Annotated in this window: 50 protein-coding genes and 1 pseudogene (1 of these 51 cut by a window edge); 23 read left to right on the forward strand and 28 right to left on the reverse strand. The window is 68.8% G+C overall.

All coding sequences use genetic code 11. The features are described from left to right. The first annotated feature begins 169 nt into the window (after positions 1-169). From ACZ7DY_RS22995 to ACZ7DY_RS23005, 3 genes are all read left to right on the forward strand, one after another. Positions 170-1,291, forward strand: a complete 1,122-nt coding sequence (locus ACZ7DY_RS22995; protein WP_471137954.1) for a LacI family DNA-binding transcriptional regulator — start codon at positions 170-172, stop codon at positions 1,289-1,291. Positions 1,292-1,518: 227 nt separating this feature from the next. After that, on the forward strand, positions 1,519-2,589 hold the full coding sequence (locus ACZ7DY_RS23000) for a metallophosphoesterase (RefSeq protein WP_471138693.1): 1,071 nt from the start codon (positions 1,519-1,521) through the stop codon (positions 2,587-2,589). A gap of 180 nt (positions 2,590-2,769) precedes the next feature. After that, positions 2,770-3,663, forward strand: a complete 894-nt coding sequence (locus ACZ7DY_RS23005; protein ID WP_471137955.1) for a hypothetical protein — start codon at positions 2,770-2,772, stop codon at positions 3,661-3,663. Here the strand turns inward: ACZ7DY_RS23005 and ACZ7DY_RS23010 are convergent, their stop codons facing one another. From ACZ7DY_RS23010 to thiC, 4 genes are all read right to left on the reverse strand, one after another. Then, entirely contained in the window at positions 3,664-4,629 is a 966-nt protein-coding gene (locus ACZ7DY_RS23010) for a hypothetical protein (RefSeq protein WP_471137957.1), read from the reverse strand. Between the two features lie 77 nt (positions 4,630-4,706). Next, the gene (locus ACZ7DY_RS23015; protein WP_471137959.1) at positions 4,707-5,426 is read right to left on the reverse strand and encodes a hypothetical protein; all 720 of its coding nucleotides are present in this window, start codon (positions 5,424-5,426) and stop codon (positions 4,707-4,709) included. A gap of 165 nt (positions 5,427-5,591) precedes the next feature. Beyond that, positions 5,592-6,572, reverse strand: coding sequence for a hypothetical protein (locus tag ACZ7DY_RS23020; protein WP_471137960.1), 981 nt, complete (start codon positions 6,570-6,572; stop codon positions 5,592-5,594). Positions 6,573-6,864: 292 nt separating this feature from the next. Further along, a complete protein-coding gene (gene thiC / locus ACZ7DY_RS23025; RefSeq protein ID WP_471137962.1) occupies positions 6,865-8,676 on the reverse strand; it encodes a phosphomethylpyrimidine synthase ThiC in 1,812 nt (603 codons plus the stop codon). A gap of 220 nt (positions 8,677-8,896) precedes the next feature. Between thiC and ACZ7DY_RS23030 the strand changes: the two genes are divergently transcribed. Beyond that, entirely contained in the window at positions 8,897-10,435 is a 1,539-nt protein-coding gene (locus tag ACZ7DY_RS23030; protein ID WP_471137964.1) for a YibE/F family protein, read from the forward strand. A gap of 78 nt (positions 10,436-10,513) precedes the next feature. Here the strand turns inward: ACZ7DY_RS23030 and ACZ7DY_RS23035 are convergent, their stop codons facing one another. The 4 genes from ACZ7DY_RS23035 to ACZ7DY_RS23050 all read right to left on the reverse strand — a co-directional run bounded on the left by ACZ7DY_RS23035 (position 10,514) and on the right by ACZ7DY_RS23050 (position 12,895). After that, on the reverse strand, positions 10,514-10,951 hold the full coding sequence (locus ACZ7DY_RS23035; protein WP_471137965.1) for an SsgA family sporulation/cell division regulator: 438 nt from the start codon (positions 10,949-10,951) through the stop codon (positions 10,514-10,516). Between the two features lie 101 nt (positions 10,952-11,052). Beyond that, complete coding sequence (locus ACZ7DY_RS23040) at positions 11,053-11,778, reverse strand: IclR family transcriptional regulator (protein ID WP_471138694.1); 726 nt, start codon at positions 11,776-11,778, stop codon at positions 11,053-11,055. A gap of 310 nt (positions 11,779-12,088) precedes the next feature. After that, complete coding sequence (locus tag ACZ7DY_RS23045; protein WP_471137967.1) at positions 12,089-12,310, reverse strand: DUF5326 family protein; 222 nt, start codon at positions 12,308-12,310, stop codon at positions 12,089-12,091. 267 nt (positions 12,311-12,577) lie between these two features. Further along, positions 12,578-12,895, reverse strand: coding sequence for a cupin domain-containing protein (locus ACZ7DY_RS23050; RefSeq protein WP_471137969.1), 318 nt, complete (start codon positions 12,893-12,895; stop codon positions 12,578-12,580). Between the two features lie 157 nt (positions 12,896-13,052). Here ACZ7DY_RS23050 and ACZ7DY_RS23055 point away from each other — a divergent pair, with 157 nt between their 5' ends. The 4 genes from ACZ7DY_RS23055 (at position 13,053) to ACZ7DY_RS23070 (ending at position 16,481) form a co-directional block, all read left to right on the forward strand. Further along, the gene (locus tag ACZ7DY_RS23055) at positions 13,053-13,430 is read left to right on the forward strand and encodes a phage holin family protein (RefSeq protein ID WP_471137970.1); all 378 of its coding nucleotides are present in this window, start codon (positions 13,053-13,055) and stop codon (positions 13,428-13,430) included. 135 nt (positions 13,431-13,565) lie between these two features. After that, positions 13,566-14,807: a cystathionine gamma-lyase gene (locus ACZ7DY_RS23060; protein ID WP_471137972.1), complete on the forward strand. Its 1,242-nt coding sequence runs from the start codon at positions 13,566-13,568 to the stop codon at positions 14,805-14,807. A gap of 192 nt (positions 14,808-14,999) precedes the next feature. After that, the gene (locus ACZ7DY_RS23065) at positions 15,000-15,914 is read left to right on the forward strand and encodes a LysR family transcriptional regulator (RefSeq protein WP_471137973.1); all 915 of its coding nucleotides are present in this window, start codon (positions 15,000-15,002) and stop codon (positions 15,912-15,914) included. A gap of 84 nt (positions 15,915-15,998) precedes the next feature. Beyond that, complete coding sequence (locus ACZ7DY_RS23070; protein WP_471137974.1) at positions 15,999-16,481, forward strand: NUDIX domain-containing protein; 483 nt, start codon at positions 15,999-16,001, stop codon at positions 16,479-16,481. Here ACZ7DY_RS23070 and ACZ7DY_RS23075 read toward each other — a convergent pair. Together ACZ7DY_RS23075 and ACZ7DY_RS23080 are read right to left on the reverse strand one after the other, a co-directional pair. After that, entirely contained in the window at positions 16,478-17,971 is a 1,494-nt protein-coding gene (locus tag ACZ7DY_RS23075) for a globin domain-containing protein (protein ID WP_471137976.1), read from the reverse strand. The genes ACZ7DY_RS23070 and ACZ7DY_RS23075 overlap by 4 nt on opposite strands. Before the next feature lie 389 nt (positions 17,972-18,360). Further along, entirely contained in the window at positions 18,361-18,993 is a 633-nt protein-coding gene (locus tag ACZ7DY_RS23080; RefSeq protein WP_471137978.1) for an HAD family hydrolase, read from the reverse strand. Between the two features lie 76 nt (positions 18,994-19,069). Here ACZ7DY_RS23080 and ACZ7DY_RS23085 point away from each other — a divergent pair, with 76 nt between their 5' ends. Continuing rightward, on the forward strand, positions 19,070-19,606 hold the full coding sequence (locus ACZ7DY_RS23085) for a DUF2269 domain-containing protein (RefSeq protein WP_471137979.1): 537 nt from the start codon (positions 19,070-19,072) through the stop codon (positions 19,604-19,606). A gap of 5 nt (positions 19,607-19,611) precedes the next feature. Further along, complete coding sequence (locus tag ACZ7DY_RS23090) at positions 19,612-20,481, forward strand: GNAT family N-acetyltransferase (protein WP_471137981.1); 870 nt, start codon at positions 19,612-19,614, stop codon at positions 20,479-20,481. Positions 20,482-20,533: 52 nt separating this feature from the next. On the opposite strand, the gene ACZ7DY_RS23095 is transcribed toward ACZ7DY_RS23090, so the two are convergent. Next, positions 20,534-20,962, reverse strand: coding sequence for a GlcG/HbpS family heme-binding protein (locus ACZ7DY_RS23095; RefSeq protein ID WP_471137982.1), 429 nt, complete (start codon positions 20,960-20,962; stop codon positions 20,534-20,536). 70 nt (positions 20,963-21,032) lie between these two features. Next, positions 21,033-22,253: an MFS transporter gene (locus tag ACZ7DY_RS23100; protein ID WP_471137983.1), complete on the reverse strand. Its 1,221-nt coding sequence runs from the start codon at positions 22,251-22,253 to the stop codon at positions 21,033-21,035. 140 nt (positions 22,254-22,393) lie between these two features. Between ACZ7DY_RS23100 and ACZ7DY_RS23105 the strand changes: the two genes are divergently transcribed. Together ACZ7DY_RS23105 and ACZ7DY_RS23110 are read left to right on the forward strand one after the other, a co-directional pair. After that, a complete protein-coding gene (locus tag ACZ7DY_RS23105; RefSeq protein WP_471137985.1) occupies positions 22,394-22,852 on the forward strand; it encodes a MarR family winged helix-turn-helix transcriptional regulator in 459 nt (152 codons plus the stop codon). Between the two features lie 103 nt (positions 22,853-22,955). Continuing rightward, on the forward strand, positions 22,956-23,408 hold the full coding sequence (locus tag ACZ7DY_RS23110; protein WP_471137986.1) for a GNAT family N-acetyltransferase: 453 nt from the start codon (positions 22,956-22,958) through the stop codon (positions 23,406-23,408). A 48-nt stretch (positions 23,409-23,456) separates the two neighbouring features. On the opposite strand, the gene ACZ7DY_RS23115 is transcribed toward ACZ7DY_RS23110, so the two are convergent. Continuing rightward, the gene (locus tag ACZ7DY_RS23115; RefSeq protein ID WP_471137987.1) at positions 23,457-24,842 is read right to left on the reverse strand and encodes a serine hydrolase domain-containing protein; all 1,386 of its coding nucleotides are present in this window, start codon (positions 24,840-24,842) and stop codon (positions 23,457-23,459) included. A 260-nt stretch (positions 24,843-25,102) separates the two neighbouring features. On the opposite strand from ACZ7DY_RS23115, the gene ACZ7DY_RS23120 reads away from it, so the two are divergent. Then, complete coding sequence (locus tag ACZ7DY_RS23120; protein WP_471137989.1) at positions 25,103-25,948, forward strand: class I SAM-dependent methyltransferase; 846 nt, start codon at positions 25,103-25,105, stop codon at positions 25,946-25,948. A gap of 136 nt (positions 25,949-26,084) precedes the next feature. Here the strand turns inward: ACZ7DY_RS23120 and ACZ7DY_RS23125 are convergent. The 8 genes and pseudogenes from ACZ7DY_RS23125 to dnaB all read right to left on the reverse strand — a co-directional run. Further along, a pseudogene (locus ACZ7DY_RS23125) lies at positions 26,085-26,198 on the reverse strand (phosphotransferase); the annotation flags it as partial. 19 nt (positions 26,199-26,217) lie between these two features. After that, a complete protein-coding gene (locus tag ACZ7DY_RS23130; protein WP_471137991.1) occupies positions 26,218-27,120 on the reverse strand; it encodes a DUF3626 domain-containing protein in 903 nt (300 codons plus the stop codon). Between the two features lie 110 nt (positions 27,121-27,230). Then, positions 27,231-27,533 (reverse strand): hypothetical protein, encoded by a 303-nt coding sequence (locus ACZ7DY_RS23135; protein WP_471138695.1) that lies wholly within the window; start codon positions 27,531-27,533, stop codon positions 27,231-27,233. Between the two features lie 8 nt (positions 27,534-27,541). After that, positions 27,542-30,247 carry a TniQ family protein gene (locus ACZ7DY_RS23140; protein WP_471137992.1) on the reverse strand — a complete coding sequence of 902 codons (2,706 nt, stop codon included), beginning with the start codon at positions 30,245-30,247 and terminating at the stop codon, positions 27,542-27,544. Next, positions 30,244-31,368, reverse strand: coding sequence for an AAA family ATPase (locus ACZ7DY_RS23145; RefSeq protein WP_471137994.1), 1,125 nt, complete (start codon positions 31,366-31,368; stop codon positions 30,244-30,246). Before ACZ7DY_RS23145 ends, ACZ7DY_RS23140 begins: the two co-directional genes overlap by 4 nt. Next, positions 31,365-33,497: a helix-turn-helix domain-containing protein gene (locus tag ACZ7DY_RS23150; protein WP_471137996.1), complete on the reverse strand. Its 2,133-nt coding sequence runs from the start codon at positions 33,495-33,497 to the stop codon at positions 31,365-31,367. The genes ACZ7DY_RS23145 and ACZ7DY_RS23150 overlap by 4 nt, the downstream gene beginning before the upstream one ends. After that, positions 33,494-33,928: a TnsA-like heteromeric transposase endonuclease subunit gene (locus ACZ7DY_RS23155; protein WP_471137998.1), complete on the reverse strand. Its 435-nt coding sequence runs from the start codon at positions 33,926-33,928 to the stop codon at positions 33,494-33,496. Before ACZ7DY_RS23155 ends, ACZ7DY_RS23150 begins: the two co-directional genes overlap by 4 nt. A 484-nt stretch (positions 33,929-34,412) precedes the next feature. Beyond that, a complete protein-coding gene (gene dnaB / locus ACZ7DY_RS23160) occupies positions 34,413-35,888 on the reverse strand; it encodes a replicative DNA helicase (RefSeq protein ID WP_471137999.1) in 1,476 nt (491 codons plus the stop codon). Between the two features lie 460 nt (positions 35,889-36,348). Here dnaB and ACZ7DY_RS23165 point away from each other — a divergent pair, with 460 nt between their 5' ends. Next, positions 36,349-37,686 carry an MATE family efflux transporter gene (locus ACZ7DY_RS23165; RefSeq protein ID WP_471138000.1) on the forward strand — a complete coding sequence of 446 codons (1,338 nt, stop codon included), beginning with the start codon at positions 36,349-36,351 and terminating at the stop codon, positions 37,684-37,686. A 129-nt stretch (positions 37,687-37,815) separates the two neighbouring features. On the opposite strand, the gene rplI is transcribed toward ACZ7DY_RS23165, so the two are convergent. The 4 genes from rplI to rpsF form a co-directional block, all read right to left on the reverse strand. Beyond that, entirely contained in the window at positions 37,816-38,262 is a 447-nt protein-coding gene (gene rplI / locus ACZ7DY_RS23170) for a 50S ribosomal protein L9 (protein ID WP_150185080.1), read from the reverse strand. Between the two features lie 18 nt (positions 38,263-38,280). After that, positions 38,281-38,517 carry a 30S ribosomal protein S18 gene (rpsR, locus tag ACZ7DY_RS23175; protein WP_003949403.1) on the reverse strand — a complete coding sequence of 79 codons (237 nt, stop codon included), beginning with the start codon at positions 38,515-38,517 and terminating at the stop codon, positions 38,281-38,283. Positions 38,518-38,589: 72 nt separating this feature from the next. Continuing rightward, positions 38,590-39,186 (reverse strand): single-stranded DNA-binding protein, encoded by a 597-nt coding sequence (locus ACZ7DY_RS23180; RefSeq protein ID WP_471138001.1) that lies wholly within the window; start codon positions 39,184-39,186, stop codon positions 38,590-38,592. 78 nt (positions 39,187-39,264) lie between these two features. Beyond that, entirely contained in the window at positions 39,265-39,555 is a 291-nt protein-coding gene (gene rpsF / locus ACZ7DY_RS23185) for a 30S ribosomal protein S6 (RefSeq protein ID WP_016644628.1), read from the reverse strand. A 267-nt stretch (positions 39,556-39,822) separates the two neighbouring features. Between rpsF and ACZ7DY_RS23190 the strand changes: the two genes are divergently transcribed. The 3 genes from ACZ7DY_RS23190 (at position 39,823) to ACZ7DY_RS23200 (ending at position 42,504) form a co-directional block, all read left to right on the forward strand. Further along, a complete protein-coding gene (locus ACZ7DY_RS23190) occupies positions 39,823-40,137 on the forward strand; it encodes a hypothetical protein (RefSeq protein ID WP_471138003.1) in 315 nt (104 codons plus the stop codon). 147 nt (positions 40,138-40,284) lie between these two features. Continuing rightward, on the forward strand, positions 40,285-41,406 hold the full coding sequence (locus ACZ7DY_RS23195; RefSeq protein ID WP_471138005.1) for a lipid II:glycine glycyltransferase FemX: 1,122 nt from the start codon (positions 40,285-40,287) through the stop codon (positions 41,404-41,406). 66 nt (positions 41,407-41,472) lie between these two features. Beyond that, on the forward strand, positions 41,473-42,504 hold the full coding sequence (locus tag ACZ7DY_RS23200) for an alanine racemase (RefSeq protein ID WP_471138006.1): 1,032 nt from the start codon (positions 41,473-41,475) through the stop codon (positions 42,502-42,504). A gap of 82 nt (positions 42,505-42,586) precedes the next feature. On the opposite strand, the gene ACZ7DY_RS23205 is transcribed toward ACZ7DY_RS23200, so the two are convergent. Together ACZ7DY_RS23205 and ACZ7DY_RS23210 are read right to left on the reverse strand one after the other, a co-directional pair. Beyond that, a complete protein-coding gene (locus tag ACZ7DY_RS23205) occupies positions 42,587-44,152 on the reverse strand; it encodes a glycosyltransferase family 87 protein (protein WP_471138008.1) in 1,566 nt (521 codons plus the stop codon). Between the two features lie 131 nt (positions 44,153-44,283). Further along, complete coding sequence (locus ACZ7DY_RS23210; RefSeq protein WP_471138010.1) at positions 44,284-47,034, reverse strand: transglycosylase domain-containing protein; 2,751 nt, start codon at positions 47,032-47,034, stop codon at positions 44,284-44,286. A gap of 373 nt (positions 47,035-47,407) precedes the next feature. Between ACZ7DY_RS23210 and ACZ7DY_RS23215 the strand changes: the two genes are divergently transcribed. From ACZ7DY_RS23215 to ACZ7DY_RS23230, 4 genes are all read left to right on the forward strand, one after another. After that, positions 47,408-48,094 carry a PadR family transcriptional regulator gene (locus tag ACZ7DY_RS23215; RefSeq protein ID WP_471138012.1) on the forward strand — a complete coding sequence of 229 codons (687 nt, stop codon included), beginning with the start codon at positions 47,408-47,410 and terminating at the stop codon, positions 48,092-48,094. Positions 48,095-48,153: 59 nt separating this feature from the next. Further along, entirely contained in the window at positions 48,154-49,236 is a 1,083-nt protein-coding gene (locus ACZ7DY_RS23220) for an inositol-3-phosphate synthase (protein ID WP_471138014.1), read from the forward strand. 96 nt (positions 49,237-49,332) lie between these two features. Beyond that, positions 49,333-50,589: an MFS transporter gene (locus ACZ7DY_RS23225; RefSeq protein WP_471138015.1), complete on the forward strand. Its 1,257-nt coding sequence runs from the start codon at positions 49,333-49,335 to the stop codon at positions 50,587-50,589. Between the two features lie 252 nt (positions 50,590-50,841). Beyond that, complete coding sequence (locus ACZ7DY_RS23230) at positions 50,842-51,228, forward strand: LppU/SCO3897 family protein (protein WP_471138017.1); 387 nt, start codon at positions 50,842-50,844, stop codon at positions 51,226-51,228. A gap of 134 nt (positions 51,229-51,362) precedes the next feature. Here ACZ7DY_RS23230 and ACZ7DY_RS23235 read toward each other — a convergent pair whose 3' ends face one another. Further along, positions 51,363-52,829, reverse strand: a complete 1,467-nt coding sequence (locus tag ACZ7DY_RS23235) for a CCA tRNA nucleotidyltransferase (RefSeq protein ID WP_471138019.1) — start codon at positions 52,827-52,829, stop codon at positions 51,363-51,365. 193 nt (positions 52,830-53,022) lie between these two features. On the opposite strand from ACZ7DY_RS23235, the gene ACZ7DY_RS23240 reads away from it, so the two are divergent. Together ACZ7DY_RS23240 and murJ are read left to right on the forward strand one after the other, a co-directional pair. Further along, positions 53,023-55,404, forward strand: a complete 2,382-nt coding sequence (locus ACZ7DY_RS23240) for a DUF6049 family protein (RefSeq protein WP_471138021.1) — start codon at positions 53,023-53,025, stop codon at positions 55,402-55,404. 46 nt (positions 55,405-55,450) lie between these two features. Then, positions 55,451-57,028: the 5' portion of a murein biosynthesis integral membrane protein MurJ gene (gene murJ, locus ACZ7DY_RS23245; RefSeq protein WP_471138022.1), read on the forward strand. Its footprint extends 885 nt past the window's final position; the window shows 1,578 of its 2,463 coding nt (coding positions 1-1,578); the start codon lies at positions 55,451-55,453; the stop codon falls past the right edge of the window.

Raw genomic sequence — 57,028 nt, forward strand, 5'->3', positions numbered from 1 at the left:
CCATTTGGCAGGCCCATGCGAGACGATCAGGGGCAGCTGCCCGTCGAGCCGACCAACTGCCTTCTGTTCCAAGGTCATTGACCCCGCAGGGCCTTGCAGAAACGTGCCTGTCAACGAGTGAATATGCGCCCCTGCTACCCACCGCCATGAGCCCTACTATCGGCTCGCCATGACAGCAGCAGGGAAGCACCAGGTGAGCCGAGCGGAGACCGCCCGCCGGGGCAACCGGCAGAGTCGAGCGGGCATCAGAGACGTCGCCGCCGCCGCCGGTGTCTCCATCACGACTGTCTCCGACGCCCTCAACGGCAAGGGTCGGCTGCCCGACGCCACCCGACGCCACGTCCGCGAGGTCGCAGAACGGCTGGGCTACCGCCCGTCCGCGGCGGCCCGCACCCTCCGTACCGGCAAGTCCGGCCTCATCGGCCTGACCGTGACGACGTACGGGGATGAACCTTTCACCTTCACCGAGTTCGCCTACTTCGCCGAGATGGCCAGAGCCGCCACCTCGGCCGCCCTCGCCAGGGGGTACGCCCTGGTGATCCTCCCCGCCACCTCGCGCCGCAGCCCGGTGGACGTGTGGTCGAACGTCGCGCTCGACGGCACCGTCGTCGTCGACCCCTCCGACCACGACCCGGTCGTCAGCGAGCTGGTCCGGCAGGGCCTGCCGGTGGTCTCCGACGGCCGCCCGGCGGGTTCGCTCCCGGTCACCGCCTGGGTCGACAACGACCACGAGGCCGCGGTCCTGGAGATCCTCGACCACCTCGCCGCCGCCGGCGCCCGCCGGATCGGCCTCCTCACCGGCACCACCACGGACACGTACACCCACCTCTCCACCACCGCCTACCTGCGCTGGTGCGAACGCGTCGGGCAGGATCCGGTCTACGAGTCCTACCCCGCCCACGACCCGTGCGCGGGCGCCGTCGCCGCCGACCGGCTGCTCGCCAGACCCGACCGACCCGACGCCGTCTACGGCCTCTTCGACCCCAACGGCACCGACCTGCTCGCCGCCGCCCGGCGGTACGGGCTGCGCGTCCCCGACGACCTGCTGCTCGTCTGCTGCAGCGAGTCCACGGTGTACGCCACGACGGAACCGCCCATCACCACCCTCTCCCTCAAGCCCCGGCGCATCGGCACGGCCGTCGTACAGCTCCTCATCGACGCCATCGAGGGCCTCGATTCGGGGACCCCCGTCGAGCAGGTGATACCGACCGAACTGATCGTGCGCACCTCGTCCGAGCGACGGCCGCCGCGCACGACGGTCAGCCCGCCCCGCTCGCCCGGCCACGGCTGACCGCTCCCGCCCGCACACCCGAGACCGGGCAGAGGCCGGTTTCCTTCCCGCCACCAACGGGGAAACCTCTGCCCAATTCGGGAGAAATCCACGGTGAACCCGGGTCCGGCACCGATTCACCACCCCTGGTGCACCACACAGCGGGAGCCGCATTCCTATGATGGGCGGACGACACCGCGGGCCGCTGCGACCAGGCAGTCCGATCTCGGTGCAGATGCGGCGCAATGGTGGTGGAGGGGTCGATGACTCAGGGGGCCGGTCAGGGACCCGATGTGCGGACGGCGACGCTGCGCGACTTCCGCGTACCTGCGTACGTTCATGAGACCACCGGTCCCGCCCCGGTGAGCCCCCCGGCGCCCGGCGAGCTGCCGGACGAGGGGTACACGCCCACCCAGCGCGACCTGCCGGTCATCAACCGGGGCGACACCGTCCAGGTGCAGGTCATGCCGGAGCCCCCGCAGCCGCGGGCGGGCGACGAGCACGGTCCGCTGTTCGTCGTCGGCGACGTGCACGGCTATCTGGAGGAGCTTCTCGCGGCCCTCCGGGAGCAGGGTCTCATCGACGCCGAGGGCAACTGGGCCGCGGGCAACGCGCGCCTGTGGTTCCTCGGCGACTTCACCGACCGCGGGCCCGACGGCATCGGCGTCATCGACCTCGTGATGCGGCTCTCCGCCGAGGCCGCGGCCGCCGGCGGCTACTGCAAGGCGCTCATGGGCAACCACGAGCTGCTCCTGCTCGGCGCCAAACGCTTCGGCGACACCCCCGTCAACTCCGGCGCGGGCACCGCCACCTTCCAGGCCGCCTGGCTGCTCAACGGCGGGCAGAAGACCGACATGGAGCGCCTGGAGGACCACCACCTCCAGTGGATGGCCCGCCTCGACGCGATGGAGGAGGCCGACGGCCACCTGCTCGTGCACTCCGACACGACCGCCTATCTGGATTACGGCGACTCGATCGAGGCGGTGAACGACACCATCCGGGAGACCCTCACGCGCAACGACGCGGACGAGTGCTGGGACCTCTTCCGCAAGTTCACCAAGCGCTTCGCCTTCCGCGACGAGTCGGGCCCCTCGGCCGCCCGCGAACTCCTCGATGTCTACGGCGGCACCCGCATCGTCCACGGTCACAGCCCCATCCCCTACCTCCTGGGCGACGTCGGCTCCGAGGACGAGTCGGACGGCGGCGGCCCCGTCATCGAGGGTCCGCACGTCTACGCCGACGGTCTGGCCATCGCCATGGACGGCGGAGTGACCATGGCCGGAAAGCTGCTGGTCCGCCAACTACCCTTGGCTGACTGAGCGTTCTCCGGGAAGACGCCCCTCTACACGATCACCCTGGCCAGAGGGGCAATTTCCGGAAACCCCCTGTCACCGCACGCCGTCACGGCTCTACCATCGGCGTATCCGTAGCAGGCTCCCCTCCGTTTCTGCCCAACGGCTCGCAGTCATGCGAGCTTCAGCCCTACGGAGCATCGGGGGATGCACATGAACAGCGCTCCACACCTGCTCAATGAGGACCGCCCCGAGTTTGAGCGGATCCTCGACGAGGCGCTGCGCACGGCACCAGAACGTCCCGAACTCGCCGCAGTGGGCCGGCGGCTCAACACCGAACAACTGCGCACCATGGCCCTGAACGCGACAGCACTGATCACGGCCGCGGCCGCGGCCGAGTACGCGCACTACGTGAAGGTTCGCGAGGAGTTGCGCGAACCTCGACCGACGTCCACATCGATCCGCGAAGGGAACGGACAGAGCGCCGCGGAGTCGGGCTCCGGCGGCATCGGCCTCGCCACCACGATGGGCGAGGTGACGGAACCAGCGGCAGCGGGTGCCGGGGCGATCGCCGTCGTCGCGGTCCTCGTACCCGTCCTCGCCGGGGCGGCCGCCGCGATCTTCCTGCTGGTCGGTTACATCCTGAAGATGCTCACCCCCGAGCCTGCCTTCGCGGACACCCTGCTCACCGCCGGGTGGTTGTTCGGCGCGCTCACCGCGGGCGGCATCCTGGTCGCCGCGGTCGGCCTGCTCCTGACCGCTCTGCGCAACGGCTCCACCTCGCTCCAGGCAGGACTCCACGGCGAGCTGCACGAGGAGGTGTCTCGCGCCAGGGAGGACTGGGGGCGGGCGCTCCTCGAGCGGGGCGTCGTGCCGTTCCTGCGGGAGGCCCTGACGGACCCGGGCGGCGCCCCCGCCGCCCGCACGCCGTCGTCGAGTGCCGGGGAATCCGGCGCGAACGGCCGCATGCCCCAACTCGGCTACCACCGGCCCGGGTTCAGCAGCCCGGACGGCGGCCCGGCGGCGGGCCCGCGACCGAGCTATTCGAGCCCTGACTTCTCCAGCCCGGACTTCGGCGGACCCGAGCACAAGCCGGAGTAGTCAGCACGTCCCCGAGGCGCCGCTGCCGGCGAGCGGCGGCGCGAACTCGATCCGCACGGACGACGACCGGGGTATGAGCACGGCCACGCCGTCGGCCCGGGACCACCGCTCGGGCACGAGGACGTACTGCCCCCCGGACTGCAGCATGAGCTTGAGCCCGTCGTAGCGGAAGCGGTAGGCGGCCTTGCGGTCCCGGCAGCGGGTCTCGCGCACCCCCGGCGCGGTGAGGCTGAGACTGTCCGCGCTGTAGACGATCGCGTACGGGTAGGTGGGCAGCCCCGCGACGAACTCGCGGGCGCGGGTCTCACCGACGGCGGCCGCGTAATCGTTGGCCGCCCAGAACAGGCCGAGCCCCACCAGCACGAGGACGACACCCCACTCGGCGAGGGCGGACGCGGCGGGGCGGGGTGGGGGTGGGGTCGGGGCCGGGTTGGCAGCCGGGGTGGTGGGGGGTTCGTCGGTGTCGTCCGCGTCATTGGTCCCGCCCGCGTCATCGGCGTCGGTGGTGTCGTCCGGCGGGCGGTCGGGGAGCGTACGCCAGAGGTGGAGCGTGTACGCGAGGAGCAGTACGCCGAACGACAGGCTCAGCGGCGCCGCCACGAGGAGGTCGCGGAGGAACGTCGGGGCGAGCACGGACCAGAAGCCGCCGAGCGTGAGCAGCGCGCCGACACCCGCCATGACGGGCAGCGCACGCCGCAGCAGGCGCACTCCGGTGCCGGCGGTGAGGCGCCTGCGGAGCAGGTCATGGCCCCAGAAGGCGAGCAGCGCGGCGCCCGCCGTGACGGTGAGGGGCACGTAGAGCGCGTCCAGGCTGCGCATCAGGTAGTCGGTCGTGCCGAAGCCGAGGACGGTGGAGTTCACCCCGAAGTAGTCGAAGAACCAGTACGCGTGGTGCCAGCCGAAGTAGTAGAGCAACGCGGTGATCAGGCTGGTCGGGGCGATGATCGTGCCAACGATCGTCCACAACTGCTGGATGCCGAGCGGGGATTCGGGAGATGCGGGAGATGCGGGAGATGCGCTGGATTCGGGGGGTTCCTGTGCGGTCATGGAGTACGGGAGGTCCAGGTGACGGGGTCGGCTGCTCCGGGTGAGCCGGCCAGAGGTGAGGCCTCGGGCGGCGAACCCTCCGGCGGCGATCCTTCGGGCGGCGTCCCCTCGGGGGGCGAGCCTCCGCCGGGCGTCCCGCCCACGCAGGGTCCGAGCCCGACGACCGTCAGGACGCTGCCGCGGTCCACCGGTGTGCCCGCGCCCGGCGAGATCTTCACGAAGCCGCACTCGTCGACGTTGGCGGTCTCGTCCGCGGGAAGCGTGGTGCTGTACAGCCGTTCGAGCTGGAGGCAGACCGTGCCGTCCTTGCAGGCGGTGCGGACATCGCCCTGGATCAGGTCCCAGGTCTGCTTGCCGAAGGCGGTGACGGCGTCGAAGGGCCGTCCTTTGTAGTTGATGGGCGGGATGTTCAGGGGCGCGGTCGGCACCTTGCCGCCGCCGGTACCGCCGTTGCCGCTGCTTCCACCGGCGTCGCCGGTACCGCCGGTGTCGTCCCCCGAGCCGCCGCCCGCGATCGAACCGCCCTCGGTCGACCCGTCCGCGGTCGATCCCCCCGTGGTCGAGCCGCCGTCGACGACCCCGCCCCCGGAAGCGGCAACGCCGCCTCCGGACGAACTCGCCCCACCGCTCCCGTCGTCATCACCGTCGCCCCCACAGGCGGCGAGAGAGGGCAGGCAGAGGAGCCCCAGAAGCAGAAGAACGACGGCCCGGGACACCCGAGCCCGTAACCACACCCGAGCCCGTGACCACGCCCGAGTCGATGGCCGCGGCGAAGCCCGCAGCAAGGTCCGCAGCAATGTCGCCATACCGCACCACCACCTATGGCACCCGTGCCTGAACTGTGTGGTCTCAGGAGAATGGCACCCGACGCACACGCCCGTCTACATGCGCCGGAGAACCTGCGCCTCGGCCCGCTCGACCGTCGTACGGCTGTAGACGTGCACCAGCGCGAGGTGGAAGAGCGCCGGGGCGAGAGGAGCCCAGCGGTGGATCCGATCGGCACGCAACATGTACTTGACCACTGTCGCCGGGCGGAAGGGGACGCAGTCGATGGTCTGATGTTCCCATCGGTCCGCGACTCCCCTGCTCATACGCGCCTGAAGCCCTTCGTGGGTCAAGTCCTTCAGCCTGGCGTAGAAATGGGCGCTCCAGTGCCGCCGGTCGATGTCCAGCACGAAGGCGAGCAGTTCGAGGGAGTACTCGTGCGGCTCGACGGCGAGTTCCTCCCGCATGCCGCGCCGTGCGACGGCGTGCAGCTCGGGGGCGCTCCGGCCGGACGAGTCGATGTGCCGTGACATGCCTTCGTTCACGGAGGAGTTCCAGACGCCCGGCGCCATCCGGACCCGCTCACTGCGCTGGCTCACGATCAGCATGTCGTCGGAGGTCACCACCGCGACGTTGGTGGCGAAACTGCACTGCAGGAAGGCGGGTGCCAGCAGTGGCCGGTCCGGGTCCAGAAAACGGGACCGAGGCGTCGTCCCGTCGGAGAGACGGCGGTCGAGCTGCTGGGCCGCGAGGAAGGTGTAGTAGTCGGTGGGGCGCAACCGCAGATGCACTTCGGGCTGTTCGTCGAGCGCGGTACGGGAGACGTCGAACGCGTCGACCGCGTAGCGAGGACCGTTCCACAACGGAGTCCGACCCTCCGCACGCAGACGCGCACTCTCGGACTCGATCTCGACCCGCCAGCCGCCCATCTCCGGCGGCAGCTCGATCTCCTCGTCGAGGACGTGGACGTAGATGGCATCGGCAGGTATGGCCGACTCACCGTCCCCCTCCACGATCAGGGCGGAGGTGTGGAGAGGGCCCAGCGAGAACGTGCGCCACGCGGGGCCGGACTCCTCCCGCTGCCGCAGACCGCGCACCGCTCTCGTGGAGCGGGCCCGGAGCCCCTACCAGGCGTTCTGTAACGGCTGTTGGAACAGCACGGCGAACAGCATCCCCAGCACCGCGCCGACGACCCCGTTGGCCACATCGATCCCGCCCATGTCAGGCAGAGTAGGGACGCCGGCCGCCCTGCGCGCGATCTTGGCTGTTCCGTTACGGCGGTACGGGGTGGGGTGGGGTGGGGTGGGGTGGGCCTGGACGCCCGCCCGTAGGGCCCCGAGCGCGGTGGCCGGGGCCTTACGGGGCGGGGCGGGGCAGTCCGTACGCGGGTCAGTCGGCCAGAGGCAGGTAGACCCGGTTGCCGCTCGCCGCGAACTCCTTCGACTTCTGGAGCATCCCCTCGGCGACCTCCTCGGCCGACGCCCCCGCGGCCGCCGTGCCGCCGAACTGCTCCGTGATGCTGTGGCTGATCTTCATCGAGCAGAACTTCGGCCCGCACATCGAGCAGAAGTGCGCCGTCTTCGCCGGCTCGGCCGGCAGCGTCTCGTCGTGGAACTCCCGTGCCGTGACCGGGTCGAGGGCCAGATTGAACTGGTCCTCCCAGCGGAATTCGAACCGCGCGTCCGAGAGCGCGTCGTCCCAGTCCTGCGCGCCCGGGTGCCCCTTGGCGAGGTCCGCCGCGTGCGCCGCGATCTTGTACGTGATGACGCCGGTCTTCACGTCGTCGCGGTTGGGCAGGCCCAGGTGCTCCTTGGGCGTGACGTAACAGAGCATCGCCGTGCCCCACCAGCCGATCATCGCGGCGCCGATGCCGGAGGTGATGTGGTCGTAGGCGGGCGCGATGTCCGTGGTCAGCGGACCGAGCGTGTAGAACGGCGCCTCCTCGCAGATCTCCTGCTGAAGGTCGATGTTCTCCTTGATCTTGTGCATCGGGACGTGCCCGGGGCCCTCGATCATCGTCTGTACGTTGTGACGCTTGGCGATCGTGTTGAGTTCCCCGAGCGTACGGAGCTCGGCGAACTGCGCCTCGTCGTTGGCGTCCGCGATCGAACCGGGCCGCAGGCCGTCGCCGAGCGAGTACGTCACGTCGTACGCCGCGAGGATCTCGCAGAGCTCCTCGAAGTGCTCGTAGAGGAAGCTCTCCTTGTGGTGCGCGAGGCACCAGGCCGCCATGATCGAGCCGCCGCGCGAGACGATGCCGGTCTTGCGGTTGGCGGTCAGCGGGACGTACGGAAGGCGCACGCCCGCGTGCACCGTCATGTAGTCCACGCCCTGCTCGGCCTGCTCGATGACCGTGTCCTTGTAGATCTCCCAGGTCAGCTCCTCGGCCCTGCCGTCGACCTTCTCCAAGGCCTGGTAGAGCGGGACGGTGCCGATCGGCACGGGGGAGTTGCGCAGCACCCACTCGCGGGTGGTGTGGATGTTGCGGCCGGTGGACAGGTCCATGACCGTATCGGCGCCCCACTTGGTCGCCCAGGTCATCTTGTCCACCTCCTCCTCGATGGAGGAGGTCACCGCGGAGTTGCCGATGTTGGCGTTCACCTTCACCAGGAACTTCTTGCCGATGATCATCGGCTCGATCTCCGGGTGGTTCACGTTGGCGGGGATCACCGCGCGGCCCGCGGCGACCTCCTCCCGGACGATCTCGGGGTCCATGTTCTCGCGGATCCCGATGAACTCCATCTCGGGCGTGATCTCACCGCGTCGCGCGTACGCGAGCTGCGTCACCGCCTGGCCCTGGCGGCCGCGGCGCGGCTGACGGGGACGGCCGGGGAAGACCGCGTCGAGGTTCTTCAGCCCGCCGCGCGGCGAGGTGTGCTTGATGCCGTCGTCCTCGGGACGGGGCGGGCGGCCGACGTACTCCTCGGTGTCACCGCGGGCGATGATCCAGTTCTCGCGCAGCGGCGGCAGACCGCGGCGGACGTCGGTGTCGGCCGACGGGTCGGTGTACGGGCCCGAAGTGTCGTACAGGGTGACGGACTTGCCGTTGGTGAGGTGCACCTGGCGGACCGGCACCCGCAGGTCGGGGCGCGAACCCTCGACATACGCCTTGTGCCAGCCGATGGACTTCCCGGCCTCGTCAGTCGCGACGGTGCTCTCGTCGCTCCTGGAGGCAGGCGTGCGTGCGTCCGATGTGGTCATGAGACCTACTCCCTACGCCGGCATTACCCGGTAACAGGTTCGGCGGTCGACGCAGCGGATTCCGTACGGCTCGTACACGATCGTCGTGCCCGTCGTACGGAGGTCAGCGCCCTCTCAGCCCGGTGCTCCGAGCTCCCGCGATTGCAAAGGTGGCTCCACGCTAGCGTCATGTCGGGCGCGCTGAACAGAGGGCCCCCTCCGTTCTTGCGATGATCGGGCAGTGACCACCACAGAGCCGCCGCCCCCGCCGCCCTCTCGCCCCCCGTCCGGCCCACCCGGCCCGACCCCGCCCTCCCAGGGCAACGGCCGAGGTGAGACGCGCGACGGCGAGTACGGGGGACACGGAGGCCACCGCTCCGGGCATGGGGGCCACGGGGGGCATGGCGGCCACTCCGGGCACGGAGGCCACGGCGGGCATGGGCACTCGCACAGTCACGGGCCCGCCGCTCCCGTCTCCCAACACCTGCGCAAGGTCATCGCAGCCGTACTGATCCCCTTCGCCGCCGCGGTCGTCGTGGGCCTCGCCGTGCTGTGGCCGGGCGGCACACCGGGCCACGAACGCACCGGAGTCGGCTTCGACCGCCAGACGCAGGCAGCGAAGGTCACGAAGGTGCGGGAGCTGCCCTGCAAGGAGCTGAGCCCCTCACAGCCCACGCCCAACGGCGACACCTCCACGGCCGAGGGCCGGTCCGCCCAGTCCCGGGCCGCGGGCACCTGCAAGAAGGCCACGGTCGAGGTCACCAGCGGCAAGGACAAGGGCCGCACCTTCATCGAGATCATCCAGCCGGACTCGCCCCGGCAACTGAAGCAGGGCCAGCAGGTGGTGGTCGCCTACGAGCCCAAGGCCCCCGAAGGACTCCAGTACTCCGTCACCGACGTGAACCGCAAGCTCCCGATGGCCCTGCTCGCCGGCATCTTCGCGCTCGCCGTCGTCGTGGTGGGACGGCTGCGCGGTGTGATGGCCCTGGTCGCACTCGCCATCAGCTTCCTGGTGCTGACGTTCTTCATCCTGCCGGCGATCCTCCAGGGGTCGAACCCGCTGGTCGTGGCGGTGATCGGGGCGAGCGCCATCATGCTGATCGCGCTCTATCTCTGCCACGGCCTCACGGCCCGTACGTCGGTCGCGGTACTCGGCACGCTCATCTCCCTCCTCCTGATCGGCCTGCTCGGCTCCCTCTTCATCGGCTGGGCCTCCCTGACCGGCAACACGGACGACAACACCGGCCTCATCCACGGCCTGTACCCGTCCATCGACATGAGCGGCCTGCTGCTCGCGGGCGTCATCATCGGCTCGCTCGGCGTCCTCGACGACGTGACCGTCACCCAGACCTCCGCGGTCTGGGAACTGCACCAGGCCAACCCGACGATGGGCTGGCGCGGCCTGTACCGCGCGGGCATCCGCATCGGCCGCGACCACATCGCCTCGGTCGTCAACACCCTCGTCCTCGCCTACGCCGGTGCCGCGCTGCCTCTCCTGCTGCTCTTCTCGATCGCGCAGTCCAGCGTGGGCACGGTCGCCAACAGCGAGTTGGTCGCCGAGGAGATCGTGCGCACCCTGATCGGCTCGATCGGCCTGGTCGCCTCGGTTCCGGTGACGACCGCACTGGCGGCCCTGGTCGTCTCGGCCGACCGCACGTCCGGGGTGGGTGTGGGTGTGGGTATGGGGTCAGGGGCCGGCGTGAGCACCGGGGCGGAGGTGGCCAATGTCGGGGCCACCCGGTCGTCCCGCGGCGGGAAGGGGCGACGCCGCAAGCGCTGACCGGACCCGGTACCGCCCTCCCTCTGCCGTGAAATGCACCAAAATGCCATCCACGACCATCAGTTGACGGCAGCGGGGTCAGCCCGCGTTCTGCTCCTCCGCGAGGATCCGGTCGAGCGCCTCGTCGAGATGGGCGTCGAAGTCGGCGAGCGCCCGCTCCTGCCCGAGCGGCACCAACTTGTCCGTACGGTCGAGGAAGGCGAGCAGCGGCGGAATACCCACCCGGAACAGCGCCTGGTCACCGCCGACCTGAAGCCTGATCAGCGCTTCGTCGAGCAGTGCGGCACCGGCAGGCTCGACCCGCACGTCACCGTCCCCGCAGGGCCTGCCCACCCCGTCGATCAGCAACTCCCGGCCGAAGGCCCAGGTCACCGGCTCGTCCCCCGGCAGGTGGAACGTCAGCCGCACGGCATAGGGATCGTCGAGCTCGTAGCGGAGCTCCACCGGGATACGGAATGACAGCTCCTCGGAAACGAGGAAGCTCATCATGACCTCAGCCTGCACCGTCTCACCCATCGCGCCCTACCCCGTCACTCGGCCTCAAGGAGCCAGGAACCAACTCCCTGACACCCTGGCATCTTGCTCAACGTACTCACCGGATCACAAGGAGTGAGTTTTCAGATGCTGATAGAGAAGGAGAGTGTCCCTAGTAGCTTTCCGATCTCCCGTTGCAATCGCTGGGCCGCGGGCAGCAACCGGTCCGCTTGATAGGCCGGGACCGAGATGGCCACGGTCGCCGCGGTGTCACCCGCTGTGACCGGGATGGCCGCGCAGACCGTCCCGAGTGCGTACTCCTGACGCTCCACCACGGGCCGCATCCGCTCCCTCGTGCCGAGCCGGCGCAGGAACGCCCGTTCGTCCCGGACCGAATACCGCGTGATCGACTGCACCGGATAGCGGTCGAGGTGATCCAGCTGCGCCGCGCCGTCGAGCTGACCCAGCAGACACTGGCCGATCGCGTGGGCGTGCCCGGTCTCCCGGAAGTCCGCCCACTCCTCGACGGCCGGATTGCCCGGGGTGTCGGCGACGGCCACGAGCTCGATCTCGCCCTCGCGGTACACGGCGAAGTACACGGGCACGCCGATCGTGTCGCGCCAGTGCGCCAGGCACTCCTCGATCGCTCTGCGCCGGTTCTGCCGCGCCCCGCTGCTGCCCAGCCGCTCGGCCGCCTCGCCGAGCATGAACACACCCTTGTCCCGGTGCAGATAGCCCTCGTGGGTCAGGGTGCGCAGCAGGTGGTACGCCGTGGGGAGCGCGATCCCCGCCTCGCGGGCCAACTGCTTTGCCGGGGCCCCGCCCTGGTGGGTGGCGGCGGCTTCCAGCAGCCGCATCGCCCGCTGCACGGAGCCGATGAGGGTCGGTTGGGCGGTGGGGACAGTGGTGCTTTCGACCGCGGCCAAGGTTCACTCCCGAAACACGTGGGGGGACAGCCTCTGCCCGAAGTGACGTGGGGGGGGACAGTGCGCGTACACCCGTCCGCGGGGGTCGACCCCGCGTCGGTTTTCGGACTCTAATCCTTGGCCTCGGTTCTACGGCGCCCGCAGGGAAAACTTCCCCCGGGCGAGGGAACCGTTGCGGAAACTCACCGAGCGGTGTCAGCGGTCAATCGGTCGCCCGTCGTCATTGCCGGTCGTCATCGCCCATCGTCGACCGTCACCAATCGGTGCGTGACGAGGACGAGCCGGATATGAACTTGCGTACGACATAAATGAGTCCACCGACCAAGGCCACGAATATCAGCGCCTTGAACAGGAGGGCGACCACGAATCCGACAACAGCCGCTATCACGCTGCCGAACACGACGAGTGCGATGACCGGCACAGCCACCCACTTCACCCACCACGGCATTCCCGCAAAGATCTCCTTCGCTGCCATCGTCCTTACCTCTCTCTTCTCTGTCCGCACTTCTGCGCTCCTCGCAGCCGCGCGGCTTCCCGGATCTCCGCAGGTACCTTGCTTCTCACATTCGATGCTAGGGCGCCGAAGGGCTCCGCGGGGGCCTCGGAGCCCTTGTCCTCCCCTGATCCGACCCTGAGGGAACCCCGAGGCCGCAGCCCTGACGAGGTCACTCCCCGGAAGGAGAGAAGGACGCGGAGAACGACACGGAGAAAGAAGTGGGGAGAGAGAAGCGGGGAAGAAAGATCAGGACTCGGGCGGCGAGAAGACGACGAGTACCCGCAGGTCCTCGCTGATGTGGTGGAACTTGTGGGCCACACCGGCCGGCACATAGATGACGCTGCCCCGCGCGACCTGCGTGGTCTCCATGCCGACCGTGATCGAGGCCCGGCCGCTGACGACCATGTACACCTCGTCCTGCCCGTGCGGCTGCTGCGGGTCGGACTCCCCGGCGTCGAGCGCGTACAGCCCGACCGACATGTTCCGCTCCCGCAGGAATTGCAGGTACGCGCCGTCGTTCGCGGCGCGCTCCGCCTCCAGCTCGTCCAGTCGGAATGCCTTCATCGTCCTCGTACACCCCTCGTTGACGCCCGTGCTGATGCCGGGGCTGCCGACAGCGCTCTGCCGAGCCCCGCGCCACCGCTCGGACTGCCGTTGCCCACGGTCGTCGTGGTCCTCGTGGGCCGACCGTTGTCGACCCCTGTCTGCCACGATCAGACACATGAAGAATTTCCTAGTCAAGACGATCGCCAACGCCGCGGCCCTGGCCGTCGCCGTGTGGCTGCTCGACAAGATCACGCTGACCGGTGACAGCACGGGCAAGAAGGTGGGCACGCTCATCGTCGTCGCCCTGCTCTTCGGCCTGGTGAACTTCCTGGTCAAGCCGGTGGTGAAGGTCCTCACCTTCCCGCTGTTCATCCTGACGCTCGGCCTGATCACGCTGGTGGTCAACGCCCTGATGCTGCTGCTCACCTCGTGGCTGGCCGACAAGCTCGACGTCAGCTTCCATGTCGATGGCTTCTGGACCGCCGTACTGGGCGGCCTGATCATCTCGATCGTCTCCTGGGCCATGAACGTCGTCCTCCCCGACGACGACTGAGCCCCCAGTGCGCCTCGGCCGCGCCGACAGCATGTGGACGGTCGAGGGGTTCGTCGGACGAGTATTTGAGAATGGCGGAGCGTCGAGCGACAGCCCGCTCGGCGCTGTACGTGAAGCAGTGGAGAGGCGGCCGGCATGACGGAATCGGGAACCACGGGCGACGCCGGGGCGCGCAACGGCCAAGCAGGTAACGACAAAGCGGGCAACAGCGGGGCCACGGCGGGCCTCCACGACGGTACGGCGCGCATCGGCGACGGTACGCGCGCCGTGCGGGCCGGGCTGCCGGAGCCGGTGAAGCACGAGCCGACGCTGCCCGGTCCCGTCTTCGCCGCCCACTTCCACCTGCCGGGCGACCCCACTGGCGGTTACGCCTACGGTCGCGACGACAACCCCACCTGGACCCACCTGGAGCGCGCCATCGGCGAGCTCGAAGCACCCGGTTCCGGTACGGACGTCGAGACGCTGGTCTTCGGCTCCGGCATGGCCGCGATCTCCGCGGTGCTCTTCTCCCAGCTGCGCGCCGGCGACACGGTGGTCCTGCCGGACGACGGCTATCAGGTCCTGCCGCTGGTCCGTGAGCAGCTCACGGCGTACGGGATCGAGGTGCGCACCGCGCCGACCGGCGGGGACGCCCAGCTCGACGTCCTGGACGGCGCCAAGCTGCTCTGGATCGAGACGCCGTCCAACCCCGGCCTCGACGTGTGCGACGTCCGGCGGCTCGCCGACGCGGCACGCGCGCGTGGCGCCCTGGTCGCCGTCGACAACACCCTGGCGACCCCGCTCGGCCAGCGACCCCTCGAACTCGGCGCCGACTTCGCGGTCGCCAGCGGCACCAAGATGCTCACCGGCCACGGCGACATCCTCCTCGGCTACGTCGCCTGCCGGGACGCGGCGCTGATGGATTCCGTACGGCGTTGGCGCAAGATCGTCGGGGCGATCCCGGGGCCGATGGAGGCCTGGCTCGCGCACCGCTCGCTCGCCACGCTCCAGTTGCGCACGGACCGGCAGAACGCGAACGCCCTGGCACTCGCCGAGGCGCTGCGCGACCGTCCCGAGGTTTCGGGTCTGCGCTATCCCGGACTGCCCGACGACCCCTCCCACGAGGTCGCCGCACGGCAGATGCGGCGCTTCGGGTGCGTGGTCTCCTTCACGCTGCCCACGCGCACGCGTGCCGAGCGTTTCCTCGAAGCACTGCACCTGGTCGAGGACGCCACCAGCTTCGGCGGCGTGCGGTCCACGGCCGAGCGCCGCCGACGTTGGGGCGGAGACGCCGTTTCGGAGGGCTTCATCCGCTTCTCCGCGGGTGCCGAGGACCCGGCCGACCTGGTGGCGGATGTGCTGCGCGCGCTGGATGAGTCGGCTGGGACGGCGGGCTGACCGCACGGCTACGTACAACGAACGGTCCGAGCCTCCCCCCTCTTGGCTCGGACCGTTCCGGTTCTGCGCGCGGAGAACCGCGCCAACAAGGCTAGTTGACTCTGCGTCAGTGTCCAATCACTGTAGCGACAGAGACCTATCGACATATTTATAGTGGTGCGTCCTGAAGGCGCGGATGGGAGGGACGTCGGCATGGATCTGGCCCTGCTGCACACCTTCGTGACGGTGCATCGGGCCGGTTCCTTCACCCGTGCGGCCGCGCTGCTCGGGCTCTCCCAACCCACCGTCACCTTTCAGATCCGCACTCTGGAGCAGCAGGTGGGACGGCCGCTGTTCCTGCGCCGGGCCCGCGGCGTGACGCCCACGACCATCGGCGACGAACTCGCCCACAAGGCCGCACCCCATCTGGACGCCCTGGTGGAGATCGCCGAGACCGGGCTGGAGGAGGACTCGTCGGTCCGCACGCTCCACCTCGCGGGACCTCCGGAGTTCACCGCGGAGCGCGCACTGCCCGCCCTCACCGCACTGGCTGGCCAGGACGGCCAGGACGGCCACCGCTACGCCCTGCGCGCCTCGTTCGGCACCGCGGAAGGGGTCCTGGAGGGCCTTGCCGCCGGGCATCACGACCTGGCCATCACCACGGCCCGCCCTCGCGGCCCCCTGCTCACCGCGACACCGCTCTGCGACGAGGAGCACGTCCTGATCGCGAGCGGGCACTGGGCCGCCCGCATCGGTGCGGGCACGCTGCGCCGTGGTGTGGCGCCGCAGCTGGAGAAGCTCCCCTTGGTCGAGGTGCACGAGTCGTTGCCGTTCGTCTCCCGCTACTGGGCCGCCGTCTTCGACGCCCGTCCCGCCGCGGCGGGTGCCGTCATCGTCCCCGACCTGCGCGCCGTCCTCGCCTGTGTGGTCTCCGGCGCGGGCCTCGCCGTGCTGCCCCGCTATCTGTGCGCCGACGCCCTGGAGCGTGGCGATGTGGTGGCGCTCCTGGACCCCGCGGTGCCTCCGCTGCGCACCTACTTCTTGGCCGTGCGCACCGGGACTCTCGCGATGCCGCACATCGCGCGGGCGCACGAGTGGCTGCTGCGGGCCGCCGCCGACTGGGCTTGATGGCGGCGCGTCCGACTGGGCTTGATGGGGGGCGCGGTCGGTGCGCGATGTTTCACGTGGAACAGTCCGGGCCACATTTCCCCCATGACCGTCCGACCCGTGGTCAAGCGCACCGCACGTGCCGTCCTGCTGGACGGAGACGACCTGATCCTGATCAAGCGCACCAAGCCGGGTGTCGACCCGTACTGGGTCACCCCGGGCGGCGGCGTGGAGACGGAGGACGCGTCCGTCGTCGACGCGCTCCACCGCGAGGTCCACGAGGAACTCGGCGCCAAGATCACCGATGTCGTCCCGTGTTTCGTCGACACGGTGGAGCACATCGGCGAGGACGGCGGCGCGACCGGGGTGAAGGTGCAGCACTTCTTCGTCTGCCGCTTGGAGTCCATGGACCTCGGTCAGCGCCATGGCCCCGAGGTCGAGGAGCCGTGCGGCGAGTACGAGATCGTGCACGTGCCCTTCACCCGGGTCGGCATCGCCTCGGTCCATCTCGTACCGCTGTCGCTGCGGCACTACCTGGACGGCAACATCGAGGGCGTGCGGGCGATGCACGCCCCCGACCTGGGTTAGTCGGCCGCCGCCATCAGTTCCTCGACGGCGTCGTGGCGGATCCTGCCGTCCGGGATGCCGATGTCCCGCAGGGCGTCCACGCCGTTGCGGATCATGCCGGGCGGTCCCGAGAGGTAGGCGTCGTACTCGTTCCACGGCCCGTACTCGCGCACGGCGTCCGGCAGTTGTGCGCGCTGGTCCACCACCGGGCGCACGGCCAGCCACGGGTGGGACTGCTGGAGCCGCAGCATGGTGTCGATGTCGTACAGGTCGTGGTCGGTGCGGGCTCCGTAGAACACCTCCATCGGGCGCCGCCTGCCATGTTCGGCGACATCCTCGACCAGTGCCTTGATGGGGGCGATGCCGGTGCCGCCGCCCAGGCAGAGCAGTCCGCTGTCGGTGGTGTGGTCGACGGTCATCGATCCCGCGGGCGGGCCGAGCCGCAGGATGTCTCCGGGGCGGGCGTGGTGCACCAGGGCGTTGGAGACCCAGCCGGCCGGGACGGCCTTGACGTGGAAGGACAGCAGCCCGTCGGGGCGGGGCGCCGAGGCGAAGGAGTAGTGCCGCCAGATCCGCGGCCACCAGGGTGTCTCCAGGCTGGTGTACTGCCCGGCGAGGAAGGGGTATGGCTGGTCGGGGCGGACCGTGACGACAGCGATGTCAGGGGTTCTGAGGTCGTGTGAGACGACCTCTGCGAACCACCAGGCGGGGGCGCGCAGCTCGTCCTCGGCCGCCGCGTCGATCATGATCTGGGAGATCGTCGTGTACGTCCGGACCCAGGCGGCCTCGGTCTCCTCGTCCCACACCGCGCTCGCGTACCGGCTCAGCGAGCCGATCAGACACTCGCCCACGGCCGGGTAGTGCTCGGGCTGCGTGCCGTACTTACGGTGTCCGCGCCCGAGGTTCTTCAGGTACGAGACGAGCACGTCGGTGTGGTCGATGTGCTCGGCGGCGGTCAGCAGCGCCTTGAGGATCCGGTCCCGCTGGGTGTCCATCGCTGCGGGGAACAGCGCCCGCAGATCGGGGTGGCGCGTGAAGAGCAGCGCGTAGAAGTACGAGGTGACCTTGTCGGCGACGGGGGCTATTTCGGCCATCGTGCGCTGCACCAGGACCGCGTCGGGGGACGCCTTCCGGGAAGGGTCCGCCGTCGGAGCGGGGGCGAGCGGCGAGGTCGCCTGGGACTGAGGGGCGGGCGGCTGAGTCCGGGACGCCGGAGCCGACGCGGCCGGGGTCTGTGACACCTGGGCCGGGGCAGCCGCGGGCTGAGATGCCTGGGCCGAAGCAGTCGCGGGCCGGGGTGTCGCGGCGGCGGCTATTCGCTCGTCCGCGGGGTCCTCAGAGGCAGCGGACGCCGACGGCTCGGCGGGACCCGGCTGCCGCCGCTCACCGCCTTCGGAGCCCTCGGGACCCTCACGGCCCTCGTGCTGCTTCGGGGTACTGCGCGGGGTGAACCAGCCGCCTCCGTCGCCGGAAGTACCGTCATCCGCCGACGTGGTGGTCGGAGCGTCCATTGCTGTGCCTCGCCTCGAACATCTCTCGGTCGGTCTGCGCACTTCCTGCCGGAAGCTGCCTTCTTTCCCCGCTCTGCATCGACGGCCGTCACGGCCACACTGCCCGGCTTCCCGAGCCCTACGGACAAGTAGGCGGAGAATGTGACATTGGCCGCAGTCACCTCACCCGCAGCATCCCATTCCCCGTTGCCGCGCCGGCCGCATAACAGGAAGTACGGGCTCTCGATCTCTTCGTCCCGTTAGGCTCCATGGGCCTGCGCGCGTGCTCCTCAGCGCGCGAAGAGGCGCGCCCGGCACGAACAGTGGTCGACCATACCGGCAGCCGCCGCACGCACAAGCCCCCTCTTCCCTCCCCGGAATTCAGCGGTGCTGCCTGCCAATTGCCTGGATTACCTGCCCTGTCCGACCAATTCGTATGCCTCGCGCAGATCCCGGCCGACATATGAGTGGGTGGCCAGCCTCGCCAGCCGTTGATCCGCGTTGACCGCCACGGAAACGGGCACCACCCTGAACAGGTCCAGATCGGAAAGCGAGTCGCCGTACGCGACGCAGTCGCTCCGGCCCACCCGGAACTCTTCACAGAGCCGGTCCGCGATCTTCACCTTCGCCGCCGCGTCGAGAATGCCCGTGGGATCAACCGGCTCGGTGAACGGCACGGCGGGGAAACGCGAACCGTGGGCGGCGTGCGCGCCCCACCCGATGAGCCGCTCCACGAAGAACGACGGAGAGAGGGAGACCACCGCGCAGTACTCCCCGCGCTCCCGGATCTCGGCCCAGGTCTCCTGGATGCCAGAGAGCCAGGGGGCTCCGTCGAAGGCCGCCGTCACCTGGGCGTCCGTGAGCTCCGCCCACAGGGCGTGCACCCGTACCGCATACTCCGGCGACCCGATGTGTCCCGCCACGAAGTCCCGCTCCAGCTCGGCGATCTCCGCGTCCAGGCCGAGTTGGCGCGAGATCTCCACGGGTGCCGCCGTGCCGTGCAGCAGCGTCCCATCCAGATCGAAGAGGTGTAGGCGTGCCATGTACGCCGAGGCTAGTACCCGCGGTTACTCCCGCTGTCAGACGCCCCCGCACCCGCTGTTCGGCATCGTGTTTCACGTGAAACTTAGCCGTCCCGCTCGTCGGGTCTCCCTGGTCTTGCATGTGGTCGGGTCAGCAGGTTGGCTCGGTCTCACCCTCGGGCTGCTCGCTCTCGCCCTCACCGCCGTCACGACGGAATCCCCCGCCCTCATCGAGGCCACCGTCCGCTCGATGAAGGTGTTCACGGACTGGCTCGTGCTTCCCCTCGCGCTCCTCACGCTGCTGAGCGGCCTGCTGCTCTCCCTGGGCACCCGGTGGGGCCTGGCGAGGTACCGCTGGGTCTACGCGAAGTTCTGGCTGACTCTGATCACCACGGGCCTGTCGGCGTTCTCGCTCCGCCCCGGGGTCAGCGACCGGGCCGCGGAGGTCGCTGCGGGTGTCCCGCCGGCCGACCCCAGCGGCCTCATCGCCGGCCCCGTCGTCTCGCTCGGCGCCTACCTCTTCATGACGGTCATATCGGTGCTGAAGCCCTGGGGGCTCACCCGCCGTGGCCAGAAGGAACGTGCTTCCGCCCACAAACGGGTGGACGCCGAGGAGGTCGGTCAGACAGCCTGACCCGCGTGTCGACACCTTCCCTCTCCGCACTGCCCATCCGCCCGCTGACGCTCCGTGATCTGGCGTCCTGCGCCGACCTGTCCGAGGACCGGGGCTGGCCGCGCGAAGAACACAAGTGGGGTCTGCTGCTCTCGGCCGGTACGGGCTACGGCATCGACGACCCCGACGGAAACGGCCTGATCGGCGCCTACGTAGTGACCCGGTACGGCTCCCAGGAGCGTCCCGGTCTCGCCGCGATCGGCATGGTTCTCGTCGCCGAGCGGTACGCGCGGCGGGGGATCGGCCGTCGGCTGATGCGGTACGCCGTCGAGGAGGCGGGCACCACCCCTCTGACCCTCCATGCGACACCCTTCGGCCGGCCGCTCTACGAACAGCTCGGCTTCAAGGCGATCGGCCGGGCCGAGATGGTCGTGGGACGCTTCGCCCCCGCGGGACCGCTCCCCGACATCCTGACGCGCCCCGCCACCGCGGAGGACCTGGCGGCGATCCTCCGGCTCGACACCGAGGTCTTCGGTCACGACCGGATGCATGTGATCACCCGGCTGCCCGCCTTCACCGACCAGTTCCGGGTCGCGGAGTCCGACGGTGAGATCGTCGGCTACGTGGGCGCTTGGCCCAACATGGAGACGCATGTGGTGGGCCCGCTCATCGCCCGCGACACCGAGACGGCCAAGGCGCTCATCGCCGCGGTGGGTGCGCACACCGACCGCCCATTGCGCACCGACATCGACGTACGGCACGAAGAGCTGCTGGCGTGGGTCAAGGAGAGCGGCCTCGAACCGGTCGCCGAGAACGCCGTGATGGCATACGGGACCCCCGACCTCCCCGGCGACTGGTCCCGCCGCTTCGCGCCGCTGACGGTCGCCGCGGGCTGAGCCGGCCCGCCGGGGGGCCGGCTCAGGTCGCGCGGACGGGCGCGGGCAGGCGCTATACGAGAGCCTCCACGGCCGCCGTCGCGAAGCCGTGATCCTGCTCGGGCGCGCCACCGCCAACACCGATAGCACCGATCAGGCGGCCGTCGCGGTGGACCGGCACCCCGCCCGCGATGAAGAGCAGGGGGCGGTCGAGCGCGGTCGGCAGGGTGTGGAAGAGACCGCCGGGCTGGACCGCGTCGACGAGGTCGGCGGTCGGGGTGTTCAGCTGCAGGGCGGTGTACGCCTTGCGGGTGCTGGTCTCCCCGGAGATCAGCACGGCCCGGTCGTCGCGCCGGAAGGCGAGGAGGTGGCCGCCGGCGTCGAGGACGGTGACGCTGACCGTCACACCGGATTCCTCGGCCGCGCGGCGGGCGGCGGTGACGAGAAGCTCGGCGTCCTCGATGGTCAGCGGGGCGACGGCGGTGGGGGTGGTGGTGCTCATGAGGGGTTTCTCCTTGCGGGTGTTGCCGGTGATACGGGGGAGGGGGCGGGGACGAGGCGTGTGGAGGCGGTCAGTGGTGGGCCGCCACCGGCGCCGGGTGCTCCGCGGCCGTCGGTGCCGCGCCCGTCACGACGGTGCTGTGGCCTCCGGAGCGGCGCTCCAGAGCGGCGGAGACGACGGCCAGGACCAGGGCGGAGGCGGCGAGCACCGCACCGACCCAGTTGGGGGCGGTGTAGCCGAGGCCGGCGGAAATGACGAGCCCGCCGAGCCAGGCGGAGAGCGCGTTGCCCAGGTTGAAGGCGCCGATGTTGACCGCGGAGGCGAGCGTCGGGGCGCCCGCGGCGTGGTCGAGGACCCGCTTCTGCAGCGGCGGCACGGTGGCGAAGCCCAGCGCTCCGATCAGCAGGACGGTCACGGCGGCCGCGACCTTGTTGTGCGCGGTGAGCGTGAACAGGCCGAGCACCAAGGCGAGAGAGCCCAGCGTGACGTACAGCATCGGCATCAGCACGCGGTCCGCGAGCCGTCCGGCGACGAGGTTGCCGCCGACCATGCCGAGCCCGAAGAGGACGAGCAGCCAGGTGACGGAGGAGTCCGCGTAACCGGCGACGTCCGTCATCATCGGCGTGATGTAGGTGATGGCCGCGAAGACGCCGCCGAAGCCGAGGACCGTCATCGCCATGGCGAGCAGCACCTGGACGTTGCGGAAGGCGCCGATCTCGTCGCGCAGCCGTACGCCTTCGGGCTTGGGCAGGTCGGGCACGAGCTTGGCGACGCCGAGGAGGCCGAGGACGCCCAACGCGGCGACGATCACGAAGGTGGTCCTCCAGCCGATGGCCTGGCCGACGAGGGTGCCGAGCGGCACGCCCACCACGTTGGCCACCGTGAGCCCCGAGAACATCGTGGCGATGGCGCCCGCCTTCTTCTCCGGGGCGACCAGTTCGGCCGCGACGACCGAGCCGATGCCGAAGAAGGCGCCGTGGGCGAGCGAGGCGACGACGCGGCCCGCCAGCATCACGCCGAAGACCGGAGCGACGGCGGAGAGCAGATTGCCGACGATGAAGAGGCCCATCAGGAGCATCAGCATCCGCTTGCGCGGGATCCGGGTGCCGAGGGCGGTCATCAGGGGGGCGCCGAGCACGACGCCTAGGGCATAGCCGGTCACGAGGAAGCCGGCCGTCGGGATGGAGACGCCGAAGTCACCCGCGACCTCGGGAAGCAGCCCCATGATCACGAACTCGGTGGTCCCGATCCCGAAGGCCCCGATCGCGAGGGCCAGAAGCGCGAGAGGCATGGATCTACCTTCCAAACGATTGCAGATGCGCTTAACGTTCAACCACAATAATTGCAGACGCGGGATACTTGCAACCGCCGGATATTGCATCGGTGGATTACTCTGGGTGCAGCCACTCCGGGACGGAGGAAGAGAGAGCCATGACAGCGACAGATCCCGCACTCACCGCACTCGCTCAGGGCTGGTGCGCCCTCTCCTTGCTCCACGGGAAGATCGAGGCCCGTATCGAGCGGGCCCTGCAGAGCAACCACGGCCTGAGCGTGCGGGAGTACGCCCTCCTGGACGTCCTCAACCGCCAGCACGACGGAGAGGGCGGCCACCTGCAGATGAAGCAGGTCGCCGACGCCGTGGTGCTGAGCCAGAGCGCGACCACCCGCCTGGTCACCCGGCTCGAGGAGCGGGGCCTCCTCTCCCGCTACCTGTGCCCCACCGATCGCCGCGGCATCTACACGGACGTCAGCGAGGCAGGTGCCGCGCTGCTCGCCGAAGCGCGGCCCACCAATGACGCCGCCCTGCGCGAGGCGCTCGACGAGGCCGCGCAGAACCCGGAGCTGGCTCCGCTGGTCAAGGCCGTCGAAACGCTGCGCGTACCCGCGTAGGAGAGACCCGGCCCGACCACAGCCGAGGCGGGCCGCGGCCGGGTAGGCACAGTCCACGGCCCATGAGGCACGGGTGTGGCGGGGGGAGGCATAGGCTGCGGCCATGGGAGACCTTGAAATACGCCCCGCCACGGTTGCGGATCTGCCCGCCATCGTGGGCATGCTCGCCGATGACCCCTTGGGCGCCGCACGTGAGTCGCCGGATGACCTCACTCCGTACGTCACTGCGTTGGAGCGACTGGCCCGCGACCCGAACCAGCATCTGGTCGTCGCCGAGCGCGAGGGACGCGTCGTCGGCACGCTCCAGCTCACGATCGTCCCGGGGCTCTCACGGAAGGGCGCCACTCGGTCGATCATCGAGAGCGTACGGGTCCATGCCGACGAGCGCGGGAGCGGCCTCGGCACACGGTTCATCGAATGGGCCATCGAGGAATCCCGGCGCCAGGGCTGCCAGTTGGTGCAACTGACCTCCGACGCCTCTCGCACCGACGCCCACCGCTTCTACGAGCGGCTCGGTTTCGCGGCGTCGCACGTGGGCTTCAAGCTTCCGCTCTGATCGACGCTGAGGCGGCATGTTTCACGTGAAACATGCCGCCTCACCACGTCACGCCTGCGGGAAGCCCCGCCACCCCTGCGGGTCCACCCCGCCAGGAACCGGAGCCCCCTCGTCGTACGGCTCACGGGTGAAGACGAATGAGCCCAGGTCGAGATGGCTCACCGAACCGTCCCCCCGCCGTACGCCCCGCAGCAGCTCCCCCGCGTAATAGCCGTTGAGGCCCGTCCAAGTGCCGTCCCCATTGGGTCGGAACCGGGCCTGCCGCCCCGCGCCGGAGAGCGGGCCCAGCTCGACCCCACCGTCGGGCGTCAACCGCAGCGCGAGCACCTGCGTCCCCCAGTACCAGGGACCCGCCAACTCCAGTGCTTTCTCGTCGACTTCACCGAGAGGCCGCCACGGCTCCGGGATGCGGGGCTCGGCGTCAGCCACGATCTTCAACAGGTCCACTGCCAGCGCCCCCACCTGCGGCCCCGACGTGCAGTTGGCGAGCGCGACCGTGACAAGCCCGTCCGCCTCACTCACCCACAGAGCGGCCAGGAAGCCCGGCAGGGAACCACCGTGCCCCGCCAGACTGCCCCTCTCCCACCGCAGCAGGTCCATTCCCAGGCCATACGCCCTGTCCCATTCCCCCGCCTGCTGCGGCGCCGCCGGTATCCGCATCTCCCGCACCGACTCGGCACCGAGCACCCGGTCGTCCCCCTTCACCAGGAAGGACCCGAACCGCGCCAGATCCGCCGCCGTCGACCACAGCTGGCCGGCCGGAGCCATCAGGCCCAGGTCCTCGACGGGTTCAGGCATCATCACGTCGGCCCAGGGGTGTACGGCGAAGCCGCCGGCGTGCGGAGCCTGCGGCTGCGCACTCGTACGGTCCAGCCCCAGCGGTTCGAGGACCTCGCGGCGCAGCACGTCCTCCCACGGGGCTCCGCGCAACGCCTCCACCAGCGAACCCAGCAACGTATAGCCGGGGTTGGAGTAGTGGAAACGACGTCCCACCGGGTGCTTGAAGGGGTCCTGTCCCAGCACGTCGGCGAGTTCCGGACGGGTCGAACCGGGCGTGCGCTCCCACCACGCTCCCGGCGTCTCGGCCGCCAAGCCACCTGTGTGGGAAAGGAGTTCGGCGATCGTGACCTCGCCGACGCTGGTCCCCGGCAGGTGCTTCTCCAGCGGGTCACTCAGGTCCAGGACACCCTCGTCCCGCAGCCGCATGACCAGCACGGCGGTAAACGTCTTGGTGATCGAACCGATGCGGTACTGGACGTGCTCGTCCGGCGCGTGACCGTCCACCATGCTGCGGCCGCCGCTCCACACCAACTCACCGTCCCTGGCCACCGCCCCGACCAGCGACGGCGTCCGGCCCTCGGCCTGGGCGGTGGCGATGCGGTGCAGCAGGGCGCGGCGAGTGGCGGGAAGGAGATCTTCATGGGGTGTCGTCATGGCACCAGTTCACCCGGGCGACGCCCCTGAGTCGAGCGAATTCGCCCCGCCGCCCCAAGACAGACCAGGTCAGGATGCCCAGGACAGCGAGACCGCGCCGCCTCCGCTTGGTGACGTTCAACCCGAGTCCACCCCTCCAGGGAACCGAAGCCCCCTCGTCGTACGGCTCACGCAGGCCTGTCGCTGTCAGGGCGCTTCAGGCGCATCCTGTGAAGTGCGCGGAGTGGGCGCGCATAGGTTCTGGCCGGCGGGAGGAATGCATGGAGAGCGCGCCGAGCAGAACGGCGATGTTCGCGGCCGTGTCGCGTGGATTGTTTCGCCTGGAGACAGCGTCGCCGTGGGTCCTGGATGACGCGCTGGCCCTGGTGCTTGTCGGCCCGGTATGGCGGGAGCTGCGAGACCGGTTCGATCCGCTGTTCCCCGGCCCGGTCTGTCGCGAGTCCCGCGCGGCTGTCTGCACCCGCAGCCGGTACGCCGAGGACCGACTGGCTGCCGGCGCCTTCACGCAGTACGTGATTCTTGGCGCGGGGCTTGACTCGTTCGCGTGGCGGCGGCCGGATCTGCTCGGCTCGCTGACGGTATTCGAGGTTGATCATCCCGCTTCCCAGGCCTGGAAACTCGATCGGGTCACGGTGCTCGGCCTGCCGCTCAGCGACTCGCAGGTCTTCGTGCCGATTGATTTCGAGGCCGAACCGCTTCAGGACGTTCTGGGCGCGGCCGGGTTCGACTGGGCGCAGCCGGCGATGTTCTGCTGGACGGGTGTCGCTCCCTATCTGACGGCGCAGGCGATCGAGTCGACGTTGCGCACGATCGCGGCGGCCGCTCCCGGGTCTGAGGTGGTGTTCTCCTACCGGGCCGAGGACTGTGTGCTGGACGACGCGGGAACGGAATTCGCCCGGATCTACACACCGATCGCGGCTGCGACCGGCGAGCCTCTTCAGCCCGGCTGGCCGGTGATCGAGATCGATAGGCTGATCAGCCGGTGCGGGCTCAAGGTCGTGGACCATCCCACACGTGCAGACCTCCAGCAGCGGTACTTCCCCGGCCGTACCGACGGGCTGCGGCCCTACACCTTCGAGACCCTGGTGACCGCGCGGGTCACCTGAGCGAACGCAGCTCCGTGTAGGATCTCGCGGCTCGTGTCATGGCGCGGGTGCAGTGACCTGCGTCTTATCCGGTTGTCTCGCAGCTTGGCCAGCCGACTTTGTCTCAGCGCCGTGTCATTTCCTCGGCTGGCAAACGTCAGTGCACGCGTTGTGTGGCCAGGTCCAGCCAGTGCTCCGCATCGGTCGGTGTGAAGTGCCTGATGGCCCAGTCGACCATGCGAAGGCTCATGTGGGCCCATGCAGGCCGCAGGGTGCCAATGAACGGTGGGTCACCGGCTCGCCGGCTCCAGGAGACAGCAGGCCGGAACTGAGTCCCGCGCTTCAGCGTTCGTGCGAAGTGGCGAGCCGAAGCGCGCCAGGCAGTGCCAGACCTTCTTGAGCGCCTGTGGCTCGTAGCGGTCTGTGTGGGCAGCATCTCCAATGATCCGGGGATCAAGCCAGCCGTCGACCGCGATCTCGGCGCCTAGATCGACGTACTCCTGTCCGCGGTAGTCCGGATGGCGTCGCAAGTGATCCACGGCGAGTCGGAAGCCGGGATGCCACTCAATGGCGCATGGGAGTCGGCGGGCCATGTCTTCCACGGCCGTGCCGCGATAGCTGGGATCTAGGACCAGGGCTTCGACGTCGCAGTCGAACCTGACCGGCCCATGAATCTGCGCTTCGATGTGGCCGTCCAAGGCATCGAGGCCGTCGGCCTCGGCCAGCTCAAGGAGCGAGAAGCGGTTTGCAACTCCGAACGCCGAGGGGTCGGTGGAGCTGTCTGGGTAGCAGAACGTGGCTCGCGCGAGAGTCTTGATTATGAGCCTGAAGTGCGAGGAGCCGAATCGAGGTGCCCCGCCGACAGCATCTCGCCGGTAGTTCAGCGCTCCGTAAACGGGGCGTTCGCCAGCGGCGGCGTGGTCGTAGGCACCTCCGAAGATACGGTTTTCCCAGCGCCACCTGTCCCCGCCTGGGTGGGCGGTCAGACCGCCATTGCTGGTGCCGGTCACGAACTGCGACCGGTAAATTCCGTCCTCCGCCATCTTGAGCAGGATCGGGCGGTCGCCCGCCATGCGGTCGGGGTGGAAGTTCATCGTCAGCCGCAGTCCGCGGTTGAGCGGCCCTCCCGAGGACAGGGCCGCGACGTGACGCAGAGCCCTCTCCTGCGGGGACCAACCAACATCAGTACCCATCCGCGCAGTGTGCCCGAACATCATCTGTGACCACACCGGGTTTGAATTGGCCAGAGAGTTCGCACTGCTGTATCGGGACATAGCCAAGAACCCGCCCGCAGACAGAGAGGTCAGCGGAGCCGAGCTGCGATCTGCCGACGGGCAGGACCCCAGACTTTCTGGAACTCCGCGGAGGTAAGTTGCTCAGGGTCGTGGCCTTCCCATTCCGAGACGGGCAGCTCGGCGGTAATGCCGAATCTGCTGTCGTACTCGTCGAGGCGGCCTGCGTCGTAGGCTCGCTGCCACTCGGCGAGAGAGGCAGCTGCGATTGGGGTCAGCTCGGGGCCTTCGAGTTCGACCTGCCGAATCACCCAGCCTTCGGCGTCGACCTCGAAGTAGAACCAGGTGTCTTCCTCGTCCCAGTAGCAGCGCATCCAAGTGGTCACCGGTCAATGATGACGGTGTGGGCGCCATGACTGTCTTGGGCAGTGAGCGCGCGGTGGACTCTTTCCTCGGAAGGGATCTTGGTGATCGCGGTGACCACGCGTTTGCCAAAGCTGGTCAGCTTCATGGCTCTGCCGCGCGTGGCCCGCTCCAGCAGGAGCTGTCCGAGGTCTCCCTCAAGCTGGTTGATCTGGTTCACCAGCGTTGGCCGATTGATGCTGAGGGCTCGCGCTGCCTCATGGATCGAAGGGAAGGACGATGCGGCCGCGAAGTGTCGCATTCTCTGCCATGCGAAGGGACTGGTGAGGCCGTTTCGCAGGGTAGCGGGGAGTTGGACGGCCAGTTCGGTTGTTCGGAGGGCTGCATGGTGACTTCCTCCTCCGCTGCGACGGAGGGGGATGTTATGGACGCGGGCCCAGCGGGCCATGTTCGAGCGGCTCATGCCTTGCTCGCGGGCCAGGTCGGGCAGGGGCCGTCGGCGGACGACGTACTGCTCGAAGAGCCAGGCCCGTTCGATGGTCACGCGGGGCTGACGGCCTTGGAAGCCAGCGATCGGGATGTCGTATTCGCGGGCAAGATCCGTCAGCAATCCGCGGGAGAAGCCGGTCATATCGGCGATCGCCTGGAGTGAATGGCGTTCGTCGAGATAGAGGCGTGCCAGGACGTCCTTCGGGACTTCGCGGCGAGCTCGCTGACGGATCTGGACGGTGGATCGCGCTGAGCGCTCGGTCACCTCGGCTGCGGGGGCAGGGTGTTCGTCCAGGACATAGCGGATGGCAGCGATGCTGGTGTCGAGCACGCGGGCCGCATGTTGGACGGGGCGCTTGTGCTGGCGGACGAGCTGGTGGAGGCGGGGGATGTCGACGTGATCCGGGTCGGATCCGGGCAGGTCGAGACCGCTCAGCAGCGTGGCGGGCGGCTGCCATGTGATCGGCTCGTTGTGGATGTGGTTCTCGGCAAGGAAGTGTCTTGCTTCTCCAGCCAGTGCATCGGCGAGTTCGGGGGTTTGTAGGGCCGCGAAGTAGGCGGTCTGTTGCCTGAACTCTGCTTCGGTGAGCCCCTGGTAGCGGGGGAAGGCTTCGGCGGGGAGGCCGCTGATGCGTTGGAAGAGCAGGCTTCGGACGATCTGCTCGCGGGGCCCTCTGCCGACTGGAGTGCCGGTGTTACGACAGATCAGTGACCAGCGGCTGCGGGGAAGCAGACGGGTGTAGTCCAGGCGGCGTCGCCGCTGATAGTCGATAGGCACCTCGGTGGCATCGAGATGATCAGCGAGCCGGACCAGGGCAACAGCCGTGTCGGTCCACTGCGGCAGATCCTGAAGCCACTGCAGAATGCGGGAGATGTTGATCCCGGTGGTGGCCGAGCCGAGACGTCCGGCAACGTCCTCGAGTCGCGCTTTGCTACCGACGATCAGCAGGGAAGCGGCCAGGACCGGGGCGATAGCGCGGGGATAGACCCCTTCTGGTGGAGTGAGCCGGGCCATCCAGACAGGCCAGAACATGCTGGGGATCTTCCTGGCCCTTCGGTCGATATCCAGGCTGGTCTTCTCCGTGCGGCGGGGCATGGCGGCGGAGGTGCGATGCCGGAGTTGTTCAGTGGGCCGCATGCTGGGTGCAAGAGCCGCGATGTGTACCGCGTTCAGGACCGTGCTCAGGTCGCGCCCCCAGCCGTCGATGCTGGTGATGCTGACTTGCCAGAGTTCCTCGCGCATCGCCTCGATCAGGTCCCGCAGCACCCGGCCGGCCCGATGAATGTCGGGCTGATCGAGAACGTGCAGGGCGATGGCGACCGAGGCGGCCGTGCTGACAGCTCGCGGAGGTGCCATGAAGCCGGGCCGCTCGGCGGCGCGTGAGGCGAGCGGGCAGCCGGGATCGGTAATGAGGTGCCCATCGGCGATATCGCGAGGGACCAGGTTCCGTAGGTCGGAGGCGGGCAGGTCTTGCAGGACGCGCCTCGCGATCGCCTGGATATCCGTGAGGGCTTGTCGTGCGGATTCCGGACTGTACTGGTAAGCGCCGAAATCAGCGGTGTCCGCGTCGATGAGGTCCAACAGACGGGCCTGTGCCAGCAACGCCGGGTGCGAGGCGGGGAGCCGGAGCGTACGGGTTTGTGTCAGATCGAAACCGCAGCCCTTGGAGAAGCCTCCGCCCGGGCCCGGATATGGAGAGCCGCAGGTATGCGGCCGGGGGATCGCCGGCGTGGATGCGGGCCGTTCTCGGGGGATCTGGTTGCAGGCAGGACAGCAGTCCGCCAGCAGTCGGCCGTGGTGAAGGCAGGCGAAAGAACAGCCCAGCCGCCAAGACAACAGCCAGCGGCCGCCGCTCTCTATGAGACAGTCCGGGCAAAAGCGCGACCCGCTGCCCCGGCCCCAGAGCACCCGTCGGTTGACGTTCGGGCGCTCGGTATTGATGCGAACGGCCCGCCCGTCGTAGTACATCAACGTCATGTCTGTGACGGTGCGCTCGTCCAGCCCGCTCGCATGCGCGATGTTCGTGGTGTGGGCCCCGTTCAGAAGGATCGTCCAGTCGCGCGGGATGCCCCGGAGGTGATCCCCATGGCCCGTTCGCGGCGGAAGTCCGAGATGGTGCAGCACCTCGCCGAGTGGGCTGTCCAGCCGTCGGGCCAAGGCTTCAGTCCAGGAGTCCAGAGCCTCCCCCGGTAGCGGGGGAACCCGGATCGGCAGGGTGCGGACGCGCGTAATCACGCGGCTGTGCCCGACCGCGAGCGCGAGCGGGGGCGGCTGGTCAAGCGGCGCCGTTCCAGGGCCGCCTGGAGCTCAAGGCGGGCCGCCTCGGATGCCTCGTCGTTCTTCACCCGGTCCATCAGTTCCTGATCGAGACGTTCGACGCCAGTGCGGACCGCCCGCTGGCAACCGCGGTTGATCAGCGTCATCAGCGAGCCGATGTGTCCGGTACTGCGGGCGAAGAGGTAGTCGGACAGGTCGTCCGCGAGCATGCCGGGGTGCTTCTCGGTGAGCACGAGACGCTGTTCGAGGGCCAGCAGCATGTGCCGCCATTCCCGGCGCCCGGCCTCCGCTTCGATGGTGAACGGACGCAGTCCCAGGCGGGTGGTCCGACGGCCGGTCTGGGCCAGAGCGGTGTCGCGCCCGTTCGTTCCCTCGCCGAACAGGCCCTTCTCCGCCAGTTCGACCCCCACCATCAGCAGCGTCACCGGGAACTCGTTGGCGATCCACTTCAGGTGATTACTCACCTGAATGCCGCTTTTCTGTCCCCATTTCAAGAAGTGCAGATCGTCCAGAACAACCAGTCGCACATCACAGGACAACACGCAGTCCAGCACCCGTCGTCCGAACTGAGCGGTGGTGCCCCGCCCCTGTCCGGGATGGCCGAAGAACTCCAGCATGGCCCGGTTGAGGTCCTTCATCCCGGTGTTCCCGGTCAGCCCGACCCGGCAGACGGGGATCCGCTCGTGCCCCTGGCTCGTGAAAGGGCCCGACTCCTCGATCTCCCGCTGGTGGAAGTCACGGGCGAAGGCCAGCACCGAGGTCGTCTTGCCCAGCCCCGGGAACGCATCGACAGCCACCGCCCCCTTGGCCTTGTCGCCGTCGTGCTCGTTGCTGTCGACGATGTCCCACAAGTCCTCGTGGAGATCCGCCAATTGCGGTGTCTTGATCGGGCCGATGTTCGCGTGCCACTTCCGGCGACGCCGGTCGTAGTCCGCTCGCGCCTGCATCGCCAGGGACTTCAGCTGCCTGCGGGTCAGCAGATCGGGCTGAATGCGGCGAGGACTCTCGGCGAACGCCTTGAAGTCCTCCTTCCGCGACAGGGCAAGATTGTCCGGCCCCGGAACGCTGTCCTCGCTCACACATCCTCCAGCGCATCAGCGTAGAAGTCGTTGTCGTTGGCGAGGTCCTCCAGATCGGCCTCGTCGTCGTCCCCCGTCTCCGTCACCACGTCGGGCTCCCGCGGTTCCGTGGGCATCTCGTCCTGACCGAGGGCCTTGCGTACGGACGGAAGCGAGACGACCGTCTCCGCCTCCCCCTTCGGAAGTTCGATGGCGGCCTGCTCGCGTGAGAGCCGCAGGGCCATGCGCCGCTCTGCGATCGTGGTGCCCAGCCCGAGGTTCCACCGCTCCAGCAAGTCAGCGACAGCGAGCCGGTCGTCCGGGAAGCGATACTTCGAAGCAGCCAGCTGCCGGGCGAATGTCAACGCGTCCTCACTCAACGGCATCTCGACCGACGGCGCGTGCTCCCAGACCAACGTGTGCCAGGCCCGGGTGGCCGGATCACGGAAGTAGATCCGGGTGATGTCGTCGGGATCCACCTGGAACGGCCAGCCATTCTTGACCGGACCGTCGTACGGACTCCGGATACCACTCAGGCCCTTCAGGCCGGGGCCGCTGTAGCGGCGACGGCCAATCTCGACCCCGTAGTGCTGGATCGTGCGCCACTTCGTGGCGAGGAACTCAAAGGCCAGGTCCTTGTCCCGCGGGACTTCAATCCAGCCGGCCCGGGCCATCCCGTGCTCGAACATCTTCGCTGGGGACATCCGCAGTCCCGGCACCCCCGGATCGACCAGACTCGCGTGCGGCCTGCAGTGATAGACCACCGCCGTCCACTCCTGGATCACCGCCTCCAACTCGTCCAGGAAGAAGAACGCATCGTCCTCCGGAGCCTCGCCCCGAGAGTGGATGTCCGGTCCCTTGTAACCGGGAAGCGCCTCAAGCAGCCCTTCCCTCAAGGTCCGGAAATACCGTTCCACCGGTCCCTTGTCCCGGCCCGTCCGCAGCCTCGCAGGCTGGATCGATATCCCCATCCGGCGGCAGACGCTCGTCAGATGCTCCGAGACGTAGACCTTGCCGTGATCGACCACCAGCGTCTCGGGCACCAGCGGTGGCGAGGCCAGCCCGGGACCGACGGCACCCTCGACGTCGACCAGGACCGTGCGCGGGATGCCATGCTCGGGCCAGACCGCACCGCGCGGCCAGTTCCGCCCCGCCGGCCGCGGCCTGAACGACTGGAACAGCACCGCGCTGACATCTACCGCCTTCGTCGACACCGGCGTCAGCCGAATCCCTGTGATGCAGCGGGTGTACCAGTCCATCCCAACCGTCAGCTCGGCCTGCACCCGCTTCAACGTCAGCGGATCGAACGCGAACACGTCCAACCGCGTGGTGTCCATCAGCAGATACTCACCCGGCCGCGTCGGCCGCAGCTTCCCGTACGGACCCTCCGGACGATCCGCGATATCCCGGTTCCGCTTCGTACTCAACCGGAACAGCGGATGCCTTCGCTCCAGGCCCTCCAGCACCCGAAACGCAGTCGCCCTGCTCGGCTGCGGCACCACCTCCGCACCGAACCGGGCAACCACCCGGGCCCGCGTCCGCTCAATCACCAGCGTCCGCGACGGCTTCGACTGACCGGTGTGCTCGACCATCACCTCCAACGCGGTCTCCACCCACCGATCATCGACCGACGGCTGCGTCGGCCCGGACAAGCCGCGCTTCGAGACAAGCCCGGCCTCACCGTGACGCCGAAAATCCGCGACCCATTGCTTGATCGAGCGGACCGACACCCCAAGTTCCCGAGCCTTCGCTGCGTACTTGGCCTCGGCCGACTCACCGGGCTCGTACTCGGTGCGAGGTTCTCCTGCGCGTGCAAGCTCCGCACTGCCCGAGCGGTAGCCCGTCAGGACCTCGCGGACATGTTCCGCTCGCTCCAGGACTTTCCGTCGCTCGTCATCACGCAGTTGACTCAGGACAACCGAAGCGATCTCCCCAGCATCATCTGCCGACGGACCGGCCTGGTCAGGAACGATCTCGGCACGGTCGGAGAACAACAGCTCCTTCAGGGACAGCCGCCGCACGCAGCCATGCCCGTCCTTGAGAACCACCTCGTTTCCCGTAGTCGTCGCCGCCAGCTCGACCACTTCGACGGTCTCTCCGTCGTAGCGGAATCGCGTACCAACTCCGACGCGAGCCCCGGCCCTGCTCATGCCGGCTGCCGCAGCGTGCGCGACGGGCCGAGTGGCTGGTCGAGATCGGTAACAAGACTCTGCGTCCAGAGCAAATGATGGATGGCTGACCGAACTTTGGGTCCCGGATGACCAGGCAGACAGGCCACGGCCCGCCCCAAGGGCACTCCATCCAGATCAATTCCACGAAGCTCTTCCAGCAGCGCGGCACTAAACAGCCAGTCCCTGCGGTAGCCCGCCAGGAATCGGACATTCTCCAGCTCCACCGTCGGAGGCTCGCTCCACACCTCGTACTTCCATCCGCGCGCCTCCACCGCCTGCCGGGTCCAATCGAAGGTGAACGCGACCTCGGGCTTGGACACACGATGCAGCGGCTTGACGTCAACGATCACCGGCACCTGGTCGGTGAGCAGGAGATAGTCCGGAATGTGCTTGCGGATCTTCCCCTCCAATACGGTCTGAAGCAGGAAGGCTGAGCCACGATGCCATGGACGCTGCGATCGAAGTCCGCGAAGAGCAATCGGGCCAGCTCCAGGCGGGATTCGTAGATCACGTGATCGTGCATGGTCGCTGACCAGTAGGTACCTGAGTAGTGCTTCTGCCCTCGGTACCAGCGGAATACCCGCCACGGCGCCGCGGAGGCCAACAGATCCTTGGAAGCGGCCGGCCAGGCATACTCCTCGACCTCGTCGCCATCATGGCGGCGCACTCTGACCAAGACTTCCGCAGCAAAGCCCATGACGTACCCCCGCCCAGACCACGGTCCGTACGACCAGACTGCCCGCCGTCGAGAGCAGACGCCTGAGCTCGGAGCCAAGTAGCCCGAAAGAGTGAACGCGCCGACCTGCTTGTCTCACGGCCACTGCATAAGTGCAGCCAATATGAAGCAGAGCGTGAGACTGTGCAGCGAAATCTGAGACCCTACCCTCCCCTCACTCAGGTCTGCGCCATGTCCACGAAGCGGGAGTAGTGGCCCTGGAAGGCAACGGTGATCGTCGCCGTGGGGCCGTTACGGTGCTTGCCCACGATGATGTCGGCCTCGCCCGCGCGCGGTGACTCCTTCTCGTACGCGTCCTCGCGGTGCAGCAGGATCACCATGTCCGCGTCCTGCTCGATCGAGCCGGATTCACGCAGGTCGGAGACCATCGGCTTCTTGTCCGTGCGCTGCTCGGGGCCACGGTTCAGCTGCGAGAGCGCGATCACCGGCAGCTCCAGCTCCTTGGCGAGGAGCTTCAGGTTTCGCGACATGTCCGAGACCTCCTGCTGGCGGCTCTCGGCTCGCTTGGAACCGCCCGACTGCATCAGCTGGAGGTAGTCGATGACGACGAGCTTCAGGTCGTTCCGCTGCTTGAGGCGGCGGCACTTGGCGCGGATCTCCATCATCGACAGGTTCGGCGAGTCGTCGATGTAGAGCGGGGCGGCCGAGACGTCCGGCATGCGCCGGGCGAGCCGGGTCCAGTCCTCGTCGGTCATCGTGCCGGACCGCATGTGGTGCAGGGCCACCCGTGCCTCGGCGGACAGCAGACGCATCGCGATCTCGTTGCGCCCCATTTCGAGCGAGAAGATCACGCTCGGCATGTTGTGCTTGATCGAGCAGGCCCGCGCGAAGTCCAGGGCCAGCGTCGACTTACCCATGGCGGGACGGGCCGCGATGATGATCATCTGGCCCGGGTGGAGGCCGTTGGTGAGCTGGTCGAGGTCGGTGAAGCCGGTCGGGACGCCGGTCATCTCCCCGGACCGCGAGCCGATCGCCTCGATCTCGTCGAGAGCGCCCTCCATGATGTCGCCGAGCGGCAGATAGTCCTCGGTGGTGCGCTGCTCGGTGACCGCGTAGATCTCGGCCTGGGCGCTGTTGACGATCTCGTCCACGTCACCGTCGGCCGCGTATCCCATCTGGGTGATGCGGGTGCCGGCCTCGACCAGGCGGCGCAGCACGGCGCGCTCGTGGACGATCTCCGCGTAGTACTCGGCGTTGGCCGCGGTGGGGACCGTCTGGACCAGCGTGTGCAGATACGATGCGCCGCCGACCTTGGTGATCTCGCCGCGCTTGGTGAGCTCGGCCGCCACGGTGATGGGGTCGGCCGGCTCGCCCTTCGCGTAGAGGTCGAGGATCGAGGCGTAGATCGTCTCGTGCGCGGGGCGGTAGAAGTCGTGGCCCTTGAGGACCTCGACCACGTCGGCGATGGCGTCCTTGGAGAGCAGCATGCCGCCGAGCACGGACTGCTCCGCGTCGAGATCCTGCGGGGGGACGCGCTCGAACGACGAACCTCCGCCGTCCCAACTGCTCTCCCGGCCCCGGTCGTGCTGCTCGTCGCGGCCGCGGCCTCCGTCGCGGCGCTGACGGGAGACGGGCAGACGGTCACTGGGACCGCTGTCGGCCCAGGGGTCGTCCAAAGGCTCGGAGATACTCACCGGGCCACCTCCTCCCGTCCGCCGAGCGGACCTCGCCGTGCCCCTCTTTCCTACGGCACGACACTGACAAATAAGGGGGCCCAACTCCGGTTCTGACGCGTCGGTTTTACGTGGTTTCCGAGGTCGCAGGACGAGGCGGGCGCCGGACCACGGTAGGCCTGTGGGCACCGTCAGCCAATCTGGTTATCCACAGGCGGTGTGGATGACGGACCCTATGCTGTGGAGAACTCCGCGAAACCTGTGCACGGTCCGGTGGACAGCCCTGTGAACAAGCACTCAGACCGTTCAGCAAAACCCGTCTGACCTGCACTTTTCCCATCCACCGGCTGTGCAGAAGAAAAACTTCCCCAGTCGGACCAAGATCGTTGCAAACCACGCGTCACGGTGCGTCATGAGAGAGATCAAGTAAGGGTCTAAAGAACATTGCATCTCTTACCTGTGGAAGATTAGATTGGTGTCCATGACACAGGCTCCCGCGGCACCCAAGGCCGCAAGGCGACGGCACGACCGAGAGATCATCGCGCTCGCCGTTCCCGCTTTCGGCGCGCTCGTCGCCGAGCCCCTCTTCGTCATGGCCGACAGCGCCATCGTCGGCCATCTCGGCACCGCACAACTGGCCGGCCTCGGCGTCGCCTCGGCACTCCTCACCACCGCGGTGAGCGTCTTCGTCTTCCTCGCCTACGCCACCACCGCGGCCGTCGCCCGCCGGGTGGGAGCCGGAGACCTCCAGTCCGCCATCCGCCAGGGCATGGACGGTATCTGGCTCGCGCTCCTCCTCGGCGCCGCGGTCATCGCCGTCGTCCTGCCCACCGCGCCCGCCCTCGTGGAACTCTTCGGCGCCTCGGACACCGCGGCCCCCTACGCCGTCACCTATCTGCGGATCTCCTCGCTCGGCATCCCCGCCATGCTCGTCGTGCTCGCCGCCACCGGCGTCCTGCGCGGCCTGCAGGACACGAAGACCCCGCTATATGTCGCGATCGGCGGCTTCATCGCCAACGGCGTCCTCAACGTCGGCTTGGTCTACGGCGCCGACCTCGGCATCGCCGGTTCCGCCTGGGGCACCGTCATCGCCCAGTGCGGCATGGCCGCCATCTACCTCTTCGTCGTCGTACGCGGCGCCAGGCGGCACGGCGCCTCACTGCGGCCGGACGCCGCCGGTATCAGGGCCTGTGCACAAGCCGGTGCGCCCCTGCTGGTCCGCACCCTCTCGCTGCGGGCGATCCTGATGATCGCCACCGCCGTGGCCGCCCGGCTCGGCGACTCCGACGTCGCCGCCCACCAGATCGTGCTGTCTCTGTGGAGTTTGCTGGCCTTCGCACTCGACGCCATCGCCATCGCCGGCCAGGCCATCATCGGCCGCTATCTGGGCGCCGACGATCCGGACGGCGCGCGCGCCGTCTGCCGCCGGATGGTGCAGTGGGGCGTCGCCTCGGGCGTCGTCCTCGGCCTGCTGGTCGTACTCGCCCGGCCGCTGTTCATCCCGCTCTTCACCGGTGACGCCACCGTCCAGGACGCGGCGCTGCCCGCCCTCGTGGTGGTGGCCCTGGCCCAGCCCGTCTGCGGCATCGTCTTCGTCCTCGACGGCGTCCTGATGGGCGCGGGCGATGGGCCCTACCTCGCCTGGGCCATGATCATCACGCTGGCCGTCTTCACACCGGTCGCCCTGCTGGTGCCGGTCTTCGGCGGTGGCCTGACCGCGCTCTGGGGAGCGATGACGCTGATGATGGTGGTCCGGATGCTGACCCTGTGGCTGCGCTCCCGCTCCGGCCACTGGATCGTCACGGGCGCCACACGCTGAGCCCGTGTTCCACCGGCTTCCACAGACTTCAACGGTGGTGTTTCACGTGAAACACCACCGCCCAGCGCGAAGGAAAGGGCCGCACCCAGTGGGTGCGGCCCTTTCACTCAGTCCTGCCAAGCGCAGTGCTTAGGCGGAGACGACCTCGACGTTGACCTTCGCGGCAACCTCGGGGTGCAGACGCACGGACGTCGCGTGGGCGCCCAGCGTCTTGATCGGCGCGCCAAGCTCGACGCGGCGCTTGTCGACCTTCGGGCCACCGGCAGCCTCGATCGCCGAAGCGATGTCAGCCGGGGTGACGGAGCCGAAGAGACGACCGGCGTCGCCGGAGCGGACGGCCAGACGGACCTTGACGCCCTCGAGCTGGGCCTTGATCTCGTTGGCCTGCTCGATGGTCGCGATCTCGTGGATCTTGCGAGCACGACGGATCTGCTCGACGTCCTTCTCGCCACCCTTGGTCCAGCGGATCGCGAAGTTCCGCGGGATCAGGTAGTTGCGGGCGTAGCCGTCCTTGACGTCTACGACCTCGCCGGCGGCGCCGAGGCCGGAGACCTCGTGGGTGAGGATGATCTTCATTGGTCGGTCACCCTTCCCTTATCGCGCGGTGGACGTGTAGGGCAGCAGCGCCATCTCACGGCTGTTCTTCACGGCCGTGGCGACGTCACGCTGGTGCTGCGTGCAGTTGCCGGTCACGCGGCGGGCACGGATCTTGCCGCGGTCGGAAATGAACTTCCGCAGCATGTTCGTGTCCTTGTAGTCCACGTACGTGACCTTGTCCTTGCAGAAAGCGCAGACCTTCTTCTTCGGCTTGCGCACAGGCGGCTTCGCCATGGTGTATCTCCTGTGTGATCAAGAAGTGGGTTACGGCCCACCCTCCGGCCCGAGGCCGGAAAGCCCTGAGGCTTAGAAGGGGGGCTCGTCCGAGTAGCCGCCACCGGAGCCGCCGGAGCTTCCGCCCCAGCCGCCACCGCCGCCGCCCTGCTGCTGGCCACCGCCGGCCGGCGCACCGGTCGCCCAGGGGTCGTCGGCGGGAGCACCGCCGCCACCCTGCTGCTGACCGCCACCGGGGTTGCCACCCCAGCCGCCGCCCTGCTGGCCGCCGCCACCGCCGCCGTAACCGCCCTGGCCACCGCGACCGGTGGTCTTGGTGACCTTGGCCGTGGCGTTCTTCAGGCTGGCGCCGACTTCCTCGACGTCCAGCTCGTAGACCGTGCGCTTGATGCCCTCACGGTCCTCGTAGGACCGCTGCTTCAGCCGGCCCTGCACGATGACGCGCATGCCTCGCTGGAGCGACTCCGCGACGTTCTCAGCCGCCTGACGCCAGACCGAGCAGGTCAGGAAGAGGCTTTCGCCGTCCTTCCACTCGTTCGTCTGACGGTCGAAGGTGCGGGGGGTGGACGCGACACGGAACTTCGCGACCGCCGCACCGGAGGGGGTGAAGCGCAGCTCGGGGTCGTCGACAAGATTGCCGACGACCGTGATGACGGTCTCGCCTGCCATGGGGGAACCTCTCGGCGGGTTTGCTGCTGGCTGCTTGTTGCTGCTACTCGATTCCCGGGTGCTGCTGAGCTAGAGAGCTCAGTGCATCTCGGGACGGAGGACCTTGGTCCGGAGGACCGACTCGTTCAGGTTCATCTGGCGGTCGAGCTCCTTGACGACCGCAGGCTCGGCCTGCAGGTCGATGACCGAGTAGATGCCCTCGGGCTTCTTCTTGATCTCGTACGAGAGACGACGACGGCCCCAGGTGTCGACCTTCTCGACCTTTCCGTTGCCCTCACGGACGACGGAGAGGAAGTTCTCGATCAGCGGGGAGACAGCGCGCTCCTCGAGATCGGGGTCGAGGATGACCATCACTTCGTAGTGACGCATGTGGAACCCACCTCCTTTGGACTCAGCGGCCACGGTCGTTCCGTGGCAGGAGGGTCGTGATGCGTACGCAACGGTATCGGCCGCCACTGACAATCGGCTCCCGCGAGCGGGGGGCTCATGCTGTGGACTGGGCAGACACCGGTGCAGACGGTACAGAGTACCCGCACCGAGGCTTCCGGTTGAAATCCGGCGTCGGACGGGCAGAATCTGTACACATCGGGTGTGTATGGCGCTACGATGCGCCGTCTTCCGCAGGAGGTGCCTCACATGGCACAAGCAATGCGACCGAATTCCGCCACCTCGCTCTTCGCCACGGACGGCAGGGCTCATCCACTTCAGGACGCGCTCGTCGGCGTGACCCTGGTGCTGGGGGTGATCGCCTTCGTGACGGCGATGTTCCACAACCTCCATCTGATCAGCTCGTGGGCGGGCCTCGTCGGGATCGTCACCGGCGCATACGGCCAGTTCATCTCGGTGACGACCCGCGAGCGCTTCGGCCTGATCCTGGGGCTCGGCGCCTCGGCGGTCGGCTTCTTCCTGGGCATGGCCCACGGCGGACTCTTCGGCGGAGTCGTCGGCTGACGGCCTCCTGGACCCCCGGTCGCGACGCCGGCCGGGGGCCGGAGTTCCGTACGCCCAGACGGGGCGCTCGCAGGGCGCAGTAGGCTTCGGCGCGAGAGCCGGAGCCCCTGTACCCATGGGGACACACCAGCCCGAGGAGCGCCCCGAATGAGTCTGACCCTGAGGACCATCAGTCGCGAGCAGCATCTGGCGTACATCCAGACACTGCCGTCGGCGAGTCATTGCCAGGTCCCCGCATGGGCTGACGTGAAGAGCGAATGGCGCTCGGAGAACCTGGGCTGGTTCGACGACAGGACCGGTGAGCTGGTCGGTGTCGGCCTGGTGCTCTACCGGCAGCTGCCCAAGCTGAAGCGTTACCTGGCCTACCTTCCCGAGGGTCCGGTCATCAACTGGTACGCCCCGAACCTCGACGAGTGGCTCCAGCCGATGCTGGCGCACCTGAAGCAGCAGGGCGCCTTCTCCGTGAAGATGGGCCCGCCGGTCGTGATCCGTCGCTGGGACGCTCCGGCGATCAAGGCCGGCATCCAGAACCCCGACGTGAAGCGGCTGCGGGACACCGAGGCGACCTACATCGAGCCGCGTGCCTTCGAGGTCTCCGACCGACTGCGCCGGATGGGCTGGCAGCAGGGCGAGGACGGCGGCGCCGGCTTCGGTGACGTGCAGCCCCGCTTCGTCTTCCAGGTGCCGCTGGCCAACCGCTCCCTGGACGAGGTCCAGAAGGGCTTCAACCAGCTGTGGCGGCGCAACATCAAGAAGGCCGAGAAGGCGGGCGTCGAGGTCGTCCAGGGGGGCTACCAGGACCTCCCCGAGTGGCAGCGCCTCTACGAGATCACCGCGGTGCGCGACAAGTTCCGCCCGAGGCCCCTCGCCTACTTCGAGCAGATGTGGCGGGCCCTCAACTCCGAGGACCCCAACCGCATGCGGCTCTACTTCGCGCGGCACAACGGCGTGAACCTGTCGGCTGCGACGATGCTCGTCGTCGGCGGTCACGTCTGGTACTCCTACGGAGCCTCGGACAACATCGGCCGCGAGGTCCGGCCCTCGAACGCGATGCAGTGGCGGATGCTGCGCGATGCGTACGCCATGGGGGCCACCGTCTATGACCTGCGCGGCATCTCCGACTCGCTGGACGAGACCGATCACCTCTTCGGCCTGATCCAGTTCAAGGTCGGCACCGGCGGCGAGGCCGCCGAGTACATCGGCGAGTGGGACTTCCCGCTCAACAAGCTGCTGCACAAGGCGCTCGACATCTACATGTCGCGCCGCTGATCCCGCACAATTTCCTTCCATAACTCTGATACACCGCAGACACGAGAAAGGTTCCGGGATCCAGCCATGGCGCTCACGCTCTATGTCGACACCGCGCGCTGGCGGGCACACCAGAAGCACATGCTGGAGCAGTTCCCGGGCATCGTCCCGGTCTGCAAGGGCAATGGGTACGGCTTCGGTCACGAGCGCCTCGCCGAGGAAGCCACGCGTTTCGGCTCCGACGTCCTCGCCGTGGGCACCACGTACGAAGCCGCCCGGATCAAGGACTGGTTCAGCGGCGACCTGCTGGTCCTGACCCCGTTCCGGCGGGGCGAGGAGCCGGTGCCGCTGCCCGACCGCGTCATCCGCTCCGTGTCGTCTCTGGACGGCGTGTACGGGCTCGTGGGGGCCCGTGTCGTCATCGAGGTCATGTCCTCGATGAAGCGGCACGGCATCAGCGAGCAGGAGCTCCCGCAGCTGCACGCCGCCATCGAGGATGTACGCCTCGAGGGCTTCGCCATCCACCTGCCGCTGGACCGCGCCGACGGCTCGGACGCCGTCGAGGAGGTCATCGGCTGGATGGACCGGCTGCGGGCCGCCCGCCTGCCGCTCCACACGATGTTCGTCAGCCACCTCAAGGCCAATGAACTCGCCCGGCTGCAGCAGCAGTTCCCGCAGACCCGCTTTCGCTGCCGCATCGGCACCAACCTCTGGCTGGGTGACCACGAGGCGACCGAGTACCGCGGCGCCGTCCTCGACGTGACCGCCGTGTCGAAGGGCGACCGTTTCGGCTACCGCCAGCAGAAGGCCGCCTCCGACGGCTGGCTCGTCGTGGTCGCGGGCGGCACCTCGCACGGTGTCGGCCTGGAGGCCCCGAAGGCGCTGCACGGCATGATGCCGCGCGCCAAGGGCGTGGCCCGCGCGGGTCTGGCGACCGTCAACCGGAATCTCTCGCCCTTCGTCTGGGGGGGCAAGCAGCGCTGGTTCGCCGAGCCGCCGCACATGCAGGTCTCGATCCTCTTCGTGCCGTCCGACGCGCCGGAGCCCAAGGTCGGTGAGGAACTGGTGGCCCACCTGCGGCACACCACGACGCAATTCGACCGGATCATCGACCGCTGAGCGGAGACGCTTCAGCAAAAACGCATCAGCAAGCGGAAGGGCCGGTACGACGTTTCGTCGTCGTACCGGCCCTTCCGTGTGTTCAGTGCGACAGGTCGGTGGTCGAGCCCCACTTCACGACGGGCCCCTCCCCGTGGTGCAGCGCCCTGTGGTCGTCGTACGGCGCCCGGCCGGCGTACCCGAGGACGAAGACGTCCTCGGCCCCGTCCAGGACGCCTCCAGAGGGGTCGTCGTCCCCGGACCGCCGCACCACGTCCCGCTCCGGCATCAGGATGTCGCGCACAACCACGGCGCACAGGTACAGCGTGCCCAGCAGGTGGACGCCGATGACCAGCTGGTAGCCCTCGGTGGGCAGGCCTTTGTGCGCGTCCCCGCTGGTCGTGTACGCCAGGTACATCCAGATCCCGAGGAAGTACGCGACCTCGCAGGCCTGCCAGATCAGGAAGTCGCGCCAGCGCGGCCGGGCGAGCGCGGCGAGCGGGATCAGCCACAGGACGTACTGCGGCGAGTAGACCTTGTTGGTGAGAACGAAGGCGGCGACCACCAGGAAGGCGAGCTGCGCGAAGCGGGGACGGCGGGGCGCGGTGAGTCCGAGCGCGCCGATGCCCAGACAGGCGAGGACCATCAGGGCCGTCGCCAGGGTGTTGACGGTGTCCGTGCTCAGCGGGGAGTCCATGCGCTGGGAGAGGATCAGCCAGAAGGACCCGAAGTCGACACCGCGTTCCCGGCTGAACGTGTAGAACTTCGACCAGCCCTCGCCGGCGAGCAGTATCACCGGCAGGTTGACCATCAGCCAGGTGCCGACCGTTCCGAGCAGGCCGATCCCGAACGCCCGCCACCGGCCCGCGCGCCAGCACAGGACCAGCAGGGGCCAGAGCAGCAGCACGGGGTAGAGCTTGGCGGCCGTGGCGAGCCCGAGGAGCACGCCGAAGGCGAGAGGACGCCCACGGGACCACATCAGCATCGCGGCGGCCGTGAGAGCCACCGCGAGGAGGTCCCAGTTGATGGTGGCCGTCAGCGCGAGGGCCGGCGCCAGCGCGACGAGCAGGGCGTCCCAGGGGCGACGACGGTGGGTGCGGACGACACAGATGGCCAGGACCGCGGCGCAGGCCATCAGCATCCCCGCGTTGACCATCCAGTAGATCTTCTCCTGGTGCTGGTCGGAGCCGCTGCCGGGCGTCACCCAGGAGGCCACTTCCATGAACACCCCGGTGAGGACGGGGTATTCGAGGTACTCCATGTCACCGGGGATCTTGTCGAAGTACGGCACCAGGCCGTCCGCGAACCCGCGCCCCTGGTAAAGGTGCGGGATGTCGGAGTAGCAGGCGTGGGTGTACTGCGAGCTGGCCCCGAAGAACCACGCGCCGTTGTAGCACGGCATCTTCTGGATCATCCCGAGCGCGAACATCCCGAGCGCCAGGAGTGCGATGACGCGCACCGGTGTCCACCAGGTGGCCGCGTACAGCACTCTGCGACCGACCGGGCCCCCGAGCAGCTCGCTGCCGACTCTGGCGACCTCGTCCTCCTCGGTCGGCCGTACCGGCTCCGGCTCCGGCGGGTGCGCGGGCTCGTGGGCGGTCATGCCCGCCTTGTCCGCACCGGGACCTGTGCCGCGGAGGTCTGGGCTGTGGGGGTCTGCACTGGGCATGCCCGCCATCCTGCCGTACGCGACCGGGAACGCGGAGAGGACCGCCGCACCCATCGGTGCGACGGCCCTCGTTTCACGTGAAACATCCGCGGCTCGGCCCGGCCTGTCGGACGTGGCCAGGCCTGCCGGGGCTATCCGAAGATGCCGCCCCTGTTGCCGTTGCCGTTGTTGGCTCCGCCACCGGCCGGATCCTCCGTCGCGGGTGGTGACTCGCCACCGGGACCCCCTCCGGGGCCCCCGTCGACTCCTCCGTCGATCCCGCCGTTCTCCTGACCGCCGTCGTGGTTGCAGTCCCAGTCGAGCGGGTCGCAGGTCTCCTCGGGGTCGGGCGACTTCGTCGGAGGCTTCGACGACTCGGACTTCGTGGGAGTGGGCGACGTGGTCTTCTCGGGCTCCTCGGTCTTCGTCGGGGACGGCGGCGGGGGCGGGGTCTCACCGACGACCTTGCCGATCGGCCCGGGCACCGGGAAGTTCATGACGGGCTCGCCCTTGAGCGCCTGCTCCATGTAGTCCCGCCAGATCTGCGCGGGGAACGAGGCACCGTGGATCTTCTCCTCGCCACCCGTGCCGAACATCTCCAGGAACTTGCGCTTCTTGTTGGTCTCGTCGTCGTCGAGGCGGTACATGCTGACCGCGGTAGAGAGCTGCGGGGTGTAGCCGACGAACCAGGCGGACTTGTTGCCGTCGGTCGTACCGGTCTTGCCGGCCACCTGGCGGCCGGGCAGCTTGGCCGAGGTGCCCGTGCCCTTCTCCACGACGGTCCGCAGCACGTCGGTGACGTTGTCGGCGACTTCCTTGTCGAAGGCGAGCTTGGTCTCCTTCTTGTGCTGGTAGACCGTGTCGCCCTCGTGCTGGACCTCGGTGACGGAGTACGGCTCGTTCTGCTTGCCGCTCGCCGCGAAGGTGGAGTACGCGCCGGCCATCCGGATCGCGCTCGGTGACGAGGTGCCGAGGGAGAAGGAGGGGTAGTTGGCGCTCGCCATGGAGCGGTCGTCCTTGAGGCCGGCGTCCATGGCCGCCTCCTTCACCTTGTCCAGGCCGACATCCATGCCGAGCTGCACATAGGCGGAGTTGACCGACTCCCTCATCGCCTCGCGGAGGTCGATCTGGTAGGTGGGCGGGTTGTACGACTGGTTACCGTCGTTCTTCTGGTTCCACTGCTTGCCCTCGCGGTCCGTCCAGACCTCGCCGTTGTACTTCTGGATCTTGAGTTCGTTCTTGCCGCTGTAGAGGCTCTTCGGGTTGACGATGGTGCGCTCGCTGTCCGCCTGGACCTCACCGAGATCCGGGTTGCGCACACCGTTCTTGAAGGCCGCGGCCAGGACGAACGGCTTGTACGTCGAGCCGACCTGGGCGCCCGTCTGGTCGGCGTTGTTGGTGAAGTGCTTCGTCGCGTCCTCACCGCCGTAGATGGCCCGGATCGCGCCGTCCTTCGGACTCACCGAGGCACCGCCGAACTGGACGTGGGTGTCCTTCTCCGGCCGCAGCTTCGGCTTGATCTTCTCCTTGCGGACCTTGTTCACCGACTTCTCGAGCTCCTTGACCTTCTCCCTGTCGAAGGTCGTATGGATCTCGTAGCCACCCTGCTGGAGCTGCTCGGCGGAGATGTTGGTGTTCCTGATGACATAGGCCTTGGCCAGGTCCACCAGGTAACCGGTCTGGCCGGCCAGGTCGACGTTGGACCGCGGGTTCTGCAGCTTGGGGAAGTGCGTGTACTTGGCCCGCTCCTCGGCCGTCAGGCGGCCGTCCTTGACCTCCTCGTCGAGGATCCACGACCACCGCTTCTTGGCGCGGATCGTGTTGTCCTGCTCGTTGGCCGCGGGGTCGATCTCGGGGTAGCCGGCGGGGTCGTAGTACGTGGCGCCCTTCAGGACGGTCGCGAGGAGAGCGCACTGGCTCGGGTCGAGGTCCTTGGCCTCCTCGTTGAAGTACGCCCGGGCGGCCGCCTGGATGCCATACGCCCCGCGCCCGTAATAGGCGGTATTGAGGTACCCGGCCATGATGTCTTCCTTGGAGACCGTCCGGCCGACCTTTATGGAGATGAAGAGCTCTTTGAACTTACGGGTGAACGTCTGCGACTGGTCGCCCAGGCGCGCGTTCTTCACGTACTGCTGGGTGATCGTGGAGCCACCCTGGGTCTGCCCGCCCTTGGCCATGTTGACCAGGGCACGGGTGATGCCCATCGGGTCGACGCCCTTGTCCTTCTCGAAGGTCTTGTTCTCCGCCGACATGACGGCGAAGCGCATCTCCTTCGGGATGTCGTCGTAGTCGATGATCTGACGGTTGCGCTCGCCACCGGTCGCGACCATCTGCTTGCCGTCGGCCCAGTAGTAGACGTTGTTCTGCGCCTTGGCCGCCTTGTCGACCTCCGGCACCTCCACCAGGGCGTACGAGATGCCGGCGACCGCCATCAAGCTGCCGAGGAAGGCCAGGAACAGGCCGGAGACCAGGCGCCACGAGGGGACCCAGCGCCGCACGCCGTACTTGCCCGCGCGCGGGTAGTCGATGAACCGCTTCTTGCGGGGCGGCTCGGCACCTCCACGGCCTCTGCCGCGCCCCGCGCCGCCGCCCGGCCCGCCACCGCCGCGGCGGCCGCCACCGCCACCCGCGCGTCCACCGCCGTCGGGCGCCCTGCGGCGGCCGCCACTGGCGCCGACGGAACCGCTGCGCTGGGCGGCGCGCCGGGCCTCGGCCCGGCCGCCATAGGGACGGTCCCCGCCGTCCGGGGCCCCTGCACCGGGTGCCCCATAAGAGGAAGAGGGCGATCCGGTGTCACCGCGTGGTGCCGCGCGGCGTCCTGACGGCGCTGCTGGGGCGCCGCGCCTGGCCGCGGCGCGTCCGCCGCCCTGCGGCTGCGGCGGTTTGCGACGGTGCTCGCTCATCGAACGATTACTCCTCGGGCAGGCGCAGCTGTCCACGCCTGGAAACGGCGGCTGGTTTCCGGTCCCCCCGAAGTGCGGATTCGCCCATTCCGGAACTGACCCGCACTGCACCGGGGACGACGACGCTCCCCGGCGTCACTTGGTTCCCGGTGGCATGCATGGCGCACAGACTACGCACCGTCAAAACCCTCTTAGAGCCGAAGTTCACCCCAAATCAGGCAAGTTACTTCCTACGAATCGGTGATGTGACGCCGTTCACCGTGCCCCCTCTTGTCTCATCCGGATCGCCGTTCTATCGTCTCGATGTATCGAGTCGATACATCAGCTCGGCATAAAGGCCGTACTGAGGGACCGTGGCCGACGGGAGGCGAAGATGAGCAGGCGCTCCGGCATCCTGGAATTCGCCGTGCTCGGTCTGCTCAGAGAGTCCCCGATGCACGGCTATGAGCTGCGTAAACGCCTCAATACGTCACTGGGAGTGTTCCGCGCCTTCAGCTACGGGACGCTCTACCCGTGCCTCAAGACGCTGGTCGCCAACGGCTGGTTGATCGAGGAGTCGGGCAGTACCCCCGAAGACGCCCTCGCGGCTCCGCTCGCGGGGCGTCGCGCCAAGATCGTCTACCGGTTGACGGCGGAAGGTAAGGAACACTTCGAGGATCTGCTGTCGCAGACCGGCCCCGACGCGTACGAGGACGAGCACTTCGCCGCCCGCTTCGCCTTCTTCGGGCAGACCTCGCGGGACGTACGGATGCGGGTGCTCGAGGGCCGCCGCAGCCGCCTCGAAGAGCGCCTGGAGAAGATGCGCGCCTCCCTGGCCCGTACCCGGGAGCGCCTTGACGACTACACGCTTGAGCTGCAGCGGCACGGCATGGAGTCCGTGGAGCGCGAAGTGCGCTGGCTGAACGAGCTCATCGAGAGCGAGCGGGCGGGACGGGACCAACAGCGTCCCGCCACCGGCGGCTCGGCTCAGCAGAACAGCACATCCGGGGAGTCGGCGGGCCTGCCCCGGCGGCGGGAGAACGACCCGCCGCCGGATCCGTCCGATGACCCCACCAAGTGAGACCCAGCGTTCCGCGGGGTTTCAACCCGAATACCGAGATCACACAGGGAGCAACCGGAATGGGTTCGGTTCGCGTAGCCATCGTCGGCGTGGGCAACTGCGCCGCCTCGCTGGTCCAGGGCGTCGAGTTCTACAGGGACGCCGACCCGGACGCCAAGGTCCCGGGCCTGATGCACGTCCAGTTCGGCGACTACCACGTCGGTGACGTCGAGTTCGTCGCCGCGTTCGACGTCGACGCGAAGAAGGTCGGCCTCGACCTCGCGGACGCCATCGGTGCCAGCGAGAACAACACCATCAAGATCTGCGACGTGCCGAACAAGGGCGTCACCGTCCAGCGTGGTCACACGTACGACGGTCTGGGCAAGTACTACCGCGAGACCATCGAGGAGTCCTCCGAGGCCCCGGTCGACGTCGTCCAGATCCTCAAGGACAGGGAGGTGGACGTCCTCGTCTGCTACCTGCCCGTCGGTTCCGAGGACGCCGCGAAGTTCTACGCGCAGTGCGCCATCGACGCCAAGGTCGCCTTCGTCAACGCCCTTCCGGTCTTCATCGCCGGCACCAAGGAGTGGGCCGACAAGTTCACCGAGGCGGGCGTCCCGATCGTCGGCGACGACATCAAGTCGCAGGTCGGCGCCACCATCACGCACCGTGTGATGGCGAAGCTGTTCGAGGACCGCGGTGTCCGTCTCGAGCGCACCATGCAGCTCAACGTCGGCGGCAACATGGACTTCAAGAACATGTTGGAGCGCGACCGCCTCGAGTCGAAGAAGATCTCGAAGACGCAGGCCGTCACCTCGCAGATCCGCGACCGCGAGCTGGGCGAGAACAACGTCCACATCGGCCCGTCGGACTACGTGGCGTGGCTCGACGACCGCAAGTGGGCGTACGTCCGCCTCGAGGGCCGCGCCTTCGGTGAGGTCCCGCTGAACCTGGAGTACAAGCTCGAGGTCTGGGACTCCCCGAACTCGGCCGGTGTCATCATCGACGCCCTGCGCGCCGCGAAGATCGCCAAGGACCGCGGCATCGGCGGCCCGATCCTCTCCGCGTCGAGCTACTTCATGAAGTCCCCGCCGGTCCAGTACTTCGACGACGAGGCCTACGCGAACGTCGAGAAGTTCATCAAGGGCGAGGTCGAGCGCTGATCAAGGCCGAGCGCTGACGAGCACTCTCCTTGCCGCTTGCGGAGGGCCCCCGGGCATTGCGCCCGGGGGCCCTCCGCGTATGTGAGGCTGTGCCCCATGGCTGTCGTCGGTGACCTGCGGATACTGCTGCGACTGCGGGACTTCCGCCGACTGCTCGTCGTGCGCCTGTTCTCACAGGGTGCGGACGGCGTCTACCAGGTCGCCCTCGCCACCTACGTCGTCTTCTCCCCGGAGAAGCAGACCTCGCCCGGAGCGATCGCCTCCGCCATGGCGGTCCTGCTGCTCCCGTACTCCCTGATCGGCCCCTTCGCGGGCGTTCTCCTCGACCGCTGGCAGCGCCGCCAGGTCTTCCTGTACGGCAACCTCCTGCGGGCCGCCCTGGCCTGTCTGACCGCCGTGCTGATGCTGAGCGACGTCCCCGACTGGCTCTTCTACGTCTCCGCCCTCTGCGTCACGGCCGTCAACCGGTTCGTCCTGGCCGGGCTCTCCGCCGCGCTGCCCCGTGTCGTCGACGCGGACCGGCTGGTCATCGCCAACTCCCTCTCGCCGACCGCGGGCACGCTGGCCGCGACCGCGGGTGGCGGGCTCGCCTTCGGCGTCCGGCTCGTGGTCTCGGACTCGGACGCGGCGGTGGTCCTCCTCGGCGCCGTCCTCTACCTCTGCGCGGCCCTCGCCTCGCTCCGCATCGCCCGTGAACTGCTCGGCCCCGACCTCGACCTGGTGAAGCCCCGGCTCGCGGACGCGGTGGCCGGAACCGCGCGGGGCCTGCGGGCGGGCGCGCGGCACCTGACGCAGCGACCCGCCGCGGCCCGCGCGCTGGCCGCGATGACGATGATGCGGTTCTGCTACGGCGCGCTGACGGTCATGGTCCTGATGCTGTGCCGGTACGCCTGGTCGTCGACGGAGCCCGACGGGCTCGCGCTGCTCGGGCTGGCGCTGGGGATCTCCGGTGCGGGGTTCTTCGTGGCGGCCCTGGTGACGCCGGCCGCGGTGGGCCGCTTGGGCGCGGGCGGCTGGATCATCGCCTGTGCGGGTACGGCGGCGCTCCTCGAACCGGCACTCGGCCTGCCCTTCGAGCCCGTCCCTCTGCTCGTCGCCGCCTTCGTCCTCGGCCTGACGACGCAGGGCGCGAAGATCGCTACGGACACGGTGGTGCAGTCCTCGGTCGACGACGGCTTCCGCGGCCGGATCTTCTCCCTCTACGACGTGCTCTTCAACGTGGCCTTCGTGGCCGCGGCGGGGGTGGCCGCATTGATGCTCCCCCCGGACGGCCGCTCGGTCCCGCTGGTGATCACGGTGGCACTGGTCTATGCGGCAATTGCTGGCGCCATGCCCCGGTTTGTGACGCAGTAAGTGTCACATCAATGACACAGAGCCTCTCTGGGCTTCAGAGTTGCCGCCACCCCCGGATAACTTACGGGCGTCGTATTCGCGCCATCGCGCTCTCGTTCTAGGGGGACCCCCAAAGTGACCACTCCGCCGCCCCAGGGCCAGACTCCGTACCCGCCCCAGGGCCAGAACCCCTATGGCCAGCCCCAGGGCGGCGCTCCGTACGGTCAGCAGGCCTCGACGGCCCCGTACCCGGCGCACCAGGGTCAGCCGGGTATGCCGCAGCAGCCGTACCCGCCGTACAACCAGGGTGGTCCCGTGCCCCCGCCGGCCGCTCCGCGGGGGCGCGGCAAGAAGCTGCTCCTCAAGATCGGCGGCTTCCTGCTGGTCGCGATCCTCATAGCCGTCGGCAAGTGGCAGCTCGGCAAGAGTGACGCCGAGTCCACCTCGGTCGGCAGCTGCATGCACAACGAGGGCACGCAGTTCTCGCCGGACCTCAAGGAAGTCGACTGCTCCTCGAGCGAGTCCGAATTCAAGGTCGTCGAGAAGTTCGACGACACCAGCGACAGCAACAAGTGCAAGACCGTGAAGACTTCTGAGGTCGCCTACTACCAGACCGGCAAGGGCCACGACGTGGTGCTCTGCCTGAAGAAGACCAAGTAAGAGGCCGGCAGAAGGCCAAGCGGAAGACCGCCGAGGGGCGCTGTTCACGGTTTCACGTGAAACAGCGCCCCTCGGCGTATCCGGGATGCGCATGTTTCACGTGAAACATCCGCCACCTCGTCCCGGTCCGAGGCTCAGCTCTGGGTGGTCCACCACTCCTTGAGCGCTGCCTCCGCCGCGTCCCGCTCCATCGGGCCGTTCTCCAGGCGCAGCTCCAGGAGGAACTTGTAGGCCTTGCCGATGACCGGGCCCGGGCCCACGTTCAGGATCTCCATGATGTCGTTGCCGTCGAGATCGGGGCGGATCGAGTCCAGCTCCTCCTGCTCCTGGAGGCGGGCGATGCGCTCCTCCAGGCCGTCGTACGCGCGCGAAAGGGCGTTCGCCTTGCGCTTGTTGCGCGTCGTACAGTCGGAGCGGGTGAGCTTGTGCAGCCGCTCCAGGAGCGGGCCCGCGTCGCGTACGTACCGACGTACGGCGGAGTCCGTCCACTCGCCCGTGCCGTAGCCGTGGAAGCGCAGGTGGAGTTCGACCAGGCGCGAGACGTCCTTCACCAGCTCATTGGAGTACTTGAGCGCGGTCATTCGCTTCTTGACCATCTTGGCGCCCACCACCTCGTGGTGGTGGAAGGAGACGCGGCCGTCGCTCTCGAAGCGCCGCGTCCTCGGCTTGCCGATGTCGTGGAGCAGCGCGGCGAGCCGCAGCGTCAGGTCGGGGCCGTCCGTCTCCAGCGCCATCGCCTGCTCCAGGACGATCAGGGAGTGGTCGTAGACGTCCTTGTGGCGGTGGTGCTCGTCCCGCTCCAGGCGCAGCGCCGGCAGCTCGGGCAGGACCCGCTCGGCGAGCCCCGTGTCGACGAGGAGGGCGAGGCCCTTGCGCGGGTGTGCGGAGAGCAGCAGCTTGTTCAATTCGTCCCGCACGCGCTCCGCGGAGACGATGTCGATGCGCTCGGCCATCTCCGTCATCGCGGCGACCACCTCGGGCGCCACCTCGAAGTCCAGCTGCGCGGCGAAACGGGCGGCCCGCATCATGCGCAGCGGGTCGTCCGAGAAGGACTCCTCGGGGGTGCCGGGGGTCCGCAGGACACGCTGCGCGAGGTCGTCGAGCCCGCCGTGCGGATCAACGAACTCCTTCTCGGGGAGGGCCACGGCCATCGCGTTCACGGTGAAGTCACGGCGCACGAGGTCCTGCTCGATCGAGTCCCCGTAGGACACCTCGGGCTTGCGCGAGGTCCTGCCGTAAGCCTCCGAGCGGTACGTCGTGACCTCGACCTGGAAGCTCTGCTCCACGTCTCCGACGCGCGCGTCCTTCTGGCAGCCGACCGTGCCGAAGGCGATCCCGACCTCCCAGACGGCGTCGGCCCACGGCCGGACGATCTTCAGTACGTCCTCGGGGCGGGCGTCGGTCGTGAAGTCCAGGTCATTGCCGAGCCGGCCCAGCAGGGCATCCCTGACCGAGCCGCCGACCAGGGCGAGGGAGAACCCGGCCTCCTGGAAGCGGCGGGCGAGGTCGTCCGCGACAGGGGACACGCGCAGCAGTTCGCTGACCGCGCGGCGCTGCACCTGGCTCAGTGCGCTGGGATTGTCTTCGTTGGCGTTCGGCACAACAGAAAAGGGTACGTGCCCCGGACGCCCGCGGCCGACCCGATTCCCGCCCGGCCGCACCGGGCCCCCGACGCCGCTCCGGCCCGGCCTGACGATCACGTGGAGCAGTCCGCGGCACTTCGCCACAGCGGGCATCGTTACCATGCGTGGACGCACAACCGACGACCACTGACGACGAGGGACGGGCGAACGCGTGGCCGAGGCGGCAGACTTCCCGGGGACGAGCCCCTCACCTGCCCGCCGGTGGCTGCGGCGCACCGCAGCACTGCTGGTGGGTACCCCTTTGCTGGCCGGGCTGCTGCAGGCCCCGACAGGGCCCGTGGCGCAGGCATCCGTGGCGAGCACGAAGGCTGAGGCGGCCGTTTCGCGCGCGAAGGCCGACGCCACCGGCTCCCGCACCGTCGACGTGTCCCTGGACTCGCTCACTCCCACCGCTCCCGGTGAGGGCGACACCCTCACCGTTTCGGGCACCCTCACCAACAACGGCAAGGAGACGGTGACCGCGGCGCAGGTCGGCTTGCGTGTCACTCAGCTCGGCTCCCGGAGCGCGATCGACTCCGCCGCGAAGCGCACGGGCTTCCAGCCCGGGTCCGAGGGGACGGAGGTCGACTCGAAGTACGGCGACGAGTTCAAGAGGCTCGCCCCGGGTGTGCGGCAGGACTTCAGCATCTCCGTACCGGTCAAGGCGCTGCCCCTGGGCGACAACGGCGTCTATCAGCTGGGCGTCGCCCTCACCGGCCAGACCGCTTCGCAGGCCTACCCGCAGGTTCTCGGCATCGAACGGACCTTCCTGCCGTGGCAGCCGGACGCCGCCGCCACGAAGACGAAGACCACGTACCTCTGGCCGCTCATCTCGTCCAACCACCTCACGGCCAAGACCGGCTCCGACGAGCAGCAGACGCCCGTCTTCAAGAACGACGACCTGGCCGACGAGCTGGCCACGGGTGGACGCCTGCAGCAGCTCCTGTCCCTCGGCAGCGGCCTGGACGTCACCTGGGTCATCGATCCGGACCTGCTCACCTCCGTGGAGGCGATGACGAAGAGCTACCGGATCGAGAACGCCGACGGGAAGTCCACCAGGGCGGGCAAGCACCAGGCGCTCGCCAACCAGTGGCTCAACGATCTGCAGAGCGCCGTCAAGGGCAAGAAGATCGTGGCGCTGCCCTTCGCCGACCCCGATCTCGCCTCCCTCGCGCACACCGGCAAGACGGTGACCGGCTCCCTGGGGCATCTGAAGGAGGCCACCGATGTCGGGGCCGACGCGGTGAGGACGATCCTCCATGTGAAGCCGAGCACGGACTTCGCGTGGCCCGCCGAGGGGGCGATCGACCCGTCCGTCGTCGACGTCGCCACCTCCGCCGGCGCCCACACCGTGATCACACGCAGCGACAGCCTGCGCGAGACCGGCGGCCTGACGTACTCCCCGACCGCGGCCCGGCCCATCGGCGGCGGCACGACCGCCGTGGTGGCCGACGCGCGGCTCTCGACGGCGTTCCAGGGCGACATGACGGAGGCCGAGAACTCCACGCTCGCCGTCCAGGAGTTCCTCGCCCAGAGCCTGATGATCAATCTTCAGGACCCGGACAATCAGCGGAGCATCGTCGTCGCCCCGCAGCGCATGCCCTCGGCGAGCCAGGCGCAGACCATGCAGAAGGCGCTGTCCGCGCTGGCGGGCGGGAAGTGGTCGCAGCCCCAGGACCTGACCGCAGCGGCGAAGGCCAAGCCGGACCCGGAGGCCACCACCCAGGTCCCGTCGGCCGGTGCGTATCCCGCGTCGCTGCGCAGGCAGGAGCTGCCGCAGGCGTCGTTCAAGAGCATCCAGGAGACCCAGGACCGCCTCCAGCGCTTCCAGGTGATCCTCACCGAGAAGGACCGCGTGGTCACCCCCTTCGGGCGGGCCATAGACCGTGAGATGTCCACCTCCTGGCGGGGCCGCCCGGCGGAGGCGAAGGCCTACCAGGACAGTGTCCAGGCGTACCTGAAGGAACTCACCAAGCAGGTCTCCCTGATCAAGAGGTCCGACGCGAAGCTCTCGGGCCGCAGCGCGACCATCCCGGTCTCGGTGCAGAACAACCTGGTCCAGGGCGTCGAACACCTGGAACTGCGGCTTTCCTCCAGGAACCCCACGCGTCTGAAGATCGGCGACGGGCGGTTCGAGGAGAAGCCGATCAAGATCGCGGGCGGCCACTCGCAGTCCGTGAAGTTCACGACCACGGCCAACGCCAACGGTCCGGTGCCGGTCTACGCCCAGCTGTACACGGAGGACGGCGAGCCCTACGGCGAGCCCGTACGCTTCGACGTCAACGTCACCGAGTTCACCCTGACCGTGATGCTCGTCATCGCCGGCGGACTCCTGCTGCTCGTACTGGCCGGGTTCCGGATGTACACGCAGCGCAAGCGCGCGGCCCGGAAGCGGGCCGAGGAGGGCCCGGAGCAGGGCCCGAACGAGGGGCCGGAGGGCGAATCCGGCACCGAACCCGGGAAGGACGACCCCGAGCAGCCGAGTGACCCGACACCGGACACCGCCCCGGAAAGCACCGACCCGTCGGACACGGGTGAGAGAGTGGACCGTTGAGCGATGTCGTGGCCGGTGGGCCCGGGGACGATGAGGTGGGGTAACCATGAACGCGCCGTACGACGGTGACCGTGGCCAGGGCACGGGCGGCTCCGCCTCGCCCGATGGCCCGCCGCCCGGCTCCCCCGAGCACGGGCAGGTGCCACCGCAGCCCGCGCCGGACATGTATCTCCAGGACGCCTACGACCAGGACCCCTACCGGGCGCAGGACCTCTCCGCCCAGGACCCGGTGACCGAGGCGCTCTACGACCGTGCGGCGCACCCCCCGCCGCCCCCGGGCACCTACCCCCAGCAGCCGCTCTACGCCCAGCCCCCCTCCCCGCAGCACGCCCCCGACCCGCGCGTGTGGGCGCAGACCCCGCCCCCGGAGCCGGAGGGGCCCACCCGCCACCTCCCGTACGGTGACGACGCCCGTACGACGCAGTTCGTGGGCGTCGACGACCTGGTCACCCAGGCCGGCGAGGAGCGCCACGAGCCGGACGCCTTCGCTCACCTCTTCCGCGACCAGCAGCCCGGCGGCTACCGGGACCGGCAGGCCGACCACCGGCAGGAGAGCTACCAGCAGGAGGGCTACCACCAGGGCGGCCACCAGCAGGGCGGCCACCCGCAAGGTGGGTACCAGCAGGGCGGGTACCAGCAAGCCGGATACCAGCAGAGCGCCTATCAGCAGGACGGTCGGCCCCAGGACAACGGCTACCCCGAGGGCGGCGGTTATCCGCAGGGCGACGGCTACCAGCAGGGCCACGGCTACCAGCAGCCCGTCAACGGCGGCTACCCGTCCGCCGCCGATCAGCCGGTCGTGCCGGCCCCGGCGGCCGCCCCGGGCCCCGAACCGGACCCCGTCCCCGCCCCCGCGCCCGCCGCCAAGTCCGGCGGCCGCGCGTCGAGCCTGTTGAAGTCGAGCGCGCTCATGGCGGCGGGCACGATCGTCTCCCGTCTCACCGGCTTCCTGCGCACCCTGGTCATGGCCGCCGCGATCGGCGTCGGCACCCTGAACGACTCGTATCAGGTCGCCAACGTCCTGCCGACGATGATCTACGTCCTCGTCGGCGGCGGCGCGCTGAACGCGGTCTTCATCCCGCAGCTCGTACGGGCCATGAAGAACGACGAGGACGAGGGCGAGGGGTATGCCAACCGGCTCCTCACCCTCGTGATGGTCCTGCTCGCGGGCGTCACCGTCATCTGCGTGGTGGCGGCTCCGCTGCTCATCCGCATGATGTCGCCGACGATCGCCGCGGACCCCGCCAAGATGGACGTCGCGGTCACCTTCGCCCGGTACTGCATCCCGACGATGTTCTTCATGGGTCTGCATGTCGTGCTCGGCCAGATCCTCAACGCCCGCGGCCGCTTCGGCGCGATGATGTGGACCCCGGTCCTCAACAACATCGTGATCATCGCGACGTTCGGCGCCTTCATCTGGGCCTTCGGCAGCTTCACCGAGTCCGACGTCGACGCCGGCACCATCACGCCCGAGGGCGTCCAGCTGCTCGGGCTCGGCACGCTCCTCGGCCTGACCGTGCAGGCGCTCTCGATGCTGCCGTACCTGCGCGAGGCGGGCTTCAGGCTGCGGCTCAGGTTCGACTGGCGCGGGCAGGGGCTCGGCAAGGCCGCCCGCCTCGCCAAG

This window comes from Streptomyces sp. NPDC037013, assembly GCF_055607265.1.

Excerpts from the sequence above, each read along its gene's own strand:
- ACZ7DY_RS22995 (WP_471137954.1), top strand. The coding sequence starts at position 170 with ATGACAGCAGCAGGGAAGCACCAGGTGAGCCGAGCGGAGACCGCCCGC.
- ACZ7DY_RS23005 (WP_471137955.1), top strand. The coding sequence starts at position 2,770 with ATGCACATGAACAGCGCTCCACACCTGCTCAATGAGGACCGCCCCGAG.
- thiC (WP_471137962.1), bottom strand. The coding sequence starts at position 8,676 with ATGACCACATCGGACGCACGCACGCCTGCCTCCAGGAGCGACGAGAGC.
- ACZ7DY_RS23035 (WP_471137965.1), bottom strand. The coding sequence starts at position 10,951 with ATGGGTGAGACGGTGCAGGCTGAGGTCATGATGAGCTTCCTCGTTTCC.
- ACZ7DY_RS23045 (WP_471137967.1), bottom strand. The coding sequence starts at position 12,310 with ATGGCAGCGAAGGAGATCTTTGCGGGAATGCCGTGGTGGGTGAAGTGG.
- ACZ7DY_RS23050 (WP_471137969.1), bottom strand. The coding sequence starts at position 12,895 with ATGAAGGCATTCCGACTGGACGAGCTGGAGGCGGAGCGCGCCGCGAAC.
- ACZ7DY_RS23055 (WP_471137970.1), top strand. The coding sequence starts at position 13,053 with ATGAAGAATTTCCTAGTCAAGACGATCGCCAACGCCGCGGCCCTGGCC.
- ACZ7DY_RS23060 (WP_471137972.1), top strand. The coding sequence starts at position 13,566 with ATGACGGAATCGGGAACCACGGGCGACGCCGGGGCGCGCAACGGCCAA.
- ACZ7DY_RS23065 (WP_471137973.1), top strand. The coding sequence starts at position 15,000 with ATGGATCTGGCCCTGCTGCACACCTTCGTGACGGTGCATCGGGCCGGT.
- ACZ7DY_RS23070 (WP_471137974.1), top strand. The coding sequence starts at position 15,999 with ATGACCGTCCGACCCGTGGTCAAGCGCACCGCACGTGCCGTCCTGCTG.
- ACZ7DY_RS23075 (WP_471137976.1), bottom strand. The coding sequence starts at position 17,971 with ATGGACGCTCCGACCACCACGTCGGCGGATGACGGTACTTCCGGCGAC.
- ACZ7DY_RS23080 (WP_471137978.1), bottom strand. The coding sequence starts at position 18,993 with ATGGCACGCCTACACCTCTTCGATCTGGATGGGACGCTGCTGCACGGC.
- ACZ7DY_RS23095 (WP_471137982.1), bottom strand. The coding sequence starts at position 20,962 with ATGAGCACCACCACCCCCACCGCCGTCGCCCCGCTGACCATCGAGGAC.
- ACZ7DY_RS23100 (WP_471137983.1), bottom strand. The coding sequence starts at position 22,253 with ATGCCTCTCGCGCTTCTGGCCCTCGCGATCGGGGCCTTCGGGATCGGG.
- ACZ7DY_RS23105 (WP_471137985.1), top strand. The coding sequence starts at position 22,394 with ATGACAGCGACAGATCCCGCACTCACCGCACTCGCTCAGGGCTGGTGC.
- ACZ7DY_RS23110 (WP_471137986.1), top strand. The coding sequence starts at position 22,956 with ATGGGAGACCTTGAAATACGCCCCGCCACGGTTGCGGATCTGCCCGCC.
- ACZ7DY_RS23115 (WP_471137987.1), bottom strand. The coding sequence starts at position 24,842 with ATGACGACACCCCATGAAGATCTCCTTCCCGCCACTCGCCGCGCCCTG.
- ACZ7DY_RS23120 (WP_471137989.1), top strand. The coding sequence starts at position 25,103 with ATGGAGAGCGCGCCGAGCAGAACGGCGATGTTCGCGGCCGTGTCGCGT.
- ACZ7DY_RS23130 (WP_471137991.1), bottom strand. The coding sequence starts at position 27,120 with ATGGGTACTGATGTTGGTTGGTCCCCGCAGGAGAGGGCTCTGCGTCAC.
- ACZ7DY_RS23135 (WP_471138695.1), bottom strand. The coding sequence starts at position 27,533 with ATGCGCTGCTACTGGGACGAGGAAGACACCTGGTTCTACTTCGAGGTC.
- ACZ7DY_RS23150 (WP_471137996.1), bottom strand. The coding sequence starts at position 33,497 with ATGAGCAGGGCCGGGGCTCGCGTCGGAGTTGGTACGCGATTCCGCTAC.
- ACZ7DY_RS23165 (WP_471138000.1), top strand. The coding sequence starts at position 36,349 with ATGACACAGGCTCCCGCGGCACCCAAGGCCGCAAGGCGACGGCACGAC.
- rplI (WP_150185080.1), bottom strand. The coding sequence starts at position 38,262 with ATGAAGATCATCCTCACCCACGAGGTCTCCGGCCTCGGCGCCGCCGGC.
- rpsR (WP_003949403.1), bottom strand. The coding sequence starts at position 38,517 with ATGGCGAAGCCGCCTGTGCGCAAGCCGAAGAAGAAGGTCTGCGCTTTC.
- ACZ7DY_RS23180 (WP_471138001.1), bottom strand. The coding sequence starts at position 39,186 with ATGGCAGGCGAGACCGTCATCACGGTCGTCGGCAATCTTGTCGACGAC.
- rpsF (WP_016644628.1), bottom strand. The coding sequence starts at position 39,555 with ATGCGTCACTACGAAGTGATGGTCATCCTCGACCCCGATCTCGAGGAG.
- ACZ7DY_RS23190 (WP_471138003.1), top strand. The coding sequence starts at position 39,823 with ATGGCACAAGCAATGCGACCGAATTCCGCCACCTCGCTCTTCGCCACG.
- ACZ7DY_RS23195 (WP_471138005.1), top strand. The coding sequence starts at position 40,285 with ATGAGTCTGACCCTGAGGACCATCAGTCGCGAGCAGCATCTGGCGTAC.
- ACZ7DY_RS23200 (WP_471138006.1), top strand. The coding sequence starts at position 41,473 with ATGGCGCTCACGCTCTATGTCGACACCGCGCGCTGGCGGGCACACCAG.
- ACZ7DY_RS23205 (WP_471138008.1), bottom strand. The coding sequence starts at position 44,152 with ATGCCCAGTGCAGACCCCCACAGCCCAGACCTCCGCGGCACAGGTCCC.
- ACZ7DY_RS23210 (WP_471138010.1), bottom strand. The coding sequence starts at position 47,034 with ATGAGCGAGCACCGTCGCAAACCGCCGCAGCCGCAGGGCGGCGGACGC.
- ACZ7DY_RS23215 (WP_471138012.1), top strand. The coding sequence starts at position 47,408 with ATGAGCAGGCGCTCCGGCATCCTGGAATTCGCCGTGCTCGGTCTGCTC.
- ACZ7DY_RS23220 (WP_471138014.1), top strand. The coding sequence starts at position 48,154 with ATGGGTTCGGTTCGCGTAGCCATCGTCGGCGTGGGCAACTGCGCCGCC.
- ACZ7DY_RS23225 (WP_471138015.1), top strand. The coding sequence starts at position 49,333 with ATGGCTGTCGTCGGTGACCTGCGGATACTGCTGCGACTGCGGGACTTC.
- ACZ7DY_RS23230 (WP_471138017.1), top strand. The coding sequence starts at position 50,842 with ATGCCGCAGCAGCCGTACCCGCCGTACAACCAGGGTGGTCCCGTGCCC.